The organism is Heyndrickxia sp. FSL K6-6286, assembly GCF_038630395.1.
Lineage (GTDB): Bacteria > Bacillota > Bacilli > Bacillales > Bacillaceae_C > Heyndrickxia > Heyndrickxia oleronia.
This window is the reverse complement of record NZ_CP152029.1, coordinates 867,058-924,728: the sequence shown is the minus strand read 5'-3', so window position 1 is coordinate 924,728 and position 57,671 is coordinate 867,058. Positions and strand designations below refer to the sequence as shown.

Below are 57,671 nucleotides of genomic sequence, written 5' to 3'. Positions count from 1 at the left end.
TTTCCCAACTGCAGGTGTACTAGTTGCAGGTCTTGCAATTGCGGGAATTCCTTTTACGAAATGGTTTAAATGGGTACTGCCATTTATTTTAATCGAAATTATCATTAGTATTATTTTCTTACTGATCGCACAAGCCATTCAGTATGGTCCATTTTAATCTATCAATCTATTATTGGAGGGTACATCATGTTACAAACAAAATTAGTAAACGAAGAATTAAAAGCTTGGACAATTCAACAACGTCGTCATTTTCATATGCATCCCGAGTTATCTGGACAGGAGTATAAAACAGCTGCTTATGTAAAAGAGAAACTTGCAGAATTCGGTATTCCAGTAGATTCTCGTTTTTCAGCACCTAATGTAGTGGCTTATTTCAAAGGGACAGAGGGGAATAAAACAGTCGCACTTAGAGCTGATATGGATGCCCTTCCCCTTTATGAAGAAGGAGATAAGCCTTATATCTCTACTGTTCCTGGTGTCATGCATGGCTGTGGTCATGATGGTCACACAGCTATTTTACTTGCTGTTGCTAAATGGATGAGCAGCCATCCACAATTAGTAAAAAACAATATCGTCTTCATTTTTCAAAGCTCAGAGGAAGCTTCGCCAAGTGGAGCTAAACAGCTTGTTGAAGAGGGAATTTTAGATGGGGTCGATGTCATTTATGGCATTCATTTGATGGCAAATTTACCAATTGGAAAGATTGGCTTTGCTACAGGATTTGCAATGGCGTCAAGTGATGATTTTGATATTACGATTGAAGGTGTTGGTGGTCATGGTGGGCAACCACAGGATGCGGTGGATCCTATCTATATTGCCACTCATTTAATTCAAGGATTCCAATCAGTTGTTAGCAGAAATTTACATCCATTACAAGCAGGGGTCATTTCCTTCGGAGGAATGCAGGCTGGAAACTCCTATAATGTCATTCCTTCAGAAGTAAAACTTCAAGGAACGATTCGTGCAATGACATTCGAGGCAGCAGAACTAATGCATAAAAAAACTGCTCAATTAACGGAATCCCTATGTGCAAGCTTCGGTGCAAAAGGACACTATACATTTATTGAAGGAACTCCACCATTATATAACCATCCTGAAGCATGTGAATTTGCTAAAAAGGTAATCGACGATACCTTTGGTGAAGATGTTTTTGAGAAAATGGATCCAACTTTAGGTGCAGAGGATTACTCCTATTATTTAAAAGAAAAAACAGGTGCGTTTATAAATGTAGGAATGCAGAGTGAAAAAAGTCAGTACCCACATCACCACCCTAAATTCGATATTGATGAGGATGCCATTCCAACAGCGATTGAGCTAATGATTCAATTAGCATTAAATGTGAAATAGATTAATCGTTTCACCCCGAATCAAAACGATTCGGGGTGATTTATTTTTGGATTCACAAAAAAGTTATGGCCTTTAGAACGATTCGCACGAAACTAGGGCATATTCGCGTAAAATGATAGGATTTGGCACGAACTTATACACTTTTGGCACGCGCAAAATGGAGTAAGTTATCCTTTTAAAAAGGAAGAAAAAACATTCGATAATTAGGTAGTTGTCTAAAGCCAAGTTTATTTGCAATGGCTATTGAATCGCTACGAAAATTTTCCGTCGTCCAATGTGGCCTGCCACCTTTTTCTAGGCATATTTCTAAAAATCTTTCTGCCATGTAGGTAGCCAGCCCTTTGCCACGATGCTCCGTTTGATAAACATTGATGCCAATTTCAAAATCGGATCCACTAACAAAAACGGAAAGACATGTACCTATGATTTCTCTCTCTTTAGTTATGACAACTCCGATTCCTTTATTAAAGAAGGAATCTACGGAATCCCAAAACTTTAAGATTTCTTTCTTCATTACATGATTGATATCTATCTTAATGAGTTCCTCAGTAATAATTTGACATTGATATCCATCAGGTAAAACCTTTTTATCCAGCTCCCTACTTATATATCGGTCGTAATCAAATTCAAAAGGTACTCTTTCTCCAATAGATAATGAATGGGTAAAGATACGTGGTATTATTCTTTCCCATTTTGAAAAGGGGTAAAGCTCCAAATTAAAACAGTCATCACCGATTGCCAATGCCTCAGGTTTAATCTGACAAAAGATTAAACTTTCCAACGACGAATTAAATAACTCATTATCACTATTTCCGATTAAATAGAACATTTCATTTTTTGCCCAAACCAATGCAGATGACGGGTTCTGTGGATGGTCGACAAAAATTCTGCCAAGATTATTCCCCTCTATCACACCGCCTATGACAGGATTAACAGGGTACTCTGCTAGTAATGGCTTAATCAATTGATAATTTTCTATTTGTAGTTCATAAATCATTATGCATTCCTCATTCTGTTTTTATTTTTTTTCTTTTAACAAAATAAAAACAGAAATGCTTGTTGATGTAACGTATCAAAACACCGCCTTTCACTTCTACAATATTACTTTTTCACAAAATTCCCCGCATGAACAAACGCCCCATACAGTGCTGCGTCATTATGTAACTCTGCCAAAACAATCTTTGTTGATTCACGATAAAGTGGCATAACCTTTTCTTTATATTTCGAATTTACTTCATTGATGAATGATTCGCCTTGTTCGGTAATCCCCCCACCAATAATAATACATTCAGGATTAAAAAGGTGGGCGATATTTACTAGCCCGGTTGACAAGTAATCGATAAACTCCTGGTAAGCTTTAATGGCAGCTGTTTCTCCCTGTTTGATTTTGCTCATAATTTCTTTACCATCGATACTCTCTTCTTGGCCAACAATGGTCTGATAATAACGAATGAGAGCAGAGGTTGACGCATAGCGTTCAAAGCATCCCTTGCCTCCGCAAGGACAGTTTTCCCCATTATGAATAATGCTCATATGACCGAGCTCACCAGCCAAATTTCCTGCTCCTGAAACGAGACGACCATTTTGGATGATTGCGCCTCCTACTCCAGTTCCTAGTGTCAATAGAACAACATTTTCTTTGCCTTTAGCAGCCCCAAGCCACATTTCACCAAGGCAAGCACTTCTTACATCATTTTCAACTGAAACAGACAATCCAGTAAATTCTGAAATTTTATGTGCCAAAGGGAAGCCTGAATATCCTTCGATATTGGCAGAGAACAGAATCACACCTTTATTGTGGTCTACAATACCACAGGAGGAAATCCCAATACTTTCAATTGAGTAGTATTCTCGAAAATACGCCACCTTCTCACTCAGTATTTGAGGAATATACATTGTTACATCCTTCGTTGGTGTTTCCGTTTTTCCTTGTAAAAATAACTCACCTGCTTCAGAAACGACCGCAAACTTAATAAAGGTCCCCCCAATATCAAAACACGCGCGATATCCCATACTTCCTCCCCCTTTCTTCCTATTATTTAAAATGAAAAAGTCATGATTTTCATCTTAAAAAAGTAGAGTTACCTCTACTTTAATTCTACCGAGTATGAAAACTTATCTCCTCTTGCAATGGATACTGTATACTCAATCACATTCGTACCTTCAAATGTTACCCTTTCAATTAAAAGACTTGGTTCATCGGTGCTCATTTTCAATCGTTTGGCTTCATCTTCTGTCGTTGTTACAGCTTTAAAACGCTCATTTGCTCTTGTAATGATTGCTTGATATTTGTCGCGAAATAGAGTATACATAGGTGCTTGCTCCAGATCCTCCTTCGTTAGATCAGGAAATCGTTTTACAGGAAGGAATGATGTTTCATACATCATAGGCACTCCATCAGCAAGTCGTAATCTAGTAATTCTAAAGACTAATTCACCAACTGATAGATCCATGTTTTTTGCCACTTTTCCTTCACAAGGCACCGTTTGAAAATCGAGAACGATAGAAGATGGATTTTTTCCGATCTTTTTCATTTCTTCGGTAAAACTATAAAATTGGACAAGACTTTGATTGATTACTTTTGGTGAGACAAAAGTCCCCTTTCCATGCTCTTTATAAATAAGACCTTCTTTTTCAAGCTCTTGCATTGTTTGTCGTACAGTTGTTCGACTGACATTATATTGTTCACATAACTCACGCTCTGAGGGTAGCCGGTCATGCTCCTTCAGCTCCCCCTGTTCTATTTTCCCCATAAGAATATCCATTAGTTGGTAATAAAGGGGGACTCGATTATCCTTTTCTATCATATTTTTCTCCTTTTACTTTCCATTCTTACTCATATTGTACGAAAAGTTGAAAAAAATATCATCTTCTATAGACTATTTTGATTCTTGTGTTTCCTTCGTTAAATTTGTAACATATTCCTGAAAGTTCACAGTTTTTCCAGACAGACGCGATTCCTCTGCAGCAAAAGCCATTAAATGACTATGAGCAGAAACAATTGCGGAGGTTAGACTTTCTTTTTCCTTCTTTGCTACACGTTCAATAAAATCTCTCATAATACTCGTATCTGCTCCCATATGACCACCAGCTACTGATTCAGGAATAATTACCTCGGTCTTTCCAGAGAAATGTTGAATCTTTAATTCATTTCGAGCATCATTGCCTTCAATTTCGCCCTTCGTTCCCATAATTCTAAATGAACGGCAAATTTCCTTCGTAAAAGCGGTCATCGTAAATGACACTGTTACATCTTTTTCAAATAAAAGGTTAATAACCTGATGATCAACCACATCATTGTCACAGTGGTACACACATCTACCATACGGACCTTCTTGAAGGGCCTTTAATCTACTATCAATGCTTGGATGAACTGAAACTACATTCGCTGGCCATTCATCTCTGTCATGCAAATACCATTTCATCGCTGAGTATGGGCATTCTTTCTCCACCTTACAGCCGTCTAAACACCTTAAGGTGGAGCCTTCTGGAGCATTCTCACTTGTAAAATGGGTTAAATTTCCATAGGAAGATACACTCTGACATTCTGAACCAATAATCCATTGCAAAAGATCCAAATCATGACAGCATTTTTGCAATATCATCGGACTCGATTGCTGACTATTCCCCCAATTTCCTCTGACAAAGCTATGTGCCTGGTGGTAGTAGCCAACATGCTCATTCCATTGAATGGATACAATATCTCCGATTACTTTTTGATCGATAATTGATTTCAATTCCTGATAAAATGGGGCATACCGTAACACATGACAGACACTTAAAAGAACATTATGTTCGGTAGCTAGCTTGGCAATCTCTAATGTTTCTTGTGGATTAGGTGACATTGGTTTCTCAAGTAAAATATTATATCCTTTTTTAATCGCTTGAATGACAGGTTTATAATGAAAGCGATCAGGTGAACAAATTAATAATGCATCACAAAACTTTTCTTTCTCCAACATCTCCTCCCACGCATCAAACACCATCGTATCATTTATCTGATGAAGAGCTGCAAATTTCGCTCCCTTCTCCCGATTTGGTTCAGCTACCGCAACAAAAGATAACTCATGTGGATATTTCAAAGCATATGAACCATACGCATGTAACCCTCTACTTCCAGCTCCAATTAACGCTGCTGTAATCATATATATCCTCTCCTCTTTGTTTGATGGTGGGACACGGGGTCGGTTCCACTGTCCCTTTTTTGGGACACAGGATCCGGTCCGCTGTCCACTTTTTAGAACACAAGTGGGACACGGGAACCGACCCGCTGTCCCTTATTTATTTCCCTCCGGTAATCGCAATTCCTTCTATAAATCTCTTTTGCAGGAACATAAATAATAGAAGCATCGGCAGTATGGCTAAGAATGAGCCTGCCATTAGAATTGGATAATTCGTTAAATATTGGCCCTGCAAGGATGAGAGACCTACCGATAATGTCATTTTCTCTGAGGAACTATTGACGATAAGCGGCCACATTAATTCATTCCAAGACCATAGGGCTGTAAAAATTCCTAAAGCAATTAACCCTGGTTTCGCTAATGGAAGCATGATTTTCCAATAAATTTGAAAATGATTACAACCATCAAGTCTGGCAGCTTCTTCCAATTCTTTAGGTAGGCCCATAAAAAATTGGCGAAGTAAAAAGGTACCGAATGCACTAAATAATCCTGGAACTATAACAGCTTGTAAGGTATTCAGCCAATTTAATTTCACCATGATCATGTATTGCGGAAGCAAGAATACCTGGGACGGAACCATTAACACGGATAGCACTAATACAAAAAGTATATTGCGTCCAGGAAAACGAATTCGCGCAAAGGCATAAGCTGCTAATGAACAAAGGAATAATTGGCCAATCGTACGAGCGACCGTAACGATGATTGTATTGAACATAAACTTGAAAAATGGCAGTAATTCAAATACTTCTTTATAATTTTTCCATTGAAAATCCTTCGGAAAAATCTTTGGGGGAATATGAACAGATTCAGCATAGGTTTTTAATGAGGTGAGTAGCATCCAGATAAAAGGGATAACCATCATGACTGCACCAATGATTAAAACTACGTGAATCCAAATGTTTTTTCCTTTCATTGTTTTCTCCACGATGTCATCCTCCTTTATTCGTAGTGCACCCATTTTTTCTGTAACATCATTTGTATCACTGTCACAATTAAAATCATTACTAATAATAAAACAGCAATAGCGGCTGCATATCCTTTATCATTCAACACAAAGGCGTGTTGATAGAACAGATAAACAATGGATTGTGTTTTTTCTATCGTCACACTATTACTAGAAACCATCATAAAAATCAGATCAAACACTTGGAATGCACCGATTAACGACATAATTGAAACGAAAAAAATGATAGGTGATAGTAATGGCATCGTAATTGAGAAGAACGTTCGTACAGGCCCCGCTCCATCAATTTTAGCTGCTTCATAGTATGTTTGCGGAATATTTTGTAATCCAGAAAGAAAAATGACCATATTATAACCGACACCACTCCAAATAGCGACAATGATGATTGAATATAAGGCAATATCCGGATTGGTTATCCAACTCGGTCCTTTGATATGGAATAAGGACAAAACATAATTAATTAAGCCAAAGTCAGAATTATAGAGCCACTTCCACACCATCGCGATTGCTGCGGGCATCGTAATAACCGGTAAAAAATACAGTGTGCGATAGACAGATCTTCCCTTAATTTTTTGGTTAAGTAAGACAGCTACGAGTATGGATAAAAAAATCCCGATCGGCACTGTCAGTACAATGTAAATAAAGGTATTCCTAAAGGCTTGACCTAATTCTGAATCAGTCAACATCCTCACATAATTTTCTACACCGATCCACTCGAATGTTCCAAACGCTCCCCATTCTGTAAAACTAAAATAAATCGTTTGTAAAATTGGCCAAAAATAAAAGATTAGTAGACCGATCATTGTTGGAGCAAGCATACAATATGCCCAAAGATAATCTGATCGTTTTTTCGTTTTATAATACCTTTTCGCCTGTCTTTTAGGCTTTGGCTCGGTTGTAAGCTGAATTTCTGACATAACCAACCTCCTTATAAGAAAAGCGTAACGCGCTTATTCATCTCACTGAGCAAAACACTACTAAACTATATAGAAGAAGAATTTTTCAGAGGGAAGATTCCGTTTTCGGATTCTTCCCTTTCTAAAATGGTTACTTTTTATTAAGGATCTTATTTCCTTCTTCCGTTAATTTCTTTGTAGCATCCTCTACACTTTCATCGCCACTCCAAGCATTTTTAAGGATTTTTGTTTCGGCATCCCATAATGCTCCTGTATTTTCGACACTTGGTAGTGGGTGAGCATACTCTGACCCATCAATAAATGCTTGTAAATTTAATGTATCGACAGATTTCAACCATGCATCCTGTGTTCCATTGAAAGCAGGGATGACTGTTCCTGTTTCTGCAAATATTTCTGCTGCTTCTTTTGATCCTAGGAATTTAACAAACTCCCAAGCCTCTTTTTGATGTTTAGAGTTCTTCGCAATAACATTACCCAAGCCATGAATACTCACAGCTCTTTCCTTTCCTTGCGGAAGAACAGCTACGTCTAAATCCTGATTTGTTTTATACTCAGGAACCATCCATGGTCCATCAAACATCATCGCTATTTTTCCCGATATCATCATGTCAGATGGCTTCGTTTCTTCCATTTGTGCAGGAGTTGGCGATAGACCTTCTTCTATGAAACTAATATTATATTTAATTGCTTCAACTGCTTCTGGCTCAGAAAATCCAACCGATTGATTATCATCTGAAACGACATAGCCGCCATTTTGCCAAATTAAATCATAATAACCACCTTGATTTCCCATCAATGCAGCAAATCCATAAATCCCCTTTTCCTTATTCGTCAGTTTTTTTGCTGCTTCCTTCAACTTATTCCAATCCCAGTTTTCATCAGGATATGGGATACCTGCCTCATCGAAAAGCTTCTTGTTGTACCATAATCCAGTCGTGTCAAAGTCCTTTGGAACACCATAAATCTTATCCTCAACTGTATATAAATTAACAAGAGATTCTGGATAATTATTCATATCAAATTGATCCTTCTTAATGAAATCATCTAATGGTTGAAGAACTTTCCCCATTGCATATTGTGCAATATGTGGCCCATTCATCCAAAGTACATCTGGTAAAGCTCCACCTGTAGCTGCAGTTTCAAGCTTTTGAAAATATTGCTTATACGGTGTTAACTCCAGCTTCACCTTAATATTAGGATTTTTTTCATTAAATTTCTTAATGATTTCTTCAATAGCTGGAACTTGGTTTTTGTCCCATAACCCATAGCGAATTTCTACTTTTCCATCCTTTGTAGACGCCTTTTCGCCTGAACATCCTGCCATCACAAAGATCAGTATGAACATTGTCAATCCTAAGAAAAGCTTTTTCAATGATATTACCCCCTTATTGAACGCTTTTTTACTTAATTAGTTATAATGATGTCATTACCAGATTGATTGAAAGCGAATACATTTAATAATACTTTCATCGAACCTCCCTTTTTTAACATATCAACATGATGTCATTACCAGTTGAAAGTATTATACCATCGTGAAATAAAAAAGAAAATATCAATTTTAATTTTTCCAAAAATATTGAATAGTTGCCGAGTTTTCCAAGACTATTTCGTATAGTTTATTGTTATGGTAAAAGCCCTACTGCCAGCTTCTTCCACCTAGGATTTCACACGTTCTTATGAAGGATTAGCGGCTCTTTTCTCAATCAAATGAAGAGACTTATCATTCTTCACCTACATAGCAACATGTTTGAGAAAAGAGCTGTTGAAAAATGCAAACTGGGATCAAGACGATTCTTATATCCCAACCTTCATCATATGATTTCGTAACTTTAATAGTAAGTCTAATTTAATTTCAATACGTGTCATTCTTTTTTCTAATGACTCACATTCTATTTCTTTATTAAGAACACCTTTATCCGTTTTTACATCTGGTAATAATGTTTGGTAATAGATTCCTAGATTAGCAGAATCCAATTTTTGCTCTTTTTTCTTGCTTCTATTTATAAATTCTCTTATTTCTTGAGTGGATAATCCTATTTTTTTTGCTTCAGCAATTAAATCAAACCATTCCTGATCATATTCTTTTATCCCCACCATTACCATTCCCTCCTCTATTAAGTTCTTAATAAAGAACAATTTAACTCTATACCATTTTACCTATATTTTCAACCATTTATTTCAATATTCGATTATTTGAAAAACCTTTCTTTATATGTTTTTTAATCTAATCTTGGTATGAAAATTAATTAGTTTTCGTACATAATGTGAAAATTAAGATTTAATGAAAGACGTTTTGTAATGACGCCTTGAAAATTCATGTTTAACCATGTATCGTAGACTTATTAATAGAAAAAAGTCGAGAACGGTCAGATTCTGACCCTTCTTCTAACTAAAATGGATAAAGGACGGAAAACATGAAAAATAAAAAGCTTTGGATAACAACGGGTTTTAGTCTTTTCATCTTGGTATTTATCTTCGTCGCAACCCAATTGATACAGCATAAAAACAATAGTCAACAGAATAATAGTCTTAGCTACCAGCAGCCTAAACTAAAGAAAACGTATGATGTCATTGTTGTAGGTGGAGAACCCGAAGGCGTAGCAGCAGCTGTAGCGGCTGCACGAAATGGTTCAAAAACATTATTAATTGAAAAACGTGATGGTTTGGGTGGCCTTTTTACATACGGAATGCTCAATTTCCTTGATATTGGAAAAGATATGAACAATGAACCAGTCAATGCTGGAATTTTCAAGGAATGGCATAACCTCGTAGGAAATCAATCGGCATTCGATATCAAAGATGCAAAGGCAGCTTTTATGAAGCTGGTTAAAAACGAGCCTAATCTTACACTTGCTCTAGAAACTGATGTCGTTTCCGTAATTAAAGATGGAAACAAATTAACTGGACTAAAAATTAAAGACTATCAAAATAAAGAAAAAGAAATCCATGCACAAAGATTCATAGATTCCACGAAGGATGCCGACTTAGCTGTAATGGCCGGAACCCCATATTTTACAGGTGGAGAAGATATCGGATTTAAAAACAGAAAAATGTCCGTCACCCTCATGATCCATTTAAAGGATGTTGATTGGGAAGGAATTAAGCGTGCCTCAAAGGATGGCGTATTTGGCGGTGGAACAGTCTACAATAATACAGCATGGGGATATAGTGATCTCCATACAGCTTATAAACCATCAAATGCACAAACCCGACTTCGTGGATTAAATATTGCTAAACAAAAAGATGGTAGTGTCTACATTAATGCCTTACAAATTTTTGGTGTAGATGGTTTAAATGAAGAATCAAAGAAGGAAGCATTAAATATTGGAAAAAATGAAACGAAGCACATTGTTAAATTTCTAAATGAGCATTTTCCTGGTTTTGAACAGGCTAAAATAGCTAGCTACCCTTCTGAATTATATATAAGAGAAACTAGACATATTAAAGCAGAGTATCAATTACCAATGTCAGACCTGTGGGAAAATCGAGATCATTGGGATAGTATTGCTTTAGGTGGATATCCTGTGGATATTCAAGCAACATCAACTGCAGATTACGGCTATGTTCTCGCAGTACCTACTCAATATGCGATCCCATTTAGATCACTCGTTCCATTAAAAATTGATGGATTACTAATCGCAAGTAAGGCTGCGGGATATGATTCATTAGCTGCAGGAAGTGCACGTGTAGTTCCGACCGGAATGTCAGTTGCCCAAGCGGCTGGAGTTGCCTCAGCCATGTCCATCGAACATCAAATTAATTTTAGAGAAATGAGCAAGGATAAATCACTTATCACTACCCTTCAGAAAAAGCTAAAAAATCAAGGGGCACATTTATTCCATTTTGAATTGGATTATCCTTATCAAAATGAATGGTACTATCCAGCCATTAAAAAGCTGTTAAGCCTTGGTGTAATAAAAGGTGGCTATGAAAATAAACTCCCGGTCGATGAACCGATGATTAATGATGATTTTGTACGAATCATCAGTGCAATTGAAAGGGTCTTCCCCCATAAAGGAGTAGAAAATGTAAACGAAGTTACATCCCTACTAACCGATAAAGATAAGACTTTAACTAGAGATCAGGCAGCGCAATTAATATTAAAAGCAATCGGTATAGATTGTTTAGAAAATGAAGCATGGCAAAAGGCTATAGAGTTGGGAATCGTTGATAAGACATTAAATCAACGGTTACCGGAAAATCGTGAAATCCTTACAAGTGAAGGATACCAACTCTTCTATTTACTTTTTAAACAAGGGAAGAACTATTAATACTGTTTCTATTTACAAAAGTAAAATATCTACCAATCAAAAAGCGGGGACGTCTATTTCAGACATGCCCCGCTTATTTTTGTTTAGATAGTTTTCGTATTTTTACTTGCTTTTTAAAAAGATCTATTTTCTCTTTTCCAACTAATAAAAAGGTTTTAGCATTCTTTATGAAGTTCTTCAACCTCTTTTTATTTGTTAAAACATTACTTAAATAGCAACAATTCATGAGAAAAGAGCCTTTGTTTTAAGTTAACACTCCATGTTCACTTTTTTCGATCAATAATTCTAAGTGTCAAGCCCATTACCTATTGCAGCTTATGTATTGCCTCATTTGTTTCAACAATTAAACGATTAAGCACTGCATTTCTTTCTGTCTGACTTTGTACGGTTGCAGAAACCTCTTCTAAAGATGCAGAGGCTTGTTCGAGAACTGCGGCAAACTCATTCATTGTTCGATCAATCGAGCTTGTATCTTCTCCTATTTGATTAGCAACAGTAGAGAACGCATATACTTCACTACTTAAACGTTGGATAGCCCCTTCAATTTCACTAAAGATTGTGGTTGTGAGCTCTGTTTCCTTAATATTTTCTTCCATTTTCATTGCGATTTGCTGCATTTGTAATTGAGTTCCTTCATTACTCATATTAATTTGGTTCAAGCTTGTTGACACTTCATTCGCTGTTTTTTCAGTTGTTTCAGCAAGTTTCCGAATCTCTTGAGCAACCACTGAAAATCCTTTTCCTGCTTCTCCAGCTCTTGCCGCTTCAATAGAAGCATTTAAGGCTAATAAATTTGTTTGTGAATTTATTTGTTGTATAGATTCTAAGGATTTCAATGATTGACTTACATTACCGCTTAATTGAGTCAATTCATAAGTCATTTTACTAATAAACTGTTTAAACTCTTTCATCTGAGTATGTAATTTTTGCGATTGTTCACGCCCTTGTACCGATTTACTATTGGTTAGACTAGATTGCTCGGTGATCTCTTCTACCTTTTCAATCATATTGACAACCATTGTATTCGTATTCTCGACTGCTGCCAAAATATCACTAATTGAATCAGATTGAACTTGTGCTCCTTTTGCCACTTCTTGAATCGCCACATTCATTTCATATGTACTTTCATGATTCGTCTGAGATTGATTTTGAATCTCTGTTAAATTCTTTGCAATAATTTGTGTATTATCGACTAAAACCACTCTTTGTTGCTGTTCTTTTTGTAAACTCAACTGAACTTGATTCTGTAACTCATTTACACTTTTTTGCAGCTGATTGGATATTTTATTTTGGAAAAATAAAACAATAACAGCTAAAGCATACATCAACAATGAAAATTGCAGATTAGTATTTAATACATCCTGATTAACAATATAAAATGTAACTAAAATAACAGTACTTATAATGACTCCAACAGTAAAAACTATCTGATTTAAATAAAGAGCAGCAAATACTAATAAATAATAGATCAAAAAGATATTTTGATCAGTGGGGCTCATAAACATAATAAGTGCAACAACCAGTGATACACCGATTACAGAGAAATATGGTAATTGAAAGACAAGCTTTTTCGAAAAATGTAAGATTCCAATAATAGCAATAACAACTGCCCCACCGATTAAAGTAATAAGTGTTATCATTAACCCTGAGCCCAAAGCAAGATCTGCCGCAGTCCCTAATAAGACAGAAATGACAATCATAATGAATGATAGCTGATTCTTTTTCCGATAATTTTCATAGAGTACCGTTTGAATATCCAAGATGTTCTCTTCCTCTCAATCATGTTCAACTTCCTACTTTCATCATATGACAAAAGAATCAGACTTGTCTATTAGATTTTTAATCATATGATCTCCCATATATTTTTTTATATAGTACAATCAAATATAAAAACATCCTTTAAATCATTCATTAATAAAGTTGAATAACATGATTCATTAAGGAGTATTAAACTATGAGTAATACAATCTTCACGATCATTATACTTTCTAGCATTGGAACACCCATCGCGGGCTTCGTTATTCTACTTTTACTTAATTTTTTTGACCAAGAATTTGATTATCTTCAATTAGAAAATAAACAAATGAGAATGGAAAAAGAGATGCAGAGAATGGAATATTTACAACTTAGTCAACAAATCCACCCTCACTTTCTCTTCAATTCCCTCAATGCCATGTTATCACTAGGTAGATTAGGGAGAACTAAGGAGGTAGTCGAAGCAATGGAGGAATTTTCCCAATTTTTAAGATATAATTATACAGATAAAGAGCCATTAGTTCCTTTTTCTTATGAGTTGGAGCATACGAACCATTATATTGCGATACAGCAATTACGATTCGGATCTAAACTATCTGTTTCCTATCAAATAGATGTAACAGCAGTAAAAACAACACTGCCCCCATATATTCTTCAATCTTTTGTTGAGAACGCATTTAAACATGGTCTTGAGAATAAACCTGGGGATAAAATTTTAATGATAGAACTAAAAAGAGAAGGAAGTTGGGTACAATTAGCAGTCAAGGATAATGGCCCAAATGAAAGTATTACGCAAAATTGGAATCAAGGTATTGGATTAGCAAATATTCGAAAGAGACTGAAGCTCATTTTCGATTTGCGAACTTCCGTTATGATTAATCGAACAGATGGAATGACTGTTGTAACTGCTGAATGGCCCTATACACCTGGAGGAGAAAGCATATGAAAGTATTAATCATTGATGATGAATATTTAGAATTAGAACAATTAACATACCTAATTAATCAAAGATATCCTTCGTGGGATTTAGTAACCGCAGAAGATGCAGCGGCAGCAAAAAAATTTTTAAAGAAGGACAATTATCAACTAGCTTTAATCGATATACATATTCCTGGAGAAAACGGATTAGACCTATGTGCTTACATTAAGGAAAATTATGATACAGAATGTATCATGATAACGGCTTTTCAAGATTTTAATTATGCACGACAATCGATTAAGCTTCATGTGATGGATTATTTAATTAAGCCGATAATTGCTAAAGAACTATATCAAACTCTTGATCAATTCTTAGAATCTATTGGGGGAAATAAACTATCATCAGATATCCAGGAAGTATTACATATCATCCATCAACAGTATAATAAAAAGCTTTCTCTCCCCCATCTAGCAGAACATATTCATGTAAGCCCAACCTATCTTAGTAAGAAGTTTAAAGAAGAAAAAAAAGAAAATTTCCAGGAATATCTCGTAAGATACCGGGTGGAAAAAGCAAAAGAACTAATAAAATCGGCTCCTCACCTTCCAATGGGAATAATAGCTGAAAGAACTGGATTTTCTAGTCAAAATCATTTAAGTTCGTCTTTCAAAAAGATAACCCACTTATCCCCAAGTGAATATAAGGATGCACTAGGAAATGTTTGATTGGTTTCTTATTTTATGTGTTACCACCACGATTATTATTTATAGCTTGGACCATGTCGTTAATGATTCAAATATTCATCATTATTTTAGAACGAGTGAACCGTTAGGGATAAAAAAAGGAACAGTACTAGTATGGGGAACCTTCTTTTCTGCTTGGATTGTAACCCTAACACTCTATTCGACTATCAATTTCGGTCTTGGAATGAGTACATTATTTGTATTAATCATTTTTCTTCTTTACTACTTCCTATTAGCAAAGCTTGTCCCGTATATTAGGAATGAAAATGATGGGACATACGGTTTAGAGGACTTATATCGGAATCGGTTTTCAAATCAATTAGGAAGAATAGGAGCCACTTGCTTATTAGCAATTGCTAATCTCGATGGGTTAATTATTCAACCAGCGCTTGCAGGCTGGTTATATGGTAAATGGTTTAATAAAAGTCCATTTATCTTTTTAATCATACTGTTTATTTTTATTATTATTCTTGGTGGACTAGGTGGTATGAATGTCTTTACAAGATCAACCTGGCTTCTTTTATTAATTGGCGGATGCTCACTCATATACTTGCCTTTACACACCTATTTAGGTAGGGGGATCCACCAAGTATTTTATGACTATCAGGAATGGAGTAAAAGATTACATCCAACAATTGATGATGGCCTGTTTTTCTTAATGGTTATGATTATCCTTGGAATAGGAAAGTTATCTACCAGTCTAATATTTTGGCGAAATATGTTTTCAATTAAAAAATCCTATTATTCTATAACCATTAAATTAGGAATATTAGGTAGTTTGTCCATTCCACTATCCTTACTCGCCTTTTTTACCTATGAAGTAACTAAATATCAGGAATTAGAATTAAGCTCCCTATTTAACATTCTTGTCCATCATGAATCCTATTTAATCATACAATTGGCCATTCTTATTTGGTTAGTAGGGTTAGCACAGTCTGGATTCAATTCACTTTACTCTATAACAGCGCTATTCTATTCACAATTTGAAAAAAAAGAAAGAAGCATACGTTTAATATATATGACCTCAGTCATAATTGGAGGGGTTTCACTAATCCTGGCATGTCTGTTTATCTCTTACGCACTTGAAGCGATTCAATTTTATTTATTATTCCTATCTTCAACAGCTTTTCCATGCATGGCCATTTTGTTCAAAAAACAAAAGCTGAATCCATGGATTTTTTATATTATTTTTATGAGTTTCTTATTCTCTTGTGTAGCCTGGATAATAACGAATAATTTTAACACTTACTTTTTACTATCAGTGGGAATCTCATCGGGATTAGCCTTATTTATTTATTTTTTTGTACGGACAAATCGTGAAAATCACATTGATTCTCTAATGGACTAATTTAATTTTTCGATTAATTATCAAAATTATATAAAATATTTGCAAGATTATATAAATCTCCCCTTTTACTATTCTTTATAATGAGAGAAAAAGTAAAGGGGCTGTTTTTATATGAGTACCATTTTAGATAAAAAATCTTATATCTACGAGATGAGTGCAAAACATGAGCCAGTGTTAAAGGTACAATCAGGTGAAACGGTTGAAATTGAAACCTATGATTGTTTCTTAAATCAAATTCAATCTGATGATACGCCTTACAATAGTATTGATTGGTCACAAATTAATCCTGCAACTGGTCCAATCTATATTGATAATGCAGAACCAGGTGATATTTTAAAAGTATCAATTGATCGCATTCAATTAGATGAAAAAGGAGTTATGGCTACTGGCCCTGATCTTGGTGTTATGGGGCATCGAATTAATGATTTTACAATCAAAATCGTCCCTATTGAAAACAATGAAGCTGTTTTTAATGAGAAGATAGCTCTCCCACTTAATCCAATGATCGGTGTGATTGGTGTTGCACCAAATGAAGGAGAAATTTCTTGTGGTACTCCTGGTGATCATGGTGGGAACATGGATACAACCTTAATCGCAGAAGGGGCTACCTTGTATTTTCCCGTTTTTCATAAAGGAGCTTTATTTTCATTAGGTGATGTACATGCAGCCATGGGCGATGGAGAGGTGTGTGTATCTGGTATTGAGATCCCTGCAAAGGTGACAGTAACCTTAGAGGTAATCAAAGATCAAAGCTTATCTGTTCCAGTAGTAGAAACATCCGATAGTTTTGCCTTTCTTGTTTCAAAGGAATCACTCGACGAAGCAGCAGATACAGCGGTAGAAAAAATGGTCGATTATTTGTTAGAACGTACAGATTATAGTGTTGAAGAATTAACGATGCTCTTAAGTGCTGCAGGTCATGTTCAAGTTAGTCAAATAGTGGATCCACTAAAAACAGCTCGTTGCTTATTATCCAAATCAGTACTTCAAAAATTGGGAATCCATAAGATATTCTAGGAGGAGTTATGATGGGTGAAAAATTACGAAAAGCAAGCTCAAGCACTATTTTAAATTCAGCTCCTTCTTTAAAACGTTCATTATCCTTTTGGGATTTACTTATTTATGGAATGGTGTTTATGGTACCCATTGCTCCATTTGGAATCTATGGTGTAGTAGCTCAAGGCTCAAATGGGATGGTGGCTCTCACTTACTTAATTGGAATGGTCGGCATGATTTTTACTGCATTAAGCTATGCACGTATGTCTGAAGCCTTTCCGATTGCAGGTTCCGTTTATTCCTATGCCCAGCGCGGCATTAATGATTCAGTAGGATTTATCGCAGGGTGGTTAATTCTTCTTGATTATGTATTTGTCCCTGCCCTTTTATACTTAGTAAGTGCAGCCGCATTAGGGGATATGCTACCAGAAGTGCCATCCTATTTATGGGTGATTATTTTTATTGCTATTAATACAGTGATTAATATTTTAGGTATAGAGTTTACAGCACGCGCGAACAAAATCATTGTCATTTTAGAATTAATCATCCTTGCTATCTTTGTAGCAGTAGGGGTTACAGCGATCATTAAAGGCATTAATGGAGCAGAGTTTACAATTAAACCTTTATACAATGATCGTGGTTTTAACATGAATGTCATTATGGGAGCTGTCTCTATCGCTGTACTTAGTTTTCTTGGTTTTGATGGCATTTCCACTTTGGCAGAAGAAACAAAGGATGGAGCAAAATCAATTGGGAAAGCATGTATATTCGCACTATTAACGGTTGGTTTCCTATTTATTATCCAAACATGGGTTGCCGCTCTTATCTGGCCTGACTATCAATCTTTTGCTAATCCAGATGTGGCATTCTATCAAATAGCTGAAATTGCTGGTGGTACATGGTTGAAAACATTAACCATTCTTGCTACTGCACTTTCATGGGGGATTGCTAACGCACTTGTCGCTCAGGCAGCCATCTCAAGAATCTTATTTAGTATGGCACGTGACAAAAAACTACCTTTCGTTCTATCGAAAATACATCCAAGGTTTAATACACCTTATATCAGTACACTATTCATTGCAGTAGTTTCATTAGTCGTTACTGGTATTTTCGCAGCACATATTGATAAATTATCTTCGGTTGTTAACTTCGGAGCCTTATCATCATTCTTATTTTTACATTTTTCCGTTGTTAATTATTTTATCCGTAAAAAGGGAAGTAAAGATTATTTACGACATTTATTTCTTCCTGCCATCGGTATTATTATCATCGGTTATGTGTGGATAAATCTTGATGAGACATCGAAGAAGCTTGGATTTATCTGGCTTGGTATAGGAATTATCTATCTCATTGCATTAAAATTAATGAAAAAAGATACCAATCTCGATTTGAATGGTTAATGAAAAAATCGTGGTAATGCTCAACCAAGCTAAGAAAATTTATCTTTTGATTTTCTTAGCTTGGTTGGAAAAAGGGAATGTCATAGTAAATTGACATTCCCTTTTTCAGCTATTTATCTACCCCCGCGTCGCACTCTCTACTATGGTCAGCGAACACTGATCCGCATCTAATACAGCCTCTACGCCAAGGGGAACAGTAATTTTTGGTTCACAATGTCCAATTTTAACATTATAAATGGTGGGTTTTCCAAATGGTACAATTAAGTCTTCAAATACCTCCATTAAGGTAAGACTTGGTTTCTCTGGATCTTTAGGGATACAGTTATTCCAATCTCCAATGATTACCCCGCTACAATCATGAAATTTACCAGCTAATCGCAACTGATTGAGCATTCCATCAACACGATACGGTTCTTCGTCTATATCTTCCAGTAATAGAAGCTTTCCTCTTGTGTCAATTTCATAATTTGTACCAATCGTTCCTGCAATGAGAGAAAGATTTCCTCCAATTATTGGGCCTGTCGCTTTTCCCATGACTAGTGACTTAATTTCTTCTCCAGGCGGATTCTCTATTATTCCTAGTGGATTAGGCGAAGTAATTGCTTGTAAAAAACTTTCTTTAGAGAAATGATCGAAATCCTTCAACATATCGGAAGCAGGCATCGGACCATGATAGGTAACTAAATGACATAGTTGGTTTAAGGCTATATGCATAGCAGTTATATCACTATAACCGAGGAATGTTTTAGGATTCTTTTGAATCATCTCATAGTCTAGCTGATTTAATATTCTAGGTGACCCATATCCTCCTCTTAAACATATAATTCCATCGATTTCAGGATTCGCAAACATGAGATTAACATCTCTTGCCCTGATCTCATCCTCGCCGGCCAAATATCCGTATTGGCTATGACAGCTTTCTCCAACAATTACTTGAAATCCGAATTCTTCAAGTAATTGAACCGATCGTTCAACCTCCTCAGGATGCCTCACTGGACTAGATGGAGCAATTAAGCCAATGGTATCACCTTTTTGCAATGCTATTGGTTTTTTCATCATTCTTCAACTCCTAATTAAATTACAAAAAACTATTTTGGTAATTTGATAAATGCCTTATAAAATCAAGACTCGCTCTTTTTCTATGTCCTATACTGCATCATATAACTGCATCCTAAAGAATATCTTACAAAACAAAGAACAAAAATTTTAATACATCTAAGTAATTGTATGAATTGTATTCGACAGTTTTCGGACCAGTCTGCTTTGCTCCAGGATAGAAAGAACCTTGATAAGCTTGGAAATGCTCTGTAAAAGCTATTTCTACTTTAAAATGTTCCGGTAACTCAATTGAATACTTTGATAAATCATCTTCTAGTACCACCTTTGCCTGATGATTAATTTCTTTTATCGCCAATTCTGGATGAATGGATATCGATGCATTGCCGATCCCTTCACTTATTTCAACTGTTTTAATATGAGGATTTAGTTTTTTAGCCTCCTCACATAGTTGTTTATCTCCAGAAATTAAAAGTACAGGGACATTAAATAATCCAGAGGTGTATGCATTAATTAAAAACTCACTAGCTATCTGACCATTTATTTTTACATACTCGTTTTTTGTATTCATTGTATGTGCAAGCGGGTTTCCATTTGTTCCCCCAGCTGAATGATATCCAATAAACATCACACCATCAAAGGTTTCATCTAATCCAGCCATCATCAAATAAGGATTTTTCGCCCAACCCCTCATTATTTTTACCTGTACAGGAAGTTTCGATGGGTCTAAATTTCTTGCAGTATTATGTGCATCTTTAATTAGGATATCTGTGTATCCTGCCTCAATAGCTGCCTCACAAGCAGCATTTACCTCCTTGGTCATCTGTTCTAAAAAGTATCTACTGAAAGGAGAAGATGTGTCTGTCTCCTCCCAATTGGCTATGCCAGCAACTCCTTCTATATCTGCACTTATAAATAATTTCAAAAGAAAATCCCCCTTTACTAATAATTGGAGCCTTCTCACATTTAAGCTCTTTACTAAAAGCTGTTTTGTATGTTGTTGCCTTTTATAAAAGCCAACTGTCAGCTTTTACATCTAATAGATTTCAGCGGTTCTTATTAAGTTGGTAGCCTTCTCAATGAAATGAAAGGTGTAGCGGTCTTCAGTCGATAATTATTAGATATAACTTTACTTAATAGCAACAATGTTTGAGAAAAGTGCTTTGCTATAACTTCGTTGCTTTGCTGCAAAACTCCTCTACTAATTTTTTATGACTGTATTCCTCTATCTATTTAATGATTATAGTAAGAATATGGAGCATATTTTTTTCAAACTGTATGCAATATACAACTGGATAAAATCTGTTGTGATTAGATTAATTTTTAGAGGCAAAAGCCTTTCATACAATAATGCATAATAAATCCTGCATCATCATCCTATTTTTATTCAATATGAGCATATTCAAAGTAGGTATGACCGATATAATTTTTCATTACACCTTTTATATTTGGTTTTACTAGATAAGAATCTTCATAAAAATAGATTGGAATAACAGGCATCTCATCCATTAGTATCTTTTCAGCTTTTGCATAGTTATCCATCCTCTTCTGTTGATCCACAATCTCTTTATTTTCTTTAAGCAAAGCATCATATTCTGCATTACTCCAGCGAACATCATCTGCTGCATTAATCGTTTCAAACAAAGTTAAATGTGTCATCGGATCTAAAAAGTCTCCTGTCCACCCATCCCTAGCAATATGGAAATTTCCCGCTTCTAACTCATCCCAATAAATTTTAGATTCAAGTGTCTTTATTGTGACTTCAACACCTAGATTTTCTTTCCACATGCTTTGGATAGCTTGAGCAATATCCTTATCTGATTGGCTAGCCATCGTTAAAAATTCAATTTCAGGCATGCCCTTTCCATCTGGATATCCTGCCTCCGCTAATAATTTCTTTGCCTCTTCTACATTTTCCTCGAACAAGTTTCCTACCACATCCCTATATTCCCTATCCGTTTGAACACCATGTGGCATTGCATATGGAACAAATCCATAGGCAGGCTTTTCAGTGGATTGCATGACATTTTTTACAATCTGTTCACGATTTAATGAAATACCAAATGCTTTTCTCACCTTAGGATCATCAAATGGTTTTTTTGTTGTATTAATATCAAAATAATAAACGCCGATTCGTGGAGCTGCTACATATTCATCCGTATCTTTATACTTTGCCAATGCTTCTTTGCTAAGATTATCCGAAACATCAATTTCATTATTCATATAAGCGGCAAGTTCAGCCTCCGGGGATTCTATAAAGACAATTTCTAATGTATCAATCTGAACCTTGTCAGCATCTAAGTAGTTTGGATTCTTTTTTAATACATATTTTTCTTTAGGTTTTATTTCTGTTAGAGTAAAAGGGCCAGTTGATAAGTAAGTTTTTGGTGATTTCGTCCAACTCTCTTTACCTTCAACAACATCCTTTCTCACAGGGTAATAGGAAGTAGCACAAAGTAAATTTAAGAAATACGTAGTAGGATTTTCCAAAGTGACTTCGAGTGTTTGATCATCTAAGGCTTTGACTCCTACCTCATCAGCTGTTGCTTTCCCTTCGTTATATGAAAGCCCGTTTTTTAAATAATACAAATCAAAAGCTGCACCCGAAGCAACTTCTGGATTCAAGACTCTTTTCCAAGAGTATTCAAAATCATGAGCAGTTACAGGTTTTCCATCACTCCATTTTGCATTTTTATTAATCTTGAACGTATATTTTGTCTGTGATTCATCCACCACGGTTTCCTCTGCTAAAGCGGGAACAGGCTTTCCGTCTGGACCGATCTTATAGAGTCCTCTAAATAAGTTTTGCATAACAATTGATGAGCGTGAATAAGTGTTAAGTGTGGGATCTAGTGTTTCTGGCTCATCAGGGAGTGCATAAATAATTTTTTTCTTGTCTTTATTATCTGTTTTTGAGCTTTCAGAGCTGCAACCTACAATGACCACAAACACAAAGAAAATCGTCAGCATTAACCTAAGTTTTCTTTTCATTTTCTTCCCCCCAAGAAAATATTGCAAAATTCTTCTATATAATCCTGCTTGAATAAAGCAGGGTGCATAAATAACCCTTTATATAACATGACAAGCGACCAAGTGTTCCTCACCAATTTCACGTAGTTTTGGTTTCTCTAGCGTACATACCGCCTCCGCAAAAGGACAACGTGTTCGAAAAGCACAGCCACTAGGAGGGTTTATTGGACTTGGCACATCCCCTTTAAGATGAATTCTTTCAATCTTTTCTGAAAGATCAGGGTCTGCAATAGGTACCGCGGAGAGCAACGCTTGTGTGTATGGATGCTGCATCTTCGTATAAAGCTCATTTTTTTCAGCTACCTCTACTAAATTACCCAGATACATAACTCCTACCTTGTGTGAGATATGCCGTACCATTGATAGATCGTGAGATACAAATAGATAGGTCAATGCAAATTGTTCTTGAAGCTCTTCAAGCATATTGACAATTTGCGCTTGTATTGATACATCAAGGGCCGAAATGGGTTCATCACAAACAATAAATTCTGGTTCTACTGCTAATGCTCGAGCTATGCCAATCCGTTGACGTTGTCCACCAGAAAACTCATGTGGATAGCGGTTAATATGATCATTTTTAAGACCAACCAAATGAATAAGCTCCTTAATTCGCTCTGTCCGTTCCTTCCCCTTACAAATATTGTGTACATCTAATGGATCTCCAATAATCTCACCTACGGTCATTCTAGGATCAAGGGAGGCATAGGGATCCTGAAAAATCATTTGCATTTTTTTTCGAAAAGGAAACATTTCCTTATTGCTTAAATGAGCGATCGATTGCCCATTAAACAAAATCTCTCCTGATGTAGGCTCATAAAGCTTCATAAGTGTTCGCCCGGCAGTTGTTTTTCCACAACCAGACTCGCCGACTAAACCAAATGTTTCCCCTCTCTTTATTGAAAAACTTACATCATTTACAGCTTTTAATACATTTGAATTTCTACCAAAAAATCCTTTTTTAATACTGAAATGCTTTTTCAAATTTCGAACCTCAACGAGATTTTCTGTTGCTGCAACCATTATCCTATTACCCCCTTATCCACTTTCGGTGCCTTAGGGTGCATTAACCAACATGCAGCCTGGTGCGTATTAGATATGACTGTATTCCTTGGTGGAATCATTTCACACACCTTCATTGCATACTCACACCTTGCAGCAAACGGACAGCCTTTTGGAGGTGCTAGTAAATCGGGAGGAGTTCCCGGAATTGGAATAAGCTTTTTCCTCTCGCCCATTTCTACCTTTGGTATCGAACGTATTAGTCCCCAAGTATATGGATGTTGTGGGTTATAAAACACTTCTCTTATCGTTCCTTCCTCTACAATGATCCCTCCATACATGACAATCACTCTACTGCACATACTAGCAATAACTCCCAAATCATGGGTAATCATGACAATAGATGTATTGATTTTCTTTTTTAAATCACTCATAAGATCAAGAATTTGAGCTTGAATAGTCACATCCAGTGCAGTAGTAGGCTCGTCAGCTATTAATAGCTTGGGATTACAGGAGATGGCAATAGCTATCATAACTCGTTGTCTCATCCCTCCAGAAAGCTCATGAGGGTATTGATTGATTCTATTTTCAGGACTTGGTATATCTACAAGTTTCAGCATTTCAATTGCGCGTTTCTTTGCATCCTTTTTTGATAGTTTTAGATGAATTCGCATAGGTTCCATTATTTGATGGCCAATAGTGAGTAACGGGTTAAGTGAAGTCATTGGATCTTGAAAAATCATTCCTATCTCTCTTCCATGCAATCTTCTCCATTGTTTATAATCCATCATTTCCATGTCTATTCCATTAAAGCTCATTCCTGCTACTTCTATACTTGCGTTATCTGGTAAAAGACCCATAATTGAGAGCATCGTCACACTTTTGCCAGAGCCGGATTCACCAACAATCCCTATAGACTCACCTTTATTGACGTGAAATGAAACTCCACGGACTGCTTGCACTTTTCCTGCATCAATATGAAAATTTGTTTTTAGATTATCCACTAGAAGCAAGCTCACATCAACACCCCCTTTATTTCTTTAACCTTGGATCCAGTGCATCTCTTAGACCATCACCAATAAAATTTAATGAAAACATTGTAATACTGATAGCAAGAGCAGGAAACAGCATTTGATATGGTTGGGTAAATAAGGTTGGAATGGCATCATTCACAAGAGTTCCCCAACTAGCTATTGGAACTTGAATACCAATTCCAAGAAAGCTCAAAAATGCCTCTGAAAAAATAGCAGATGGAACTAAAAATGTGACCGTAACAATAATTGGTCCCATACTATTAGGGATTAGGTGTTTAAATAATATTCGAAGATTAGAAGATCCAATGGAACGTGAGGCAAGGGCATATTCTTGATATTTTAGAGTGATAACTTGAGAGCGCACAATTCTCGCTGTCCCAATCCATGAGGTAATACATAATGCTATTAAAATACTCTGTATACTATTTCCTAGAAACATCATGACTAAAATGATATAAAGTAGGTCTGGAATACTGATCATCATATCGACTATTCGCATCATGATCATATCAAGTCTTCCACCGAAATATCCTGAAATTCCACCATAGATAACACCTATAAGCATATTAATTGTTGCAACTACAAAACCAATTGTTAAACTTATTCTTGCACCGTATAATGTTCTAATAAAAATATCTCTTCCAAATTTATCTGTTCCAAACCAATGTTCAGATGACGGTCCTTGATTACCATTCTCAATATCTTGACCATCATATGTATATTCTGATAGTATTGGCCCAAAAATCGCTGCTAAAGCCATGATGATAATAATGAATAAACCCAATAATGCAAGAGGATCCTTTCTAAAACGTGACCAAGCATCCTGCCAATAAGACTTACTAGGTCGAGCAATGATCTCATCTTCTTTCTCAGACTCATCAAGCTTCTTAAAAAGTTCATCGGGGAGATCGTGTAAATCTTCTGTTTCAAAATTATAGTCTGGTTTCAAATTTTTTATGTTTATTGAATGATTCAATCGTTTCCCCCCTATTCTTCTATTTTTATTCGTCGATCAATTACAACATATAAAATATCGACGATTAGATTTGTGAGTATAATGAAAAAGCCAAAGAAAACGGTCATTCCCAAAATAACAGAATAATCCCGATCTCCTATACTTGTTACAAAGTCCCTCCCTATTCCGGGAATTGAAAATATTTTTTCTATAACGAAACTTCCTGTTAAAAGAATGGCAACTAGTGGACCTAAATAGGTAATTATAGGAATAATGGCATTTTTCAATGCGTGTTTACAAATAACACTTAATTCATGGACGCCTTTCGATCTTGCTGTTCGAATATAGTCTTGACGCATTACTTCCAACATACTAGATCTCATTAGCCTAGCAATATAGGCTATCGGACTAAAGGCTAGTCCCGCTACAGGAAGAATGTAATGCTTCCAACTTGTTAAACCAAATGTAGGTAAAAGATTCAAAATGACTGCGAACAAAAAGAGTAGGAGAACAGCGATCACAAAGTTAGGAATTGAAATTCCAATTGTTGCAAAAATCATCGACGTCCAATCTGGCCACTTCCCCCGCTTTACTGCAGAAATAATTCCCAATGGGATACCGACAATTAGAGCTACAGCAATCGCAACTAATCCGACCTTTGCAGATACAGGAAACCCCTGAGCTATTAATTCATTCACTGTTACATCGGCATTTTTAAAGGACATTCCAAAGTCACCTTGCACCAACTTTTTTAAATAATTAACATATTGAACGCCTAAAGGATCATTTAAACCATATTTATCCTCTATTTTTTCTAATACACTTTTTGGTACATTTCTTTGTTCAGATGGACTAAATGGTCCTCCTGGGATTGCATGCATCAAAAAAAAGGTAATAGTAGTAAGAACAAACATCATAAAAATACCTGCTACTATTCTTTTTAATATATATCGCCCCATGTTAATCCCCCCCTTTTGTACAGAAATAGGTTTTCAACTTTAAACTTCTTTTCTATTAATAAATCATGTTATCAGCCCCTTTTTTATATGAATGATTAAGATATTTATTGCTAATAAAAATTTATGCGGATAAGCCACAGATAATTATATTTATATTTTTTATTAGACTCTTTTCTAAAAACCTTGTTACTATTTAATAAAATTTTTAACTATTAAATATTGTTTGAAGTCCGTTGTCCCTATATTTAACGGATGAGGGAGCGATAAACTTATAAGAACAGTTCTGATAATCTTATCGAAAAAATTTCTTCCATCAAATAAAAGAGACCATCTTTTTCATAAGATGATCTCTTTCCATTGATCTTGGTTTCTATTTATCTTTTACAATAATATATGCTGCCTTGACCGGGCCATGAACCCCAACCACAAGATTCATTTCAATATCGGCTGAGTTGCTTGGGCCGGTAATGAAATTTATGCATGAGGGGAGGATTTCTCCCTTTTGAACCTTTTCTCGGATTTTGATAGATGCTTGTGTCATTCTTTGAACGATTGTACTTTTAGGAATAATCGCTATATAAGTGGTAGGTAGTAAACTAACGGAGCGACCTTTATTTTCATCATTAAATAAAACGACCGTACCAGATTCAGCAAGGGTGATATCGCTAAATGTGATTCCAACATTTGCACGTTCACAACGATCTATATTTTCTTGTCCTTTTGCAGGGTCCCAAATATGAACATCATAGGATTGATTGGGCCAAACGGTTTCTATCAAATCCTGTAATCCAAATTGGTGAAAGCGTTCGTCGTTCCATAAAGAAAGTGGACCACCGCCATAGAACTGAACTATATCTTCTAGTTTTGATCCCAACTCATTCACAGTGGTTTCAAAGTAATCAACATGGATGCTTTTACATTGTTCCTTTAGTACTTGAAGTAATTCATCCTGACTTGCCTCCTGTAAGATACGGTACTGTGGCTGAAATGAGTAAACAGGAGTCGATACTCCTTCAGTTCGTTGACCTCTCCCTAAATTCTTAGCGATATTCGCTAAAAATTGTTCACGTTTTTGAATGGTTCCGACCATTATGATCCACCCCTTCCTTATGATTTTTAAACCAGTCTCTAAAACGTTCCTTGTTCGGTGCTGGAAAATCACGGATTTCTGTCCATGCTTTCAGAGGTCCAGGACCTTTTTTAATTTTTTCATTCTTCACAAATGGCTTTACTGCTGTCGTTGCAAGTTTTGAGCCAAAACCATATAAACCACTAGATGCCGCCCCTAAACCGAATGCTTTCATCATTAATTTTTCTGAAATTGGTGCTTTCCCTTCACGCTCAACAATTACCTGTCGATGCTTATGCAGTAATTCATGTAAAGGAATTTTCACTGGACAAGCTTCTGTGCATGCACCGCATAATGATGACGCATAGGGCAATTCCTTATGTTCCTCATATCCTCCAAGCAATGGTGTTAATACAGCACCAATTGGTCCCGGATAAATCGAACCATAAGAGTGTCCTCCAATATGGCGGTAGACAGGACAAACATTGATACATGCCGCACAACGAATACACTGTAAAACAGGCTGGAACTCTGTTCCTAATATTGCTGAACGGCCATTATCCACAATGACGAGATGAAATTCCTCTGGACCATCTATCTCTCCTATTTCCCGAGGTCCTGTTAATGCTGTCACATAGCTTGTTAGTCTTTGACCAACAGCACTTCTTGTTAGCAGACTAACTAAAACTTCAAATTCCTCGTAAGTTGGAACTATTCTTTCCATCCCCATAACAGTAATTTGAGTTTTCGGAAGAGTTGTTACCATTCGGGCATTCCCTTCATTTGTAACTAGTCCTATCGAACCGCTTTCTGCAATCGCAAAGTTGCAGCCAGTTATCCCAATATCGGCAGACAAAAATTCCTTTCGAAGCATTTTTCGTGCATAAGCCGCCAATTCTTCAGGTTTTTCACTTTTGGTATAGCCAATTTTCTTCGTAAATACATCACGAATTTGTTCTTTATTTTTATGTAAGGCAGGTGCTACTATGTGGGATGGTGGATCATGGTCATCAATTTGCAGGATATATTCTCCTAAGTCCGTTTCCACAACATCACAGCCTATTTCTTCCAGACACTCATTTAGGCTGATTTCCTCTGTCACCATTGATTTCGATTTGACGACTTTTTTCCCATTCTTTTTTTTCACAACGTCCTTAATATATTCTTGGGCTTCTACTGCTGTTTGGGCAAAAAAGACATGACCACCACGTTTAGAAACTTGCTCGCTTAATTGATATAAGTAATAATCAAGATTTGCTAGAACATGTTGACGTATTTCTTCACCAAGTGAACGCCACTCCTCCCAGTTTCCTAGCTGATCTGCTGCTTTGAGTCGATTCGTTTGTAATCTTTCCTGCGCATCACGAACAGCCCCACGCATAAAATCATCTTGTAAACCATCACTCATTCTATTTTTAAAATTCTTTTCACTTATTTGTAAACCCATTCTATCTCACCTCGTTCCCTTATTCTTGATGATTTAACACTTCCGCAATATGCATTACTTGAATTGGTTTACTTTTTCGATCAATCCGGCCACCAATATTCATGAGACATCCGCAGTCCGCCCCAATTAAATAATCACTGGATGTTTCCTCTACATGCTGTACCTTTTCGTCAACCATTTGCTCAGAAATTGGTCCCATTTTTACAGAAAAGGTTCCTCCAAATCCACAGCAGCTCGAAGCATTGGGCAAAGGTGTAACCTCTAACCCTTTTACGTGTTTTAATAGCTTCATAGGGGCATCCTTTACACCTAGCAATCGTGTCATATGACAGGAAGGATGGTAGGTTGCTTTTCCTTTCAAGCTTGCACCTACATCTTCCACTTTTAATACATCCACAAGAAATTGTGTGAATTCATAAGTTTTATCGGCAAGATTTCTTGCTCCCTCTTCCCATTCAGCATCACCTGAAAAAATCTTTGGATATTCTTTAAACATAAATGCGCATGAACCGGAAGGAGCGACCACATAATCAGAATCTTGAAATACAGTAATCATTTTCTTCATTGCCGGTTTCGTATCTTCTACAAAACCACTGTTATAGGACGGCTGTCCACAACAAACCTGCCCACTTGGAAAATCAACTTCGCAGCCAAGTCTTTCTAATATTTGAACCATGGATTTACCTACATCTGTCTTAAACATATCAACAAGACAAGTAATAAATAAGCTTACTTTCAAATTTTCCACCTTCTTCAAATATAAAGAATTATTTACTCATTAGGTCATCAGATGACCTGTTAATATTATAAACCCTATTAAAAGAAAATTGCTAGGCATTTCTATAATTTATGAGCTGAAATAAATTCTTATGTTCAATGCTACTTTTTTTAATATTAAATAATTTAATATCTAAGCGGACATTCAAATTATTCCCGAAAATAATCTTAATTTCGATCCGTATTTGAAGCTTAGTACGTTATTTAATACAATACAGAAATAAAATAACATTCCCTATGTCCGCAAAGATATAAAGTTAACTCATATGCCATCAATGAAGAATTTTGTTGACTCCAAGAATGGTCATTTGATAATTTTTTTACATTCGAAAAAAACTATTTTTCGTCTCTTCTCTATTATTTTATATAATCCTTAAGCATGTTTTCCACGCTTTCGAGGTGATCAAGCATCGCATTCCTTGCTTGTTCCTTATTTCTACTTTCAATACCTTCCAAAATTCTACTATGCTGTTCATATAGAATCTCTAAAGTACTAACCCTTGAATATAACCAAATACGTCTAGTTTCTTCCATTGCTTGAACCATCAGTTCAGAAACATGACTCATCAGATTTATTAAAAGTGGATTATGTGTGGCATTAACGATTGCTAAGTGAAAGGCCAAATCAGCTTGTTCACCTAGCTCTTCATTCACTGTAGCTTTTTTCATTTCTTTAAGGGCGATTTTCATTTTATCTAAATCTTCCTCATTATGCTTTTCCGCTGCTGCAACCACTATTCCAGTCTCCAAAATTTTACGAACTTCTAAAAGATGGATAATATCTTCCTTATTCATTAACAATGCTTGTACTATCGAATAGGAAATATCGTTTGGCTCAAATTTTTTTACATAGGTCCCTTCCCCTTGTCTAAGTTCAATCAATCCCATTGCTCTTAGTGATGTAAGTGCCTCACGAATGGCAGATCTTCCAACTGAAAAATTTTCAGCTAGCTGCTGAACAGAATCTAGCTTTTCGCCTGGCTTCAAATTCCCTTCACGAATCATTTCAACTAACTCATCAGCTACTTGCTCATATATTTTTTTGGGTTGTATTTTTTTATATTCCATTTCATCACTCCTGGATAATCCAATCAACATTTTCCTTTTTCTATCTTACTATATACAAGACAGGAAAAAAAAAATTTAGTAGAAAAATGAAAAACATATTGTTTTTCATTTTATAAATATTTATAATTTTTTAATATATATGACATATGGTCATCAGATGACCTATTGACCGTATGAAATTCATTTGAAGGAAGGTTAATATATGAAATATGTACAAAACTTTATCCCCTTTCAAGATCATCTGTACATCTCAGCATTAGTAGCTCTTATTCCTATTCTATTTTTCTTTTGGGCATTAGCTATAAAACGTATGCCCGCATATAAGGCAGGAATCTACACCCTACTTATTGCTTTGGTTATTTCTGTAATCGTTTACAGAATGCCTGTTGTTTTACCTGTCATGTCCGCTACACAAGGGGCAATTTATGGTATTCTTCCGATTGGTTGGATTATTGTTTCTTCAGTATTTTTATATAAACTTACAGTAAAAACAGGTCAATTTGATATTATTCGAAACTCTGTTGTTTCCATTACTGAGGATCGTCGTTTGCAAGCATTACTTGTCGCTTTTTCCTTTGGTGCCTTCTTAGAAGGGGCGGCAGGTTTCGGTGCACCTGTAGCAATTACAGCGGCTCTATTAGTTGGACTTGGATTTAGTCCTCTCTACGCTGCAGGAATATGTTTGTTAGCTAATACTGCTCCTGTTGCATTTGGTGCAATTGGTGCACCGATTATTGCAATGGAGGGCCCGACTGGTCAATCCGCTTTGGAAATTTCAAAAATGGTGGGGCGGCAGTTGCCTTTTATTTCAGTCTTTATCCCATTGTATTTAATTATCGTAATGGCGGGATTAAAGAAAACAAAGGAAGTTCTTCCAGCCATATTAGTATCTGGAATTTCATTTGCAGTTACACAGTATTTCACGTCAAACTTTATGGGTCCGGAGCTTCCTGATGTTTTATCTGCATTAGTATCATTAATCGTACTAACTATCTTCTTGAAATTTTGGAAGCCCAAATCCATTTTCCACTTTTCACATGAAGAGGTAGCTGCTTCATCTGACTCAATACGTACCACTCCTACCTATACAAAAGGACAAATTGCTAAAGCATGGTCACCATTTATTATTTTAACTGTTCTTATTACTATTTGGGGAATTCCCCAAATTAAAACAGCATTAGTCGGACATTACGAAGGTTCTAATATTATTTTGAAAGCGATTAACCTAATTGGTGGATGGATAACCTTTAATCCAAATGTACCATGGTTAAATAATCATGTAATTAATGCTAATGGTGATCCAATTGCTGCTACATATAAATTAGAACTTTTAGGTGCCGCTGGAACAGCAATTCTCATTGCTGCTATAATTACGAAGTTTGTATTAAGGATTTCATGGAAACAATGGTTTTCTGTATTTGGAGAAACGTTAAAGGAATTAAAATTTCCAATTTTAACGATTGTTGTAGTGGTTGCATTTGCATATGTAATGAATTCATCTGGGATGATCACAACACTTGCTTTAGCCCTTGCAAAAACGGGATCTTTTTTCCCATTTTTCTCTCCTGTACTTGGCTGGCTAGGTGTCTTTATTACTGGATCGGATACCTCATCAAATGTTTTATTCGGAACATTACAACAAGTATCTGCCCAATCTGTCGGTATGCATCCATTATTAGCCCTTGCTGCTAACTCATCCGGTGGAGTGACAGGAAAAATGATTTCTCCGCAATCCATTGCCGTGGCTTGTGCGGCTGCAGGGCTAGCAGGTAAAGAATCTGATTTATTCCGTTTTACAATTAAACATAGTCTTTTCTTATTGCTTCTTATTTGTATTATTACATTTTTACAATCTTCTGTATTGACTTGGATGATTCCATAAATGTATAGAAACACCCCACTTACGATTAATTAATCGAATTACTTGTTACATGAAGAAAGACTTGGAGCTCCTAACTCCTCGACGAGAAAAAGGAAAATCCGCATTTAGATTTTCCTCAATTTAGCTATAGAAACTAGTTTAATTTTTATACTTTCTTTATAAAAAAGAGGCTGTCTAATTAGACAACCTCTTATACTCTAAGTTTTACTTTTACATACTTTGTACTCGATAGAACATGGTTACGAGGTCTGCTCGTGTAATAGGTTTTTTTGCTTGGTAGGATTCATAATTTTTTGGATTATTTCCTTTTTTGTCTGTGTAGCCATTGACGATTTGATGATCATAGAGCCATTGGATCGCTTCTTTTTCTGTCATCTTCTTGTCTGTGAAGCTTTTGACTAGAAGGATGGCTGCTTCCCCTCTAGTTACGACATGATTTGATTTTCCGGTAACAGGTAGTTCGTAAGATTTCGCTAATGTGTAGAGATTCTTGACCGATTCATCCTTTAAATCCTGTCCTAATGTATATCGTAGAAATACATTCAAGTATTGGCTTTCAGTCATAGGTTGATTTGGTTTGAGCAGTTGCTCCTTAGCAAACCCTTTGATGATTCCATGATTAACGGCCCATTCAAAAGCTTCTGACCAATAAGCATCTTTTTTGTAATCTTTAAAAATCGATAAATCTACATGTTCCTGCTCTTCTAGTGAGCCTGTTTTGACCCATGTTGCTACATCATCGATTAGTTCTGGAGCAACATTACCTGGTGTACTATATTCAGTCACACCATTTGCCTCTCCTTTAATATTCACAAGAAAATGCATCATATCAGGGTAGGATCGAAACTGGACATTATCATGACCCTTTAAAGCAGTCTTCCAATTTTCTAATTGCTCTGCTGGTACCTGGATATCCTTATTCCCTTGTAAGAAGAGCATAGGCGTATCTTGCTTTTTGATTATTTCGGATGGCTGATAATCTCTTAAATCAAACCACCAATAAGCTGGTTGTAATTGAAATTCAGCTGGAATATGATCCTTATTATAGTTTGGATTGTCTAACATAGAAAATTGACTTTTATATACTTCTAATTCCATTTTGGCCTGATCGATTTGTTCCTGAGGTACTTTCATTCCTTCAGCACGCTTGATTGATTGCTCCATTTGCCAAAGTAAAAGCTCATGGAATTTTCCTGTTGGACCAGCTACACCGATTGCGCCTTTTATCTCATGATTCTTATCATTATCTAAAATAAGCGGAAGAGCATACCCGCCTTGGCTATGTCCAAGCACATAAATATTCTTTGCATCTACCTCTGGAACTGATTTAAGTGCAGATACAGCCAGATTTGCATCCAGCACAGTTTCCTCCATTATAGAAAACTTTGGATCCTTGCTCGATTTTAATGCATGAGTATTGGTCCTTTTATCATAACGGAGAACGGCTACTCCTTTACTCGCTAATCCTACTGCAATGTCACGGAATGGCTTAAATCCATAGGCTGTCTCATCCATATCATTTGGACCTGAACCATGAACAAGAACAACAACCGGGAATGGTCCCTCTCCTTTAGGTACAGTCAAAATTCCTGGTAAAGCAAATTCACCTTCTCCAACTTGTATCTGTTTTTCTGAATAATTTTCAGGATGATTGTACGATGGATTGCTAAACTGATTAGGATCAGTAGCCATCTCAGTATGGAAATCATCTACCTTTCCACTTTTATCTACATTGACTACAAAGCTAAACGGACCTAGTTCAGCTGTGACCAATATCGTCACCTTATTATGTATGCCATTATTTACATTACTTTGAACATTGAAGGTTTGTATTTTTCCGAATGTAGCTGTTAGTCCTTGAAAAATTTGAGGCACTTCTTCTTTTGAATAATATTTTTGTAGATTACCATTGAATAATTGATAGATTTCATTCCATTTTTGATCCTTTACTAATGAAAGAAATTCCTTCGCAACCTGACCATCCTCTACTTGCTGGGATAATTCGTTAGCAGACACCGGATGAACTGGTAGTGTTAATCCCCCTCCAATCATAGCTGCACTTAATGATGTTGCAAGTAGCCACTTCCCAACGATTTTTTTTCTTTTCACATATTTCACTCCCTCTTTTAGATTTAATTTTTCATACGTTTATATAGCGGAAAAGTTTCAAAATATTTCAATTGATGGAAAAATAAATTCAGTTCATATATTTTACCATTAAATAAAATGTTTCCCTAGGGCAAAATTTATTTACAAATGCAAACTAGAGTGTTAAGATGGGTACATAAAAAAATTCTACTTTTTTAAACCAAAAGTTGACCGAGGGAAACTAAATTATAATTGTTCAACTATTTGAGAGGTGGTAAATATGAATGCACATGCTAATCAAACACATAAAGAACAAGGTTGGCTCAAACAAAGTTCAAATGTAAGTCTAGAGGAAGTAAATAACTCGGTTAAGGTTCCAAATAAGGCGGGATTCTGGAGAAAATTTCTTGCATTTGCTGGTCCAGGATCATTAGTCGCGGTTGGTTATGTTGATCCAGGAAACTGGGCAACATCTATTGCAGGTGGTGCACGTTTTGGTTATACGCTTTTATCTGTCATTTTAATTTCAAATCTAATGGCTATTTTACTGCAAGGATTATCAGCTAAACTAGGAATTGTAACCGGCAGAGATCTAGCACAAGCTACAAGAGATGCAACAGGTAAAAAGATGGCTGTATTTCTTTGGATCCTAACCGAGCTTGCGATTATTGCTACAGACTTAGCTGAAGTAATTGGATCAGCCATTGCTTTAAATCTTTTATTTGGTATTCCTCTTTTAATGGGGATCATCATTACTACATTGGATGTTCTATTACTTTTACTTCTTCAGAAAAAAGGATTTAGGATTATTGAATCCATAATTATTGTTTTAATGACCACAATATTTGGTGTGTTTGCTTTTGAAGTGATTATTTCAAAGCCTGAAGTTTCAGCATTATTTAGTGGGTATGTTCCAAAGGCAGAAATTGTGACCAATCCGGAGATGCTATTTATTTCTTTAGGAATTCTCGGGGCAACCGTAATGCCACATAATTTATATTTGCATTCATCAATAGTGCAAACAAGACAGTTTACACGGGATCGACAAGGTAAGAAGGAAGCTATTAAATTTTCTTTACTAGATTCTACTTTTTCTTTAACGATTGCCTTTTTAATTAATTCAGGAATATTAATTTTAGGTGCAGCTGCATTTCATGGTACTGGATTAGACGTATCTGAAATTGAAGGAGCATATAAACTACTAAGTCCAACATTAGGGGTCGGAATAGCAAGTACCCTATTTGCAGTTGCTTTACTTGCATCTGGACAAAATTCAACAATTACTGGTACTTTAACAGGGCAAATCGTTATGGAAGGATTCGTTAATCTCAGGATTTCACCATGGCTTCGCCGTTTGATCACACGCCTGATTGCTGTCATACCAGCATTTATTGTTACATGGATTGCTGGATCACGGGGAACTGCTGACTTGCTTTTATGGAGTCAGGTCATCTTAAGTCTACAGCTCCCATTTGCCGTCGTTCCATTAGTATTATTCACAAGCAGTAAAAAGAAAATGGGTGAATTCACCAACTCTATGTGGGTTAAAGTTCTTTCGTGGTTATGTACACTCGTAATCATTGCACTCAATATTTTCTTAGTTGGATATATCATCGTCACTGGACATGAAATAGGGTAATACTTATGAAGTAGTTTGTTCCAATACAAGCTACTTCTTTTTTTTACAATAAAGGATTTCTTTTATAAATATCGAATAATAATAGTATTCAAACCATGAAATCTGTCGAAAAAGGGGGCAAGTTTGTGGAAATACAGTTAGAAAGAATGCTTCTCCAGATTTTAATGACGCTCTTCCCTTTCGTTCTATATTTGGTTCTAGCAAATGGAAAAATAAGTGATATGAAAAGTAAAGTAATTTTTGGAATCACTTGTGTTTTCACCATCATATTATCACTATCATTTGCCGTTCATATGGATAAAGGCGGAATTCTTGATTTAAGATTGATTCCTATTTATTTAGCTTATATCTATGGAGGCAATCTTCTTGGAATTATTATTTCAGTATTTTATATTGCAGTCCGTCTCTGTATTGGAGGTTCCGAAATAGCCCCAGTTTTAGTTGCTACTATCATTATGGGGGTACTCTTATACGGAAAACAGTCACTCTTTTTTTCTTGGAAATTAAGAAAAAAGGTGATGACTTCCACTTTATTTTTATCCGTTACTCTCGCTCTTCATTACATAATAGGTAGTCTTGTATTAAAAATATCAATCACATCAAATATTATGATTATATTATCATTATTTATTTTCTCAAATGCCGTCGTCGTTTTCCTATTAATTTATTTAATCGAATCTCAGCTAGAAAAACGCTCCTTGCAAAAAGAAATACAAAATGCTGAGAAATTTAATGTCATTGGTCAATTAGCCGCAAGTGTGGCTCATGAAATACGTAATCCAATGACTAGTATTAGAGGATTTATGCAAATCTTACAATCTTCGAATCGAATTTCTACTTCTGAAAAGGAATATATCAAAATTTGCATAGATGAAGTAGATCGGGCGAATGGAATTATAGCTGATTATTTAGCACTTGGAAAAAACCATTCAAGTGAGGTAAGCAAGCTTGATATTGTTCGCGAAATAAAGATGGCTATCCGATCTTTATCTTCCTTTGCTACTCTTAATAATGTTCAATTAAACTTCTCAAATCTCATTCCTATTTATATAAATGGGAATAGTCAACGGGTACAGCAACTATTTATAAATCTTATTAAAAACGGAATTGAAGCAACGAACGACAATGGAATAATTGATATAGAAGTTTCAACTGATGAAAAACATGTATACATCACTATTTCGGACAATGGCGAGGGCATGAGTAAAGAAGCAGCAGATAATTTCGGCCTCCCCTTCTATTCAACAAAGGAAAAAGGAACTGGGCTAGGACTAATGGTATCAAGACAAATCATTGAAGAAATGCACGGAACCATCTCTGTTAATAGCACTAAGGGAATCGGCACAATACTAAAACTTACTTTTCCGCGATCAAAAATATAATGGGACACGGGGTCCGACCCCGTGTCCCGTTTTTCGGGACAAAGGGTCTGGTCTAGTGTCCCAATAAGAGGATTACACGTATGTTTCTTCCTTTTTCGTCACAGATAGTTTTGGAGGCATAAGATCTTCGGGAATTAATGCAACATAGTGTTCACCATTCAATCTTTCTTTCAACTCATTTTTTGCTTGTTCAATGAGCTCTGGGTTTTCAATCGCTGTAATTGCGGTAGATGCAATGGTTTTTCCTGCTAATAGCATGGCCTGATGTGCGTAATTCGATTTTCCCTGTGCAACAACCTGCCATGTGTGGAATGGAGTCCCAACTGCCCAAGTCGATGTCGTACATTGTGCGGTTGGAACATTCCAGCTAACATCAGCTACATCTGTAGAACCTCCAATTGAGATAGGCTCCTTTGCTAGGGGAATAACGAAATCCGCAATTGGTTTTTCGGCTAATTTTTTTGCAAAATCATTTCCTACCTGAAGCGCGATCGCTCCTTTTTCTTCCTCCGACAAGGTTTGGAATATGTCCTTGGCAAAACGAATATCCTTATCCGTTACCTCCGGATAACCTAATTCATTCATATGTTGATCCATAATAGTTTCTAATGTTTTATTTGGAATTAAGTTATGACATGAACCTACTATCTGTTCATCAACTGTTGTTTCGGTCATCATCGCAGCTCCTTTGGCGCATTTAACAACACGCTCATATAAGCTCTTTACCTGATCCGGTTTAGGAGCACGTATGAGATAAGTCACCTCCGCCTCTGCCTGAACCACATTTGGGGCAACCCCTCCCGTATTTGTCACAGCATAATGAATTCGGGCACCATCAATGATATGCTCACGTAAATAATTTACTCCGACATTCATTAGTTCAACTGCATCTAATGCACTTCTTCCAAGATGCGGGGAAGCTGCTGCATGAGAACTTCGACCCTTAAATTTAAAGTGGGCGTGAATAACAGCATTAGACATCGCATGCATCACTGTATTGACCGTTCCAGGATGCCAGGAAAATGCAATATCTACATCCTTAAATAGCCCTTCTCTTGCCATAAAGGATTTCCCATAACCGCTCTCTTCTGCAGGACAGCCATAATATTTTACCGTACCAGCAAGCTTATGTTGAACTAAATAATCCTTAACAGCAATCGCTCCAGCCAATGCTCCCACACCTAATAGATTATGTCCACAGCCATGGCCATTTCCATTTGCATTGATTGGTTGATAGGTTGCTTCTCCAGCAACTTGGCTTAAGCCAGCTAATGCATCATACTCTCCTAAAATAGCGATTACTGGCTTTCCAGTACCATAGGTTCCAATAAAGCCTGTCTCAAGATTAGCTACCCCTCGCTCAACTTGAAATTCCTCCTGTTGCAAAACTTCACATAATAAATCAGCTGATTGAAATTCATCAAATCTAGTTTCAGCAAATTCCCATATCTTATCGCTAATGTCTTTATAATTATTACTCTTTTCATCAATCAACTTTGCAATTTTCTCTGTTAAATTCATATTATGTATCCTCCGATTCTCTTATTTCACTGTAGATGTTTGAACAACAGATAAATGTCTTTTCTGGCGTATCATAAATAATGCTCCTGCACACAAAATAGTAAAACAAATAAGCATGATAAATGCTGCATTATATGATCCACCTGTTGCATCTACTAAAAAGCCAATTAGCATTGGGGTTAAGACACCAGCAAATTGGGCTCCCGTATTAATAAATCCATTAGCCGTTCCTACTACAGCCTCAGGGAGAATTTTCAGTGGAACCGATGTAATTAAAATGATATTAAATGATAGAAACACAGTGACAGCACTTTGAAAAATGATAAATAGAACAAGGTTTGGAGAAATGGCCATTAACAGTAAAAATACTCCAGCCATTAAAGCAAATACCGCTGCAATCAGCTTATCTTTCCCTTCCGGTAGTCGATCTAGTATATATCCACTACATAACATAGCAAAGATCCCTACAAACGGTGGTATTGCTGAATATACGCCCACTTCTGTTAAATTTAATCCTTTTACATTCGCTAAGTAAGTTGGCATCCATGAATTCAGCCCCCAGTTGACTGCGTATATACTGAAATAGGCAATAAATAACTTCCAAATCATCGGAGTTTTTAATACATCCTTTAGAGGAGCTTTTACCTTTGGATCTTCTTCTATTTTCATTTGTTTCGGTTGTTGCTTCTCCTTTACTAAAAAGAAAAAAGCTACAGATAAGAGAAGTCCTATCACTCCAACAATATAAAATATTTGGCGCCATCCTAACAATTGCATAAGTTGTGTACCTACTATAGGAGCAACTACTCCCATAATTGTCGCTGAAGTCAGCATAATTGACATGGCTCTACTTCGTTCATTATGTGGAAACCAGTTCGTAATTCCTTTTGATGCTGATGGGAAATAACCGCCTTCGCCAATTCCAAAAAGAAAGCGAATGATGATAATTGAAGCAAATGACCATGCAGCACCTGTTAAAATAGTAAATATTGACCACAGAAATACAGCGGTAATAATTACCTTTCGATACCCAAAACGATCTGCTAGCCAACCTCCTGGAATTTGCATCAACGCATACCCAGCAAAAAAACTACTTAATACAATTCCTGTTAAGGAACCATTTAAATGAAATTCTTTAGAAATATCGAGAATAGCAAAATTGACGATAAATCGATCAAAATTCCCTAATGACCAACCAAGAAATAGCATTGTAATAATGACATACTTCCAGTTTTGCTCCCTTTTTGTTGTCATGTCTCCCACTCCCCTGAAATCGCTTGCATAATGAAATTATAGAATTATTCTACTTTTCATACAATGTTCATTTATATATAATTTAAGTGTTATTAATAGAGAAATATACATAAATAAGAAGGAGAAACAAGGAATGAATCCCTTAACAAGAATACAGGAGTTCTTAGTCGAAGCATGCGAACAATCGTATTTTCAAATTTGGATCAGTATATACCAAGATCGATTTTCACTGATCACTACAAAAGGCTTTGAACTCCCATTACCCTTTCCAAGCCTTCATGATGTGCATCGCGATATGATCGAATATCCCGACTTTACCGATCTTTATTTTTGCTTTGATGAAAGCAGATCAATCATTGTAATACGTGTAGAGAAGCCTAGTCTTTCATTAGAAAGTATTAATCAATTAGAGATTCTCCTCATAAACTATTATTTGGAAATCTCACTCGAACGAGAACGATTTATCCGCCATAAAATGATGGAAAGCATTAGAGATATCTCTAATTTGGATAATGTAGATACATTATTAATAAACATTTTGGAGCATGCCCTTTCCGTTATACAGGTGGCTGATTTCGGTGTTTTATGGATGTATGATGAGAAAGAGAACGCACTGCTCCCAAGAGCATGGGCAGGTGGACCAAGTGAGTCTATTCAAAACATGAGGATGAATATTGGCGAAGGAATTATTGGAAAAACATATCAAGAAAAAAGAACAATGTTTCTATCTTTATTAAAGGATATACTGCATGAATCTTCTTCTATTCGGAAAGAAAATTTACAACACTTATTTAATGCTTATTCATTCACAAACTTACAATCTATTATTTCAACACCTATTTTTGTAGAAAATGAAACATTATGTGTCCTGATCATTTACCAAAATGGGGAACGACCATTGTTTACAATTGAGGATAAAAAGGTGCTAGAAAGCTTTTCTGATCAAGTATCAATTGCCCTTACTAATTCTCGCTTATTTCAAAACATTAAGCATCAAAATCAGTTATTACTCCAACGTGATGAAATTCACGATACATTTATGAAGCTTTCATTACAAAGTTCTGGAATGCATATGATTGCTAGTGAGCTACGGAGAATGATCCAACTCCGATTAGTGATTATTGATTTAACAGATGATTCCATTTACTCAAGTCCAAATCATTGGTTTTCAGAAGATATAAATGAGCTACGGAGAAAATTCAATAGCATGGATGCTCCTCAATTCTATTCTACTGAACAAAGTGGAAAGCAAAATACCTTTTATCTTCAGCCAGTCATTGGAATTAATCAATTTCTTGGGATGCTAATTGTCGAAGTAACAGATAAATGGCTATTACCAATTAATAAACTTATTATTGAACAGGCAAGTTCGATTATTGCTTTAGAGATGATTCGAAATCAAACTGTTGTTGATTCTTACTATCAAAAAACACATGATTTGTTTCACGAATTGATCCTATGTAATGACGCATCTATCCAGAATACTAAAGCGATTGAGCTTGGCATCCATCAACCGGCATATTTTTTAATTATACTGATTGGAATTCCTAGCCATGAGGATATACATTATATGAATATGCAAAACCACCGACTGATTTTAGAAAATAAGAAGAGATTTCGAGAATACTCACCTATTGTATTTGGATTCCGCAATAAGATTACTATCATACTACAATCTCAATCAGATACCATTGATGTATCGGGTCATCTAAAACAACTTCAGTCGGAATGGAGACAAGGAAATCATCTTCCAATTAAAATCGGGATTGGATTACAATATAACCGAATCGAGGATATTAAAAAAAGTTATAACGAAGCAGATAAAGCACTGTCCTATCTTAACCATCGGAAACAACCAGATTTGATTCATTATAAGGAAATTGGAATCAATCGTCTATTTATTCACCAATCACAAGAAGAATTACAGGCATTTATAAATGAAGTATTTATGCCTTTACTAAACGAAAAGGAACAAAATCAATTTTTGGAAAAGACTCTTCTCACCTATATTAAACAAAACCGTTCAGCAGGTGAAACGGCAAAGCAATTACATATACATGTTAACACTTTATACCAAAGGCTAAAAAAGATCGAAGAGAAGCTCCATATCTCATTCTCAAATCCAGAAGATCTATTACGGCTTCAACTAGCTTGTTATTTAAAGAATTAGGGACACGGGGTCTGACCCCGTGTCCCATTTCTCCACATTTAAAGGAATAAATTAATAATTAAAACCCCAGCTAATCCGATTAATGAAATAATCGTAACCATTACTGACCATGTTTTAATCGTTTTACCAATTGATAAATTAAAATATTCTTTATAAATCCAAAATCCAGCATCATTAACATGTGAGAAAGTCATACTTCCGGCACCCGTTGCTAATACCATTAATTCTGGACTTACATGTGTCGCACCGACAAGTGGTGCAGCGATTCCAGCAGCGGTTAAGCCAGCTACGGTAGCAGATCCTAATACCACCCTGAGGATTGCAGCAATTAACCAGGTTAAAATTAATGGTGAAATTGTAGAGCCTTCCATTAAATCTGCGATATATTTATCAACATGACTATCTACTAATACTTGTTTAAAGGCACCACCAGCACCAATAATCAATAAGATCATCGCGATACCGCTTACAGAATCTGTAATCGATTGCATAACTTCTGGCATTTTTTTGCCTCGGTTTAACCCAAAAGTAAAGATGGCAATAATCACTGAAATTAAAAGGGCAACTCCTGGATTCCCTAAAAACTTAGCCGCTGGTAAAATGGCGGAATGAGGCATCGCGATTTCTACTACTGCTTGGAACGCGATCAAGATAACTGGTACAAGTGCTGTAAAGATGCTAATACCAAATCCGGGCATTTCATCTTCTTCAAAATGTTTCGGATTAAATAACTGTTTTGGAATATCGACTTCCAAGCTTTCCTTTTTAAATAGTTTTGTATATAGTGGTCCACCGATAATGACAGCTGGAATCGCAATAATTACACCATATAATAGGGTTTTTCCTAGATTTGCATGGAAGATTTCAGCTACAGCTGTTGGTCCTGGATGTGGCGGAACGAAACCATGCATTGTTATTAAAGCAGCAATTACTGGCATACCAATATATAAAATGGGTACTCCGGCTTCAGCCGCAATAGTAAATACTAAAGGAATTAATACAACAACACCAGTTTCAAAGAAAAGGGCTATTCCAACTATAAATGCAGTAAGAACAGCTGCTAGTTGTACTCTTTTCTTACCAAAAGCATGTATCAACGTTGTTGAAATTCGTTGAGCACCACCCGAATCTGCCATTAATTTACCAAGCATTCCTCCAAATCCAATAACTAAAGCAAGGCTACCAAGCGTTCCTCCTAAGCCATTTGTGACAGAGGTCATTGCTTCAGTAGGGCTCATTCCTTCCATGATACCTACTAATAAACCAACAATTATTAATGAGATGAAAGCGTTTAACTTAAAGACCACCATAAATAATAATAAAAGTGCTACCCCTATACAAATATATACAATTGGCATGTTCTCCCTCTTTTCTCTTTAAGGCTCAGGGCTGTACTAGAAGAATGTAAACATTAGTAACAGCCCTATTCTATTTTTCAAAAGCTCTTAACTAATAAATATCGACCCCTAAAGATCGTTAGCCCCTTCATGCTCTGAGTAGAGCTGCAATCTTCATAAACCGCTGAATCCTTTGTAAAAGCAGGCAGTTAATGGTTTTGCAAAGGGATGAAATGAAACAGCATTTATTTTTCTATTAACGTTTCTACCACTGTTCTTAAATCTGTTTTTGTCCCTACATTTCCAGGAAAGATGATATAGGCCATACCAGGGTATTTACTTTCATCACCAGTCAACCAGACGGGTATTCCTGGTCTAATTTGCCCCGCAACGGTTGCTCTTTTTACTTGTAACCCCTTCGTTCCAACATCGCTTGATGTAATTCCACCTTTTGCTACAAGAAAATTCGGTCTAGTCTTTAGTCTTGTTACAATGCTGGTGACGGCATCAGAAATCTTAATGGAAAGCTCTAATTCCTCTTCCTGTTTTCCTTCACCTAAGTCAAGACGTGTTCTGCTTGTATAAACTGCTACCGTTTTTCCCGAACGAATGAGAGATTCTGTAGTTTCAATTACTCGATCACATTCAAGCTTGAATTCATCAGGTTGTAAAACTAAATGACTGTTAAATTCAATGAATGCAATTTCACTTAATTTTTTTAACTCTTCAAGCTGCTCGGTCGTTTTTTTCACGTGAGAACCGATGATAATTAAGCCGCCATTTCCATTATCCTCTTTCACTAACTCATCTCTAGTTAATAAGGCTTTATCACTTACACCACCTACTACTTTTGGAAGAGCAGCTGCACTTCTAAACAGATAGTTCTTTCCTGCTTGCATTGCATTCACTAGTATAATCGTAAAAATCTTCACATCGATTTCATCAATCGCATTAACTACCACTTTGTTAAAATGATTCACTTTTAATAATTGTTCTGTCATCTTTTCAATTTCTAAAGAACGTAATTGTTCAAGAGAGAAGTATTGTGTGTTTTCTGCTGTATATTCTCCATCGGATTTTTCCTCTATCCATTCACCTAAATGTGACTTCGTGTAACCAAACGTACGGTCCTTTGCAAATTCAGTTTCTCCGGCTGGAACAAGCTCTTTATCAGATTGAACATAATGTACATTATTAATCGTCAAGCGTCCTCCTTCTTTAAAGAATGGAAGAATGACTTCACCATCAAAGGTCATACACGATTCTGATTCAATTGTTTCTTTTAAAACCTTTGTTTCTAATGGATAATGTCCTCTTAGTGTTGAATCACCACGACTTATTATCATAAATTCACGATTCAATTTAGATGCAACAGTAACAATATTGGTCGCTATTTCTCGATGAACCTTCTCCGTTTCCTCAGCTGTATATCCTCTTGAATTCGTTAAAATGAAAAACATCGATTGATCTTCTTTGAACCCCTTTTCAATGCTATTAACAGACCAATCAGTAAACACGGAAATATCATGGACGGTTTGTACACCTGTGGGATCATCATCAAGAACGATAATTTTTTTATTTAAATTTTCAAGTGATACCTTTAGTAATTCATCTACCTTATAGGTATCTACATCAGGAATTGCCTGAAGAACATCTATAGATAAACGTTTATTAGTAGTCATCATTTACGCCTTCTTTACTTCTACATTTGCTAATTTTTCGTAGTATCTTACAATACTTCCATGATCGTCTTTTTCCTTTCCATCTACCTTCAATGCGTGGAAAATTTCTAATAATTGACTAGATAAAGGTAATGGAACTCCCATTTCATGTGCAGTATTCATCACATTCGTAATATCCTTAAGATTGATTGCAATGCTTCCACCTGCTACAAAATTTCGATCAAGAATTAAAGGAACTTTCGCATCTAAAACTGCACTCCCAGCAAGCCCACCTCTAATTGCCTGATACATTTTTTCAATATCAATTCCTGCCTTTGCGGCTAATACTAACGCTTCTGACATAGCCGCAATATTTAAATTGACAATAATTTGATTAGCTAATTTTGCTGTTACTCCACATCCATTATCGCCAACTAATGTGACGTCTTTCCCCATATCATGTAAGACAGGTAGTGCTCGGTTGAAGACATCTTCCTTTCCACCAACCATGATTGCCAATGTGCCATCGATTGCTTTAGGCTCTCCACCGCTAACAGGAGCATCTAGCATGTCTATTCCTTTTCCTTCCAACTTTGTAGCAATTTCTTTAGAAACATCAGGAGTAATCGAACTCATGTCAATAATTAAGGATCCTTTTTTTGCTCCTTCCAATACACCATTTTCGCCAAGAACTACCTCCGTAACATGCTTTGAAGCAGGTAACATAGTAATAATAATATCGCTGTTTTCTGCAACCGCTTTAGCAGAACGAGCAGCAGTAGCTCCTACAGCACACACAGCCTTTACTGCTTCCTGATTTAAATCAAACACCGTAAGGGTATGTCCAGCTTTTATGAGATTTAAAGCCATTGGCTTTCCCATAATTCCCAGTCCAATAAAACCTATTTTGCTTTGCATATAAACTCCTCCTCTGTTCATTCATGATGAAATCGTTTGATTCTCTTTTATTATCTATCGCTACTTTATAAGATGGATGACAGGCAACCGCTTACAAAAATCATTTACATAAATATTGTATACGTTTTACTTATTTTTGTATACAATTTTATTATTTTTGTATACAAAAATAATTTCCATCTTTACATAAAATCGTCGTTTTCATATTTTTTTTAGATGAAATTTGATAAGATTAGTTTAGTTTGTAAAGAATTTGTTGAATAATAGTCATCAAATATGAGATATGAAATAGAAGTAGAGGTGAACTTCGTGCTTGAAAGCGGCAAAACTCGTCCAGCCTATCATCAATCCTACGAAATTCTTAGAGATAAAATATTAAATGGTGACATTCCTGGTGGAACAAAAATAATAGAAGAAAGAATTGCAGCAGAGCTAGGGGTAAGTCGAACACCAATAAGGGAATCCATCCGCAAGCTTGAACATGAAGGATTGATTGTTGGGAAAAAGGTCGTGAAACCAACTGAAACAGACCTACGAAATATGTTTCAAGTTCGAATTATCTTGGAAGGATATTCTGCACAATGTGCTGCCTCTTATTTAAAGGAAAAAGAGCTGCAAGCCTTACAAAGATGTGTTGAAATCGGTAAAACTGGAACAATGGATGAAATCATGAGCGCCAATGAACAATTTCACGAAATCATTGTCCAAGCAAGTCATAATCCTGTAATGATAGATATCATCGACCGCATGCAATCGATCATTTATCTATTTAGACGAACAGTCGTTTTTTACAATCGTCCTTTTTTAATAGAAGAACACGAAGAAATTTATGAGGCAATTAAAAATAGAAACGGACAACAGGCAGAAAGTCTAATGAAAAAGCATTTACAAGCCGATTTAGACTTTTGTTTACACCTAATCGGAAATGAATAATGGGACACGGGGTCTGACCCCGTGTCCCACTTATTTACCTATTTTCTTAAATGCTTCTGATTGTTCCTTAATGCCTTTTTCTGCAGCAAATCTTTCAATACTTGATGCACCGAAGAAGCCTACTATGCCTTCTACTCTTTCGATGATATAAGCAGCATCGTCTGGTTCTGCAATTGGGCCTCCATGACAAATAGCTAAAATATCTGGGTTTACTGATCTTCCAGCGTCAATGATCTTTTGAATACGCTCTACACAATCATCTAATGTTAGAGCAGTTTTTGCACCTATAGATCCTTTTGTAGTTAACCCCATATGAGCAACTAAAATATCTGCACCTGCTTCGGCCATTTTCATTGCCTGCTCCTCATCAAACACATAAGGAGTAGTTAACATATCTAACTCATGGGCTTTACGGATCATCTCTACTTCCAGATCGTACCCCATTCCGGTTTCTTCTAAGTTTTGACGAAATACTCCATCAATCAACCCAACGGTTGGAAAGTTTTGAACCCCACTGAATCCTTGTTCCTTTAATTGTTTTAAAAATACATCCATCACACGGAAAGGATCGGTACCATTTACCCCTGCTAATACAGGTGTGCTTTTCACAACAGGGATCACTTCATTGCCCATTTCTACAACAATTTGATTCGCATCTCCATAAGAAAGTAATCCTGCTAAAGAACCTCGTCCTGCCATTCGATAGCGGCCAGAGTTGTAAACAATTAGCATATCCGCTCCGCCTGCTTCACTACTTTTAGCTGTGATACCCGTACCTGCACCAACACCTAATAGGATATTCCCGTTCTTAATTTCCTCTTTGAAACGGTTTAATATCTCTTGTCTTGCTAACATAAACTATCTCTCCTTTTATCCTTCAATTAATTCAACTAGCTTTTTAGCAGCTGCTAAGGCAAATTCTTGATGATTGATATCTGTATCTATTTCAATTAGTTCGACTTTATCTTGATTAATTGCTTGTCTCAATGTCTTGAATAACATTTCATCCTCTTTTGGACCATAGAAATCTTGTCCTTCTATATCTAAACCAGAAATCCCCTTTAAAGGTAACAGTAATGTTGTCTTACCATTTGTCCTATTTAGTTTGTCAGCGATTATTTGCCCAAATTGTTGATTTTCCTCTACTGTTGTTCTCATTAAAGTAACCGTTGGATTATGCTTATAAAATTTCCTGTCTGCAAATTGATTGGGTACAGAATCAAATGGGCCAAAATTCACCATATCTAATGCTCCCACTGAAACAACTTGTGGAATACCATTTCTTCCAGCTGCTTCTAAACGGTGAGGACCTGCCGCTAAAACTCCACCAACAATTTCATCTGCCCACTCAGTCGTTGTTATGTCTAATACACCATCGATAAAGCCGTTTTCAATTAAGCTTTCCATTGTCCGTCCACCAACCCCTGTTGCATGGAAAATTAATACCTCATAGCCTTTTTCCTCTAAATAAGCTTTTGCTTGATTAATACATGGTGTGGTGAGACCAAACATGGTTGCAGCGATCAGTGGTTTTTTCTCTAATTGAGTGTTATTTTCATAGTTTAGCATACCTGCAATAGCAAATACGGCATTAGTAAATATTTGCGTAGAAATACTGTTTAAACCTGCTACATCAACAATTGATGGAATCATCATAATATCGCTAGTGCCTACATATGGTTCCGTATTTCCTGAAGCAACCGTTGAAACCATTACCTTAGGTACCCCGATTGGTAGAGCTCTCATACCAGGTGTGACAATCGACGTTCCCCCGGTTCCGCCAAATGATAGAATTCCATCGAATTTTCCCATTTGATACAATTTTGGTAATAGGATTTCCATCCCTCTTGAAAGAGTAGCTGTTGCATTGGCACGGTCTTTTTGTGTCGCAATTCGCAATATATCTGCACCTGCTGCAGCAACGATTTCTGAATTAGGTACATCTGGTTGAAAGAATGGTTCAAAAACACCCGTATGGATCGTGTACGTTTGAAAACCAAGAGACTCGATTAGTTCCTTTACATACAAAAATTCTTTCCCTTTTGAATCAAAAGTTCCTGCTAACGCAATTGTTTTAACCAATCTCAACACTCCTTTGCTTTAAAAAAGAGAAAGCGATATCATCCCTTTGATAAAATGATACCGCTTTCTTTCGTTCGAGTTAATGTTCTTATGTTTGTTTATTTTGTCTTTTTGTTTGTTTTTATATATTCAGATGGCGAAACGCCTTTACGACTTTTGAAAATTTTACTAAATTGAGCATAATTCGAATAGCCCACTAGTTCTGCCACCATATTTAATGGCAAACTTTTCTCCTGTAAGATTTCTATCGCACGATTGATACGATAATCAATTAAATAAGTGGTAAAGGAGATACCCATTTCCTTTTTAAATAGAGTACTTAAATAGGATCTTGAAAGATTCATGATTCCAGCAAGTTCATTTAATGTGATTGGTTCAGAATAATGTAACCCAATATATTTTTTCATAAAATCAATATAATCATCTTGAGTACTTATTCCATCAATGAATTTTTGAATTAATTCCTCGTATTTAACATCATTTGCCTGTTTAAATGACTGCGTAACATAAGGAATCATTTGTTCTGCAGGAATTCGTTCAAAAACAGATCCCCCTATATAACCGTTCGCATCTATCCCATCATACATGAATTGCACATCGATCGGTTTATTTACAGGTCCACCATAAATCATTTTTATTACATGTGGATTGATTTCATTACAAACTTCGAAAATATTTGCCGCTTTCCTTTTAGATGACTGGAGAGATTGTATTTGTTTTGCTCCTAATACTCCGCCAACAGTTAAACCTAAATGAACACAAATAATATCTGCACCGGCTTCTATCATTTGTATTGCTTGGCGTTCATTAAACACAAAAGCAACAGTAAAAAGCCCTAGGCTACTCGCAATACGGATGGCCGTTACTTCCTGTTCATAACTAATTCCTTGTTCTTCTAATGCTTCTCTAAATCTCCCATCTATGAGCCCGATAGTAGGATAATTATTAATACCAGAAAAGCCTTTCTCCTTGATCAATTTAATATAAAGCTGCAAATTGATTGTTGGGTCGGTTGCAGATAATCCAAATAGGACCGGAACCTTTGCAGAAGGGATAATTTCCTTCAAAGCATAATTCATAACAAGATCATTGCTATTTGTAAACGGTAAAAAGGCAGCTAATGAGCTAACACCCATTTGCCGAAATCGTCCCGAGCTTAGAGCTAATATAAAATCAGCCCCTCCCTTTTCTGCATATTTTGCTGTAAGTCCAGATCCCGTAGCAACACCAATAATATGTTTATTTATTTTCATTTGTCTTTTTAAATATAGTAATGTTTCTTCTTTTCTATCCTTCATTTTTTATCCACCACATATATTCAATAGGTTTCATAGATAATAGATCCCATTTCTGAAACATCATAATCTCCTAAAGAATGGATTTTCTGTTTAAAGGAGGCTGATGTTAAAATGCTCGTAACTACTTTAATTAATGAGTCATTTTGAGGATTTTTAAGCATGACAAGGTCATATCTCTCAGTAATTAATGGAATAAAATCTACTCCTACTATTTTTGCCACTTTTTCAATGCCTACGCCTACATCTGCTTGTCCACTAGCTACAGAGGAAGCGACACTTAAATGGTTCATTTCCACTCTTTCATAGCCCTCGATATCTTTGGGAGAAATATGATGAATTCTGAGCTGTTCATCTAATAATGTACGGGCTCCAGATCCTTTTTCACGATTGATCATTTTGATAGATTTCCGTTTTAAATCCTTCCATGAGGTAATATGTAATGGGTTTCCTTTTTGTACATACATCCCTGCTTTTCGTAAAACAAGATTCATTAATAGATAAGAATCACTTACTAATACTTTTTTTACATAGGGTAGATTATACTGTCCAGAATCGCCATCAAACATATGTAAACTGACAATATCACATTGACCATTGTACAAGGAAAAAAGACTATTTAAACTACCAGTAAAGGAACGTAATGTCTTATAAGAGGAGTGATTCTCAATTTGTGTTGCTAGTATATCTAAAACCATATCCTGTCCACTAATAACTATGCTTTGTGAATGGCTTGCTTCCGTTTCATTTTGTTGCAATCCGGTAGTGGGGGATGGTCGGGTATGTTGGTTGGTTTTATGTTTTTTTATATAATCATCTAAGTCTTTCGCATCTACCCTCATTTGTCTACCCACACGAAAAACCGGTAATTCCTCTTTCTTTACTAAATCGTATACAGTAAGTTTTGATACCTTCAAAAGCTGTGATACTTCTTCAATGGTATAGGATCGCTCATTGGGCATGTCCATCCCTCCTTCTACTATTGTATGACAATCTGTAATTAAAAGGACAGATAATATTTCTTTTAGCTAAATTAAAATTGTGCAATTGTGAATTTTATCACTTCTATTTTCGTTATAACTAATTATAATTAGTTATAACGAAACATAAATAGAAATGGGGGATCAATGATGAAACGTATGTATAACGGACTGACTATAATTATGTTTCTATTCATTTTGTTGGCCGGTTGTTCCACAAATGAACAGAATGTAAAGGCTAGTAAAAAGGTGGAGATTACCGTTTCTGCCGCTGCAAGCTTGCAAGATTCATTAAATGAAATCAAAGGTCTTTATGAAAAACAGCATTCAAACATTAAGATCAACTATAATTTTGGTGCTTCTGGAACGCTTGCCCAACAAATTAGCCAAGGTGCTCCCGTTGATATCTTTTTTTCAGCTGCTGAGGATAAATTTGATCAATTAGTACAAAAAGGAATAATTGAGAAAGCGGATTCGATGAATCTTGTCGGTAATTCGCTAGTCCTTGTAGTACCGACAAAAGAAAAACTAACAATACATACATTAAATGACCTATCAAAAGCTGATAAAATATCAATTGGAACTCCTGAAGCTGTACCAGCAGGAATGTATGCAAAGGAATCCTTTGAATATTTACAGCTATGGGAAGGATTAAAAAAGAAAGTCGTTTATGCGAAGGATGTTCGTCAAGTGTTAAACTATGTGGAAACAGGAAATGTCGATGCAGGGATGGTATACAAAACCGATGCACTTACATCAAAAAAAATAAAGATTGTTGCAACAGCAGATGAAAAAACGCACACACCGATTATCTATCCTATAGGCATGGTCAAAGAAAGCTCTCACCCGAAAGAAATAAAACAATTTTACAAATACTTACAATCAGATACTTCAATGAAAGTCTTTAAAAAATACGGATTTAAAGGGCTGAATTAATTGATATGGTTACTGACTTTTGGTCACCAATAAAGCTTTCCATCGAAATAGCTTTTATTGCAGGAGTAACGGTTTTCATCCTGGGAATCTTGTTTGGAAAGCTGATGGCAAATGCGAAATTTAAGGGGAAAGTATTAGTCGAAGTTATCTTCCTTTTACCATTAGTACTGCCACCTACTGTTATTGGATTTTTACTTATTGTCGTTTTCGGAAGGCAAAGTCCTGCAGGGCAATTGATCGAATGGATCTTTCATCAACCGCTTATGTTTACTTGGTGGGCAGCAGTCATTGCTTCAACTGTTGTTGCCTTTCCACTCATGTACCAGACAGCAAAAACAGGATTCGAAGCAATCGATCCAGATGTAGAGAATGCAGCCCGAGTAGATGGAGCATCAGAATGGCGACTATTTCTTTCTGTCTCCATTCCTCTTGCATATAAAGCGCTTCTTTCAGGGGCAATTCTTAGCTTTGCTCGAGCATTAGGGGAATTCGGAGCAACCTTAATGTTTGCCGGAAATATCCCTGGAAAAACGCAAACTACTCCAACAGCCATTTATCTTGCGCTGGATTCAGGCCATCAAGGTCTAGCATGGCTTTGGGTATTGAGTATCATTGGTATTTCACTATTAATGCTGATTAGCGTTCAGTTATTAAAGCACTAAGGACATGCTATGGGGGTGTTCTTTAAAAGGGACACCCCCAAAAGTTTATAGATTCATATGAATGCCTGGTCCAAATGGTATACCGATAAGAGCAAAAATGATTAATTGGATAATCCAGATAACTAAAAATGCAAGGCTATACGGCAGCATGAGGGAAATCAATGTACCTATCCCAGCTTTTTTGTCATATTCTCGCATAAACGCAAGGATAACAACAAGATACGGGTTCATCGGGGTAATAATATTTGTCGATGAATCAGCAATTCGATAAGCTACCTGAATGAAACTAGGATGATAGCCTAAAATCATAAACATTGGAATAAAAATAGGTGCCTCTAATGCCCATTTCGCCGATCCACTAAAAATGAGTAAATTTAATAATGCAGTAAAGAGAACATACCCAATGACAACTGGAAGTCCATCGAAGTTTAATGATGTTAATAATTCTGCTCCATTAACAGCTACCCAAATGCCAAGATTCGTCCAATCAAAATAGGCAATAAACTGTGCCGCAGCAAATATTAACACAATATAACCAGCCATATCCTTAATAGCCTCGCCCATGTATTTAGGTATATCCCTTGTACTAGTAATCTTTTTAACTGTAACACCATACGTAATTCCCATCGTTAAGAAGAAGAATAGAAGAATGGGTACAATTCCATTTAAAAAAGGGGAAGGGATAATGCCACCTTCTTCATTGCGAAGTGGAGAGTTCGGCCAAAATAAAATAACGGCAACAACCACAAGGTAAGCAAGACCAGCAAGCAATGCGTTTTTAAATCCTTTTCCTTCAAGGGGATTAGGCTCTGCAAGCTCTTTTCCCATCTTCCCTTCATATTTACCAAGTCGAGGTTCGATTACCTTCTCTGTAATAAGGGCTCCAACAATGGTTAAAACAAAGACAGAAAGCATCATAAAATACCAATTATCAACAGGTGTAACAATGATATTTTTATCGATCGTTTTTGCCGCTTCGGTTGAAATTCCAGCAAGTAAGGCATCGGTTCCGGCAATAATTAAATTTGCCGTAAACCCTGCACCCGTCCCAGCAAATCCGGCAGCAAGACCAGCTAAAGGATGACGTCCAACCGCATAAAAAACCATCGCTGCTAAAGGAGGAATAACAACAAAAGCTGCATCAGAAGCCAAATTCCCCATAATTCCTGTAAAAACTACCGCATAAGTAACAATCGATTTTGGCGCATTTAAAATCGTTTTTCGTATCCCTGCTTCGAGAAGACCTACCTTTTCAGCTAATCCAATTCCAAGCATCATTGCTAAAACAAGACCTAGTGGCTTAAAGCTCGTAAAGTTTGTCAGCATAGACTCAAGAATATATTGTATTCCTTCACCTGAAACTAGACTTTTAATAGGCAGCTCTTCCTTTGTCCCTGGATGAATAACCGTTACCCCGAAGGCAGAAATAAGCCATGATAAAAGTATAATAAAAATAGCTAAATACACGAAAAGCATAAATGGGTCAGGTAATTTATTTCCAACCTTTTCAATCGCACCTAAAAACCGAAACATTCCCTTTTGTTTCACTGGATCATTGTTCATACCGACATTTGGGTTAGACATACACTCACTCCTTTTCCTTAGAAATTAACAAAACATTCAATTAATTCAAAACACATAGGATCTGCAACTCATTCATACAAATAGCAGTTTATAAATCTTCCTTGGTCTTCCCCTATGTCCGGATTGCTCCTCACCAGTTGCAATAGCAAGACCTAACTTTTCTAGTTCCCCCAATAATCGTCTTCCATTTCTTTCAGAGCTATTCAACCAAATAGATAAATCATTGGTTGTTATATGAGTTTTTCGATAGTGATTGGCAAGCGATTCAATTTTGGAGACCATTCCCGGACTAATCGAGGCTTCCTTAAATTTTTTTTCCCACTCTTTCCCCCATTTCCTAGTATGAAACTGAATGGTGCTTTCCTGATGATAGAATTCAGTCACCTCCTTCTCTTCATTAACCAATACAAAGGTTTCCGATTTATGTTCTCTAGCATGCTGGAGAGCATAACGCAGATGCTGATCTGCTTCAAATACAGTCATACCGTACCCTAGTCCGACCCGAATTTTTAGACCTGTCTGAATATGAATGGTCTTCATTAGATTTTCAATTCTCTTTCCATCGATACTAAGATCCAATTCTCCCTTTGTCGTGTATATAACAAATAGTCCATCTCCCATTTGGACAAAGGAGCCTTTCGTTTCTTCAGTAAAATCTAATAATAGTCGCGATAAATCAAGAATTTGATGTTTTAATTTATAAGAAGGATATTTCTCTTCCTGAATTACCTCCGCTCCAAAAATGGCAAGCTGAGACATTCGATATTTCCCCGAAAGACTTCTTTCCTTTAATAGATCTAACTGAATTTTTATTGCAGATTGGGTTGGCTTGACACGATAACAGGGAATTCCCAAGTTCTTCAACTGCAAATAAACAGATCGAATACAGGTAAGTGCTACATCAATTTTCCCTTCTTCATATAAGTTCTGATGAAAGGCAACTAATTCGTCGGATGGCATGTATCCTCTATAAGGAAAAGAATAAAATTGAAGTGTATGAAGGAAATGATCTTCATCCACAGTCTGAAACACAGAATCGGAAATAGTATCAATACTAAAGTTTCGAATGATCTCTCCTTCATTCAATACTGCTCCAAGTAATGTTCCAAAAAAACTCGAGCCCTGTAAGGATGGATAGCTCCCCCTGCTCTCTGTAATCACACCCTTTTCCAAAGCAAAGTGATAGGGAGCTTGTCCGGAGAACATCCATTGGTCGATCATGTGGTCATTTTCCTTTAAAATCGTTAGGGTATCCTCTGTTGCCTCATAGGAAAATGGAATAAAGTCAATGTCTTTATAGCTCTCCGCCACCTGCAAAATATACTTCACCGAATCTTGAGGACCAATAATTCCCACTTTTATTTTCATTTGCTTTCACTAGCCTCCTGAAGAACAAACTCCGCTAAAATTTCTGTACCTTTACGCAAATCTTGAATAGATGAGTATTCTTCAGGATGGTGACTGATTCCATCCTTACTTGGAATAAATAGAAGGGAGGCTGGCCATCTCTTAGCCATGTTCATAACATCATGGCCCGCTCCACTATCAAGCTCTAATCCTTTTAGCCCCATCCCTTCACCGATCACTTGTAACTTTTTCAATTGATTGGGATGTAAAAACACCGAGGATTCATTTACAAGGCATTCAATTTTAGCCACGACTCCAAATTCCTTTTCAAGGAAGGTACATTTTTCCTTGATTTTCTGTGTCATCTCACACTTTAAATGGTCATCAATACTCCGAATGTCCACCCCAAGGTGAACAACATCAGGGATAACATTCATCACATTTGGATAGAGCTGAATTGTACTAGCAGTAGCAACCAACGGAAATGGACTTGTCTTTGAAATTTCTTCTGCGGTTAGTGAAATAAATGTAATAAGTGGAGCAATAGCAACCAATGCATCTTTCCGTTTCCCCATTGGTGTTGTCCCTGTATGGCCAGCACGTCCTTTAATGGTGATTGTTAGTCTTGTTGGACAGGCAATTCCACGTACATAACCAATATCGCAGTTAGCATCCTGCAATAGTTCTCCTTGTTCAATATGCAGTTCTATGAAACTTTTAATCTCTGAATCATTTCTTTTAGCATTCACGATCTGTTCCATAATC

At 36.3% G+C, this 57,671-nt stretch carries 48 protein-coding genes (2 of these 48 only partly in view); 15 read left to right on the top strand and 33 right to left on the bottom strand.

Annotated features, from left to right (window positions below):
* Together MHI39_RS04795 and MHI39_RS04790 are read left to right on the top strand one after the other, a co-directional pair.
* Window positions 1-157: the final stretch of a YfcC family protein gene (locus MHI39_RS04795; protein WP_259549059.1), read on the top strand. The gene continues 1,268 nt to the left of window position 1, outside the view; the window shows 157 of its 1,425 coding nt (coding positions 1,269-1,425); the start codon falls outside the window, past its left edge; it ends in the stop codon at window positions 155-157.
* Window positions 158-186: 29 nt separating this feature from the next.
* Window positions 187-1,347 (top strand): amidohydrolase, encoded by a 1,161-nt coding sequence (locus tag MHI39_RS04790; protein ID WP_259549057.1) that lies wholly within the window; start codon window positions 187-189, stop codon window positions 1,345-1,347.
* Window positions 1,348-1,522: 175 nt separating this feature from the next.
* Here the strand turns inward: MHI39_RS04790 and MHI39_RS04785 are convergent, their stop codons facing one another.
* The 8 genes from MHI39_RS04785 to MHI39_RS04750 form a co-directional block, all read right to left on the bottom strand.
* Window positions 1,523-2,344: a GNAT family N-acetyltransferase gene (locus MHI39_RS04785; RefSeq protein WP_342540796.1), complete on the bottom strand. Its 822-nt coding sequence runs from the start codon at window positions 2,342-2,344 to the stop codon at window positions 1,523-1,525.
* Window positions 2,345-2,448: 104 nt separating this feature from the next.
* Window positions 2,449-3,360, bottom strand: a complete 912-nt coding sequence (locus tag MHI39_RS04780) for an ROK family protein (RefSeq protein WP_212944830.1) — start codon at window positions 3,358-3,360, stop codon at window positions 2,449-2,451.
* 74 nt (window positions 3,361-3,434) lie between these two features.
* Window positions 3,435-4,154 (bottom strand): GntR family transcriptional regulator, encoded by a 720-nt coding sequence (locus MHI39_RS04775; RefSeq protein ID WP_212944831.1) that lies wholly within the window; start codon window positions 4,152-4,154, stop codon window positions 3,435-3,437.
* 72 nt (window positions 4,155-4,226) lie between these two features.
* Complete coding sequence (locus MHI39_RS04770) at window positions 4,227-5,492, bottom strand: Gfo/Idh/MocA family oxidoreductase (RefSeq protein ID WP_342540795.1); 1,266 nt, start codon at window positions 5,490-5,492, stop codon at window positions 4,227-4,229.
* Between the two features lie 136 nt (window positions 5,493-5,628).
* Window positions 5,629-6,441: a carbohydrate ABC transporter permease gene (locus MHI39_RS04765; RefSeq protein ID WP_342541422.1), complete on the bottom strand. Its 813-nt coding sequence runs from the start codon at window positions 6,439-6,441 to the stop codon at window positions 5,629-5,631.
* Window positions 6,442-6,467: 26 nt separating this feature from the next.
* Window positions 6,468-7,409, bottom strand: coding sequence for a sugar ABC transporter permease (locus MHI39_RS04760; protein ID WP_212944833.1), 942 nt, complete (start codon window positions 7,407-7,409; stop codon window positions 6,468-6,470).
* A 130-nt stretch (window positions 7,410-7,539) separates the two neighbouring features.
* Window positions 7,540-8,781, bottom strand: a complete 1,242-nt coding sequence (locus MHI39_RS04755; RefSeq protein WP_342540794.1) for a sugar ABC transporter substrate-binding protein — start codon at window positions 8,779-8,781, stop codon at window positions 7,540-7,542.
* 422 nt (window positions 8,782-9,203) lie between these two features.
* On the bottom strand, window positions 9,204-9,506 hold the full coding sequence (locus tag MHI39_RS04750; protein WP_342540793.1) for an anti-repressor SinI family protein: 303 nt from the start codon (window positions 9,504-9,506) through the stop codon (window positions 9,204-9,206).
* Between the two features lie 317 nt (window positions 9,507-9,823).
* Here MHI39_RS04750 and MHI39_RS04745 point away from each other — a divergent pair, with 317 nt between their 5' ends.
* Complete coding sequence (locus MHI39_RS04745) at window positions 9,824-11,680, top strand: FAD-dependent oxidoreductase (protein ID WP_342540792.1); 1,857 nt, start codon at window positions 9,824-9,826, stop codon at window positions 11,678-11,680.
* Window positions 11,681-11,985: 305 nt separating this feature from the next.
* Here the strand turns inward: MHI39_RS04745 and MHI39_RS04740 are convergent, their stop codons facing one another.
* Window positions 11,986-13,440 carry a methyl-accepting chemotaxis protein gene (locus tag MHI39_RS04740; protein ID WP_342540791.1) on the bottom strand — a complete coding sequence of 485 codons (1,455 nt, stop codon included), beginning with the start codon at window positions 13,438-13,440 and terminating at the stop codon, window positions 11,986-11,988.
* A gap of 194 nt (window positions 13,441-13,634) precedes the next feature.
* On the opposite strand from MHI39_RS04740, the gene MHI39_RS04735 reads away from it, so the two are divergent.
* The 5 genes from MHI39_RS04735 (at window position 13,635) to MHI39_RS04715 (ending at window position 18,841) form a co-directional block, all read left to right on the top strand.
* The gene (locus MHI39_RS04735) at window positions 13,635-14,381 is read left to right on the top strand and encodes a histidine kinase (RefSeq protein WP_180211977.1); all 747 of its coding nucleotides are present in this window, start codon (window positions 13,635-13,637) and stop codon (window positions 14,379-14,381) included.
* Window positions 14,378-15,079, top strand: coding sequence for a response regulator (locus MHI39_RS04730; protein ID WP_058004881.1), 702 nt, complete (start codon window positions 14,378-14,380; stop codon window positions 15,077-15,079). The genes MHI39_RS04735 and MHI39_RS04730 overlap by 4 nt, the downstream gene beginning before the upstream one ends.
* Window positions 15,072-16,445, top strand: a complete 1,374-nt coding sequence (locus tag MHI39_RS04725) for a hypothetical protein (protein ID WP_078110563.1) — start codon at window positions 15,072-15,074, stop codon at window positions 16,443-16,445. Before MHI39_RS04730 ends, MHI39_RS04725 begins: the two co-directional genes overlap by 8 nt.
* A 111-nt stretch (window positions 16,446-16,556) precedes the next feature.
* Entirely contained in the window at window positions 16,557-17,462 is a 906-nt protein-coding gene (locus MHI39_RS04720) for an acetamidase/formamidase family protein (protein ID WP_342540790.1), read from the top strand.
* 11 nt (window positions 17,463-17,473) lie between these two features.
* Window positions 17,474-18,841 (top strand): APC family permease, encoded by a 1,368-nt coding sequence (locus tag MHI39_RS04715; protein ID WP_342540789.1) that lies wholly within the window; start codon window positions 17,474-17,476, stop codon window positions 18,839-18,841.
* A 117-nt stretch (window positions 18,842-18,958) separates the two neighbouring features.
* On the opposite strand, the gene MHI39_RS04710 is transcribed toward MHI39_RS04715, so the two are convergent.
* From MHI39_RS04710 to MHI39_RS04660, 11 genes are all read right to left on the bottom strand, one after another.
* Window positions 18,959-19,897, bottom strand: coding sequence for an LD-carboxypeptidase (locus MHI39_RS04710; protein WP_071975333.1), 939 nt, complete (start codon window positions 19,895-19,897; stop codon window positions 18,959-18,961).
* A 127-nt stretch (window positions 19,898-20,024) separates the two neighbouring features.
* Complete coding sequence (locus MHI39_RS04705; RefSeq protein ID WP_071975256.1) at window positions 20,025-20,822, bottom strand: M55 family metallopeptidase; 798 nt, start codon at window positions 20,820-20,822, stop codon at window positions 20,025-20,027.
* 458 nt (window positions 20,823-21,280) lie between these two features.
* Entirely contained in the window at window positions 21,281-22,888 is a 1,608-nt protein-coding gene (locus tag MHI39_RS04700; protein ID WP_071975257.1) for a peptide ABC transporter substrate-binding protein, read from the bottom strand.
* Window positions 22,889-22,966: 78 nt separating this feature from the next.
* Window positions 22,967-23,947, bottom strand: coding sequence for a dipeptide ABC transporter ATP-binding protein (locus MHI39_RS04695; RefSeq protein ID WP_342540788.1), 981 nt, complete (start codon window positions 23,945-23,947; stop codon window positions 22,967-22,969).
* Window positions 23,947-24,945, bottom strand: a complete 999-nt coding sequence (locus MHI39_RS04690; RefSeq protein WP_251344752.1) for an ABC transporter ATP-binding protein — start codon at window positions 24,943-24,945, stop codon at window positions 23,947-23,949. The genes MHI39_RS04695 and MHI39_RS04690 overlap by 1 nt, the downstream gene beginning before the upstream one ends.
* A gap of 13 nt (window positions 24,946-24,958) precedes the next feature.
* Window positions 24,959-25,936: an ABC transporter permease gene (locus MHI39_RS04685; RefSeq protein WP_276514087.1), complete on the bottom strand. Its 978-nt coding sequence runs from the start codon at window positions 25,934-25,936 to the stop codon at window positions 24,959-24,961.
* Between the two features lie 11 nt (window positions 25,937-25,947).
* Entirely contained in the window at window positions 25,948-26,874 is a 927-nt protein-coding gene (locus tag MHI39_RS04680; RefSeq protein ID WP_071975260.1) for an ABC transporter permease, read from the bottom strand.
* Between the two features lie 370 nt (window positions 26,875-27,244).
* A complete protein-coding gene (locus tag MHI39_RS04675) occupies window positions 27,245-27,964 on the bottom strand; it encodes a lactate utilization protein C (protein WP_342540787.1) in 720 nt (239 codons plus the stop codon).
* Window positions 27,939-29,390, bottom strand: a complete 1,452-nt coding sequence (locus MHI39_RS04670; RefSeq protein WP_342540786.1) for a LutB/LldF family L-lactate oxidation iron-sulfur protein — start codon at window positions 29,388-29,390, stop codon at window positions 27,939-27,941. The genes MHI39_RS04675 and MHI39_RS04670 overlap by 26 nt, the downstream gene beginning before the upstream one ends.
* 19 nt (window positions 29,391-29,409) lie before the next feature.
* The gene (locus tag MHI39_RS04665; protein ID WP_071975263.1) at window positions 29,410-30,129 is read right to left on the bottom strand and encodes a (Fe-S)-binding protein; all 720 of its coding nucleotides are present in this window, start codon (window positions 30,127-30,129) and stop codon (window positions 29,410-29,412) included.
* A 395-nt stretch (window positions 30,130-30,524) separates the two neighbouring features.
* Entirely contained in the window at window positions 30,525-31,235 is a 711-nt protein-coding gene (locus tag MHI39_RS04660) for a FadR/GntR family transcriptional regulator (RefSeq protein WP_071975264.1), read from the bottom strand.
* A 202-nt stretch (window positions 31,236-31,437) separates the two neighbouring features.
* Between MHI39_RS04660 and MHI39_RS04655 the strand changes: the two genes are divergently transcribed.
* Window positions 31,438-33,117, top strand: a complete 1,680-nt coding sequence (locus MHI39_RS04655; protein ID WP_071975265.1) for a lactate permease LctP family transporter — start codon at window positions 31,438-31,440, stop codon at window positions 33,115-33,117.
* Window positions 33,118-33,327: 210 nt separating this feature from the next.
* On the opposite strand, the gene MHI39_RS04650 is transcribed toward MHI39_RS04655, so the two are convergent.
* Window positions 33,328-35,226, bottom strand: coding sequence for an S-layer homology domain-containing protein (locus MHI39_RS04650; protein ID WP_342540785.1), 1,899 nt, complete (start codon window positions 35,224-35,226; stop codon window positions 33,328-33,330).
* 259 nt (window positions 35,227-35,485) lie between these two features.
* Here MHI39_RS04650 and MHI39_RS04645 point away from each other — a divergent pair, with 259 nt between their 5' ends.
* Both MHI39_RS04645 and MHI39_RS04640 read left to right on the top strand, forming a co-directional pair.
* Entirely contained in the window at window positions 35,486-36,844 is a 1,359-nt protein-coding gene (locus MHI39_RS04645) for an Nramp family divalent metal transporter (protein ID WP_342540784.1), read from the top strand.
* Window positions 36,845-36,969: 125 nt separating this feature from the next.
* Window positions 36,970-38,226 carry an ATP-binding protein gene (locus tag MHI39_RS04640; RefSeq protein ID WP_342540783.1) on the top strand — a complete coding sequence of 419 codons (1,257 nt, stop codon included), beginning with the start codon at window positions 36,970-36,972 and terminating at the stop codon, window positions 38,224-38,226.
* A 72-nt stretch (window positions 38,227-38,298) separates the two neighbouring features.
* On the opposite strand, the gene MHI39_RS04635 is transcribed toward MHI39_RS04640, so the two are convergent.
* Window positions 38,299-39,747, bottom strand: a complete 1,449-nt coding sequence (locus MHI39_RS04635; protein ID WP_342540782.1) for a M20 family metallopeptidase — start codon at window positions 39,745-39,747, stop codon at window positions 38,299-38,301.
* Window positions 39,748-39,768: 21 nt separating this feature from the next.
* Entirely contained in the window at window positions 39,769-41,001 is a 1,233-nt protein-coding gene (locus tag MHI39_RS04630; protein ID WP_058004869.1) for an MFS transporter, read from the bottom strand.
* Window positions 41,002-41,134: 133 nt separating this feature from the next.
* Here MHI39_RS04630 and MHI39_RS04625 point away from each other — a divergent pair, with 133 nt between their 5' ends.
* Window positions 41,135-43,171, top strand: coding sequence for a helix-turn-helix domain-containing protein (locus tag MHI39_RS04625; protein WP_342540781.1), 2,037 nt, complete (start codon window positions 41,135-41,137; stop codon window positions 43,169-43,171).
* Between the two features lie 38 nt (window positions 43,172-43,209).
* On the opposite strand, the gene MHI39_RS04620 is transcribed toward MHI39_RS04625, so the two are convergent.
* The 3 genes from MHI39_RS04620 to garR all read right to left on the bottom strand — a co-directional run bounded on the left by MHI39_RS04620 (window position 43,210) and on the right by garR (window position 47,087).
* Window positions 43,210-44,529, bottom strand: a complete 1,320-nt coding sequence (locus MHI39_RS04620) for a gluconate:H+ symporter (protein WP_342540780.1) — start codon at window positions 44,527-44,529, stop codon at window positions 43,210-43,212.
* A gap of 224 nt (window positions 44,530-44,753) precedes the next feature.
* Window positions 44,754-46,190 (bottom strand): four-carbon acid sugar kinase family protein, encoded by a 1,437-nt coding sequence (locus MHI39_RS04615; protein WP_342540779.1) that lies wholly within the window; start codon window positions 46,188-46,190, stop codon window positions 44,754-44,756.
* A 3-nt stretch (window positions 46,191-46,193) separates the two neighbouring features.
* A complete protein-coding gene (garR, locus tag MHI39_RS04610) occupies window positions 46,194-47,087 on the bottom strand; it encodes a 2-hydroxy-3-oxopropionate reductase (RefSeq protein ID WP_342540778.1) in 894 nt (297 codons plus the stop codon).
* Window positions 47,088-47,363: 276 nt separating this feature from the next.
* Here garR and MHI39_RS04605 point away from each other — a divergent pair, with 276 nt between their 5' ends.
* Window positions 47,364-48,020: a GntR family transcriptional regulator gene (locus tag MHI39_RS04605; RefSeq protein ID WP_342540777.1), complete on the top strand. Its 657-nt coding sequence runs from the start codon at window positions 47,364-47,366 to the stop codon at window positions 48,018-48,020.
* Window positions 48,021-48,050: 30 nt separating this feature from the next.
* On the opposite strand, the gene MHI39_RS04600 is transcribed toward MHI39_RS04605, so the two are convergent.
* The 4 genes from MHI39_RS04600 to MHI39_RS04585 form a co-directional block, all read right to left on the bottom strand.
* Window positions 48,051-48,875 (bottom strand): phosphoenolpyruvate hydrolase family protein, encoded by an 825-nt coding sequence (locus MHI39_RS04600; protein WP_342540776.1) that lies wholly within the window; start codon window positions 48,873-48,875, stop codon window positions 48,051-48,053.
* Between the two features lie 15 nt (window positions 48,876-48,890).
* A complete protein-coding gene (locus tag MHI39_RS04595) occupies window positions 48,891-50,102 on the bottom strand; it encodes a Tm-1-like ATP-binding domain-containing protein (protein ID WP_216386107.1) in 1,212 nt (403 codons plus the stop codon).
* Window positions 50,103-50,200: 98 nt separating this feature from the next.
* Window positions 50,201-51,400: a phosphoenolpyruvate hydrolase family protein gene (locus MHI39_RS04590; protein WP_071975277.1), complete on the bottom strand. Its 1,200-nt coding sequence runs from the start codon at window positions 51,398-51,400 to the stop codon at window positions 50,201-50,203.
* 20 nt (window positions 51,401-51,420) lie between these two features.
* Window positions 51,421-52,359 carry a helix-turn-helix transcriptional regulator gene (locus tag MHI39_RS04585; protein WP_342540775.1) on the bottom strand — a complete coding sequence of 313 codons (939 nt, stop codon included), beginning with the start codon at window positions 52,357-52,359 and terminating at the stop codon, window positions 51,421-51,423.
* 168 nt (window positions 52,360-52,527) lie between these two features.
* Between MHI39_RS04585 and modA the strand changes: the two genes are divergently transcribed.
* A complete protein-coding gene (modA, locus tag MHI39_RS04580) occupies window positions 52,528-53,313 on the top strand; it encodes a molybdate ABC transporter substrate-binding protein (RefSeq protein ID WP_071975279.1) in 786 nt (261 codons plus the stop codon).
* A 5-nt stretch (window positions 53,314-53,318) separates the two neighbouring features.
* Window positions 53,319-53,975, top strand: coding sequence for a molybdate ABC transporter permease subunit (modB, locus tag MHI39_RS04575; protein ID WP_071975281.1), 657 nt, complete (start codon window positions 53,319-53,321; stop codon window positions 53,973-53,975).
* A 45-nt stretch (window positions 53,976-54,020) separates the two neighbouring features.
* Here the strand turns inward: modB and MHI39_RS04570 are convergent, their stop codons facing one another.
* From MHI39_RS04570 to MHI39_RS04560, 3 genes are all read right to left on the bottom strand, one after another.
* Complete coding sequence (locus MHI39_RS04570) at window positions 54,021-55,559, bottom strand: AbgT family transporter (RefSeq protein WP_078110069.1); 1,539 nt, start codon at window positions 55,557-55,559, stop codon at window positions 54,021-54,023.
* Between the two features lie 72 nt (window positions 55,560-55,631).
* Window positions 55,632-56,927 carry a hypothetical protein gene (locus MHI39_RS04565; protein WP_342540774.1) on the bottom strand — a complete coding sequence of 432 codons (1,296 nt, stop codon included), beginning with the start codon at window positions 56,925-56,927 and terminating at the stop codon, window positions 55,632-55,634.
* Window positions 56,924-57,671, bottom strand: partial view of a M20 family metallo-hydrolase gene (locus MHI39_RS04560; protein WP_342540773.1) — the 3' portion only. 515 nt of this gene lie beyond the right edge of the window; the window shows 748 of its 1,263 coding nt (coding positions 516-1,263); its start codon lies off the right edge, out of view — the gene reads right to left on this strand; it ends in the stop codon at window positions 56,924-56,926. The genes MHI39_RS04565 and MHI39_RS04560 overlap by 4 nt, the downstream gene beginning before the upstream one ends.

What these genes read in the sequence shown, in the direction of transcription:
- MHI39_RS04735 (WP_180211977.1), top strand. Translation starts at nt 13,635, where the DNA reads ATGAGTAATACAATCTTCACGATCATTATACTTTCTAGCATTGGAACA.
- MHI39_RS04605 (WP_342540777.1), top strand. Translation starts at nt 47,364, where the DNA reads ATGAGATATGAAATAGAAGTAGAGGTGAACTTCGTGCTTGAAAGCGGC.
- MHI39_RS04590 (WP_071975277.1), bottom strand. Translation starts at nt 51,400, where the DNA reads ATGAAGGATAGAAAAGAAGAAACATTACTATATTTAAAAAGACAAATG.
- MHI39_RS04585 (WP_342540775.1), bottom strand. Translation starts at nt 52,359, where the DNA reads ATGCCCAATGAGCGATCCTATACCATTGAAGAAGTATCACAGCTTTTG.
- MHI39_RS04725 (WP_078110563.1), top strand. Translation starts at nt 15,072, where the DNA reads ATGTTTGATTGGTTTCTTATTTTATGTGTTACCACCACGATTATTATT.
- modA (WP_071975279.1), top strand. Translation starts at nt 52,528, where the DNA reads ATGAAACGTATGTATAACGGACTGACTATAATTATGTTTCTATTCATT.
- MHI39_RS04745 (WP_342540792.1), top strand. Translation starts at nt 9,824, where the DNA reads ATGAAAAATAAAAAGCTTTGGATAACAACGGGTTTTAGTCTTTTCATC.
- MHI39_RS04695 (WP_342540788.1), bottom strand. Translation starts at nt 23,947, where the DNA reads ATGGTTGCAGCAACAGAAAATCTCGTTGAGGTTCGAAATTTGAAAAAG.
- modB (WP_071975281.1), top strand. Translation starts at nt 53,319, where the DNA reads ATGGTTACTGACTTTTGGTCACCAATAAAGCTTTCCATCGAAATAGCT.
- MHI39_RS04780 (WP_212944830.1), bottom strand. Translation starts at nt 3,360, where the DNA reads ATGGGATATCGCGCGTGTTTTGATATTGGGGGGACCTTTATTAAGTTT.
- garR (WP_342540778.1), bottom strand. Translation starts at nt 47,087, where the DNA reads ATGCAAAGCAAAATAGGTTTTATTGGACTGGGAATTATGGGAAAGCCA.
- MHI39_RS04600 (WP_342540776.1), bottom strand. Translation starts at nt 48,875, where the DNA reads ATGTTAGCAAGACAAGAGATATTAAACCGTTTCAAAGAGGAAATTAAG.
- MHI39_RS04660 (WP_071975264.1), bottom strand. Translation starts at nt 31,235, where the DNA reads ATGGAATATAAAAAAATACAACCCAAAAAAATATATGAGCAAGTAGCT.
- MHI39_RS04645 (WP_342540784.1), top strand. Translation starts at nt 35,486, where the DNA reads ATGAATGCACATGCTAATCAAACACATAAAGAACAAGGTTGGCTCAAA.
- MHI39_RS04635 (WP_342540782.1), bottom strand. Translation starts at nt 39,747, where the DNA reads ATGAATTTAACAGAGAAAATTGCAAAGTTGATTGATGAAAAGAGTAAT.
- MHI39_RS04655 (WP_071975265.1), top strand. Translation starts at nt 31,438, where the DNA reads ATGAAATATGTACAAAACTTTATCCCCTTTCAAGATCATCTGTACATC.
- MHI39_RS04750 (WP_342540793.1), bottom strand. Translation starts at nt 9,506, where the DNA reads ATGGTGGGGATAAAAGAATATGATCAGGAATGGTTTGATTTAATTGCT.
- MHI39_RS04620 (WP_342540780.1), bottom strand. Translation starts at nt 44,529, where the DNA reads ATGCCAATTGTATATATTTGTATAGGGGTAGCACTTTTATTATTATTT.
- MHI39_RS04760 (WP_212944833.1), bottom strand. Translation starts at nt 7,409, where the DNA reads ATGTCAGAAATTCAGCTTACAACCGAGCCAAAGCCTAAAAGACAGGCG.
- MHI39_RS04625 (WP_342540781.1), top strand. Translation starts at nt 41,135, where the DNA reads ATGAATCCCTTAACAAGAATACAGGAGTTCTTAGTCGAAGCATGCGAA.
- MHI39_RS04675 (WP_342540787.1), bottom strand. Translation starts at nt 27,964, where the DNA reads ATGGTCGGAACCATTCAAAAACGTGAACAATTTTTAGCGAATATCGCT.
- MHI39_RS04570 (WP_078110069.1), bottom strand. Translation starts at nt 55,559, where the DNA reads ATGTCTAACCCAAATGTCGGTATGAACAATGATCCAGTGAAACAAAAG.
- MHI39_RS04680 (WP_071975260.1), bottom strand. Translation starts at nt 26,874, where the DNA reads ATGGGGCGATATATATTAAAAAGAATAGTAGCAGGTATTTTTATGATG.
- MHI39_RS04700 (WP_071975257.1), bottom strand. Translation starts at nt 22,888, where the DNA reads ATGAAAAGAAAACTTAGGTTAATGCTGACGATTTTCTTTGTGTTTGTG.
- MHI39_RS04715 (WP_342540789.1), top strand. Translation starts at nt 17,474, where the DNA reads ATGGGTGAAAAATTACGAAAAGCAAGCTCAAGCACTATTTTAAATTCA.
- MHI39_RS04630 (WP_058004869.1), bottom strand. Translation starts at nt 41,001, where the DNA reads ATGACAACAAAAAGGGAGCAAAACTGGAAGTATGTCATTATTACAATG.
- MHI39_RS04615 (WP_342540779.1), bottom strand. Translation starts at nt 46,190, where the DNA reads ATGACTACTAATAAACGTTTATCTATAGATGTTCTTCAGGCAATTCCT.
- MHI39_RS04775 (WP_212944831.1), bottom strand. Translation starts at nt 4,154, where the DNA reads ATGATAGAAAAGGATAATCGAGTCCCCCTTTATTACCAACTAATGGAT.
- MHI39_RS04765 (WP_342541422.1), bottom strand. Translation starts at nt 6,441, where the DNA reads ATGAAAGGAAAAAACATTTGGATTCACGTAGTTTTAATCATTGGTGCA.
- MHI39_RS04565 (WP_342540774.1), bottom strand. Translation starts at nt 56,927, where the DNA reads ATGAAAATAAAAGTGGGAATTATTGGTCCTCAAGATTCGGTGAAGTAT.
- MHI39_RS04730 (WP_058004881.1), top strand. Translation starts at nt 14,378, where the DNA reads ATGAAAGTATTAATCATTGATGATGAATATTTAGAATTAGAACAATTA.
- MHI39_RS04790 (WP_259549057.1), top strand. Translation starts at nt 187, where the DNA reads ATGTTACAAACAAAATTAGTAAACGAAGAATTAAAAGCTTGGACAATT.
- MHI39_RS04710 (WP_071975333.1), bottom strand. Translation starts at nt 19,897, where the DNA reads ATGAAAAAACCAATAGCATTGCAAAAAGGTGATACCATTGGCTTAATT.
- MHI39_RS04670 (WP_342540786.1), bottom strand. Translation starts at nt 29,390, where the DNA reads ATGGGTTTACAAATAAGTGAAAAGAATTTTAAAAATAGAATGAGTGAT.
- MHI39_RS04785 (WP_342540796.1), bottom strand. Translation starts at nt 2,344, where the DNA reads ATGATTTATGAACTACAAATAGAAAATTATCAATTGATTAAGCCATTA.
- MHI39_RS04770 (WP_342540795.1), bottom strand. Translation starts at nt 5,492, where the DNA reads ATGATTACAGCAGCGTTAATTGGAGCTGGAAGTAGAGGGTTACATGCG.
- MHI39_RS04720 (WP_342540790.1), top strand. Translation starts at nt 16,557, where the DNA reads ATGAGTACCATTTTAGATAAAAAATCTTATATCTACGAGATGAGTGCA.